Below are 57,671 nucleotides of genomic sequence, written 5' to 3' on the forward strand. Positions count from 1 at the left end.
GAAGACTGCGCCGAGTCCCATGCCTGCGGCTTGAATACGACAGGCCAAATTGCCTTGAGGCACCAGTTCCAGTTCGATTTTGCCTGCACGATAGAGTTCATCGAAGACCCAAGAGTCGGACTGACGTGGGAATGAGCAGATGACTTTTTTAACAGCGCCGGCTTTGAGTAGCTTTGCTAGACCATAGTCGCCATTGCCTGCGTTGTTGCTGACAATTGTGAGGTCTTTACGTCCAAGCTTGATCAGCCCGTCAATGAGTTCAGCGGGTTGGCCTGCTGTACCAAAACCACCGATCATGATGGTTGAGCCGTCTTGTATCTGGGAGAGCGCTTCCGTTAAGGTCGCTGCACTTTTATCTATCATTAGATAACTCCATTGTGCATCATGCAAAATTTGAAAAGGCACGGAAACCTAACTTATACTGGAGAGCAATTCAGCTAAAACAATATTCCCTAGTCTTTTAGTTCGATTTCCTTATAGGTTCATTTTTTATCATTTCTTAGCTCTGGACTAGATAGCCACAGGTGCTTTTGTTCGATGATCGAACTTTTTTACTTATTATCGAACAAAACCTGATTTTTTCAGTCAGATTTCACGCTATAGTAAATATATAACCACAATACGTATCAGGAAAGTATCTAAATGGATGAGGAATTGCAAAAAACTGAAAGATGGCTTGAAAATAAAGACAATAAAAAAATCATTCGACATGAAGATTTTGTGGCAGGCATCAGTAAAGGTATGGCAATTTTGGATTGTTTTGGCGCTGACCGTCATCGTTTAAATATTTCAATAGCTGCTGAACGGACTGGGATGACCCGCGCGGCAGCACGGCGCCACTTACTCACCCTTGAGTATTTGGGCTATTTAGAGTCAGATGGTCATTATTTTTATTTAACCCCTAAAATTTTAAAATTCTCAGGTGCTTATCTCGGTGGTGCACAACTTCCTAAAATATCTCAGCCCCTATTGAATCTACTCACCAACCAAACTTCTTTGATCTTTTCTGTGATGGTACTGGATGGATATGAAGCGATTACCATTGCACGTAGCGCTGCACATCAACAAACAGATCGTGTTAACCCTTATGGTTTACACTTAGGAAATCGTTTACCTGCACATGCAACATCCGCAGGGAAAATTTTATTGGCCCATCTGGAACCGGATGAGCAACGTGAATGGCTGGAAAAATATCCACTACAACGTTTAACCAAATACACCCATACCGACAATGCAACATTTTTAAACTTGCTGCATGAAATCAAAGAACAAGACTGGTGCTATTCTTGTGAAGAACATGAGTTAGGTGTCCACGCACTCGCTGTACCGATTTATCAACAACGATCTAAAGTGATTGCCGCACTGAATATTGTGTCCCCGACTACCCGCACCACTAAGGAATATTTGATTCAGCACATTTTGCCGTTACTACAAGAAACGGCGCGTGAGTTGCGCAATATTTTATAAGAAGCCTAAATAAACAATCTAAAGCTACACACACTTGATCTGCTGCTTTAATCACAGAGCATGTGTTGATTCTTTTTTAGGACTTAGCAAAATAAAAAACCGCTCTTTTATAGCGGTTTTTTATTTTATAAGCTTTAGTCAAACACCACTTTTTTATGCGTGAAGCGACTATAGAAAAATACAAGTAACCCCAATAAATATAGGCAACCCGACAACAATAATAATGATACGCCTGCCGCATAAAGTAACCATGCTGCATAGATGACTGCGACTGCGGCAATCCAAATATGCTTACTACGTTTATGCCTCACAGATTCTTTTAAATAGAATGCAGAAACCAAAAAGTATGGCAGTAAAATCATTACAGATGAAATCAGCAACAACTGCGTATAGTTTTTATCAAAGAAGCAGACTGCAATCAGAGAAATTTGCACCACAATAGACGTCAGCCAAAGCGAAGCAATCGGTACGCCATTCTGATTGGTTTTTAAAAAGATAGAAGGAAAAGCTTTATTTTTTGCAGCTAAAAATGGAATTTCCGTTGCAAATAAAGTCCAACTTAAATAAGAAGAACTGACCGAAATAATCAAACCCAGCGTAATAATAATGGTACCAGGCAGCCCAATCAATTGCTCCAATATGGTTGCCATAGAAGGGTTATGCATATTGGCAATTTCAGCTCGCCCTGTTACACCATAAGCCAGTACAGTCACCATGACATAGAAACTTAATGCCAGCAGCACACCCAAAACAGTTGCACGGCCAATATCTTGTCTATTCTTGGCGCGGGACGATAAAACTACAGCGCCCTCAATACCCGTAAATACCCATAAGGTAATGAGCATCAAATTACGTACTTGTTCCCAAACAGGCAACTGTAAAGAAAAGTCGATAAAGTTGAGTTTGAATAAATCAAGCTGGAAGGCAACAAAGCCGCAGGCAATAAAAATCACTAAAGGGACAATCTTGGCAATCGTCGCAATAAGATTCACCAATGCTGCTTCTTTAATCCCCTGACTCACCAACCAATGTACAATCCAGACAAAGATTGATGAACCAATCAATGCATACAGGGTATTGCCTTCACCAAAATACACATGCTCTGGGCTATCCGTAAATAAGCCCACACCAGAAAAGGCAATCACCACATATCCAACAATGCCTATGGTGGTACAGAGCCAATAGCCCCATGCAGAACAAAAGCCAATTAATTCACCAAAACCTTCTCGGGCATAATTATAAATGCCACCATCCAAGTCAGGTCTTTGCCGTGTTAAAAAAAGCAGTGCAAAGGCAAGAAACAGAATTCCTACGCCTGTAATAAGCCAAGCAATTAACAAGGCTTGACCATTTGCCACTGCAGCCATGTTTTGTGGCAGACTAAATACTCCAGAACCCACCATGGAACTAAACACTAAGGCGGTTAAGGAAAGTAAGCCAATTTTAGCTGTAGACATAAGGAAATCTTACTGTTTAAAAAATTGAGAAAGTTCTGCAATATGCTCAGGACCAATACCACAACAGCCCCCAATTAAGGTTGCTCCCGCAGCTTGCCATTGCTGTGCAAAGCTTAAATATAATTCAGGATTTAAATCGGCACGGATTTCATCTAAACCATCGTTAGCGGTTGCTTCACTTTTCTGTGGCGGAAATGCGTTGGCATAAGCCCCAATTTGTACTGTTTCTGGTAGTAATTTTTTAATTTGGATAATGGCTTGTAATACCACTTCTGGTTGGCAGCAGTTAAACAATATTGCGTTGGCACCAAGACGTTGTATCAACTCAGCCACTTGTTCAAGGCTTTCCCCAGAACGCAATAAGGGTTGTTCTAACTGAATTTCATCTTGTAAGGTAAATGACACCCAAAAATCTCGCCCATCTTTAGGTAATAATGCATGTACGGTTTCGACTTCTTTGAGGCAAGATTGTGTCTCTGCCAACCAAAAATCGACATGTGGTGACAAAGTTTCAATAATTGGTGTTGCAAGGGTTTTAGCTTCTGCTTCTTTAAATAAATCCGCACGGTATGAACCAAATAACGGAGGCAAACAACCTGCAATGCGAACCTCTTTCCCACTCTCTTCAACTGCTTTTTTCGCCTGAGTTACAGCGACATTCACCAAGCTTGTCACTTCATTTTCAAAGCGTTGTTCGCCAATATGAAATGGAACCACCGCATAATTATTGGTGGTAATAACTTCTGCACCCGCCTGAATAAAGTCTAAATGCACCTGTTTTACAATGTCTGGGGCTTCTGTTAAAGCCAGTGCAGACCATTCAGGTTGTCTAAAAGGTGCGCCTCTACGTGCAAGTTCACGACCAAAACCGCCATCTAAGATTTTCATAAAGTTAAGTTATATTAAATAAAACGGCTGATTATAGAGAAACTCTTAAAAGATTTAATGCTTGAATCCTCCAAACAATATCTTTATTTCAGCTAATGAAAATTCATTTTTCTAATAACTCATGCTGATATAGCGTTGTTTGAACAATAATGTTGAATTTCAAAAAAGCGTTTTTTACATATGCTCCGTTATTACGCACTCTTCTCTCAGCCAGAGGGATAACAAATAATAGAGGAATGCATACGGTGTTATCTTTGATTAACCCTATACAAATTGTCGTCAGCATATTCAACAAATAGATAATGCACTATCCCCCAATCACGAATGATTCCGCGCTATCCCATTAAAAATTTTATTGATTCAATATGCTGAAAATGCAGCTCAACGCAGAGTCATCTTGTTTTGATCGAATCATGCCTCCTGTGCTTAATCTCTAATTGGCATTTATTTTGCTTATCAGTAATACGGTTTTAAAAATTCGTAATACTAGGCGGACAAGCGATATGGGATATGTTGCAAATGAACTCAACCAAAAAAATAAGCTGATTCTGGGCTTTTGCTCATTTCTTATTCCAATTTTGATTTGGTGTGCAGTCAGTTATCTACCGTTTATTTGGCATCCTCAAGTCCAAATTACCGACTCTGGCAGCGTGCCTTATTTGCAAGTCGACAGTCGGGTGGATAAAGCGCTGTTCTATAATGAAGCACAAAATGCAGTCAATCATGGCGATGCGCCACCTGAAGGCAAATTAGTCAACCCGATTTATTTACCTGCACCCGATGAAGTTGCAACGGCGCTCATCACTGCATTTACGACGGCACCTGTACAACCCGATGCTCCGTGGTTTCATCAAAGCCTCTGGCATAGTATTAAACTGGTTTTTACCGCATTTTTCTTGTCTTCCCTGATTGGTATTCCCTTAGGGATTTTGTGTGGTTTCTCACTCAAGATTTCAAAACTGACCGAACCTTTTGTCGAGTTCTTCCGTTATTTACCTGCCCCTGCATTCGGTGCACTTGCGGTTGCCATCTTGGGTATTAATGATGCGCCGAAAGTCGCGATTATTGTGATCGGAACGCTGTTTCAACAAATTTTAATTATTGCTAATACCACACGTATGGTCGACCGTGGACTGATAGAAGCAGGTTATACCCTTGGTACCAACAAAATGAAAAGTCTGTTTCATGTGGTGATTCCCGCTGCCCTGCCAGATATTTACCGAGATTTACGCGTGCTCTTGGGCTGGGCATGGACCTATTTAATTGTGTCTGAATTGATTGGTACGACCTCAGGCATCACATGGTTTATAACCCAACAAGCACGCTATCAAAACTTTGACAATGTCTATGCTGCTATTTTGATTATTGGGGTCATTGGACTGGTCTGTGATGTCATTTTAATGAAATTGGGCGAACGACTGTTCACATGGAAAGCAGGAGCAAAATAATGAATACAACGACAAATGATGGTGCAAAACAGTATTTTGAACAAATCTATCAACGCCCTGTAATTCTGGAGGCAAAAAAGCTCACGCAAGTGTTTCAGCATGGTAAGACCCAACGCACCGTCTTGAATCAACTGGATTTAAAAATTCATAAGCGTGAATTTATTTGTGTGATTGGTCCCTCGGGTTGTGGCAAATCCACTTTTAGCCGTGTCGTCGCGGGACTTGACCCGTATCACAGTGGAGAACTCCTCGTCGATGGTCAGCCGATTACAGGCCCTAGCCCAGAACGTGGTATGGTCTTTCAAGGTTACACCCTATTTCCATGGAAAACTGTCAAAGAAAATGTGATGTTCGGTCCGCTCATGAAAGGCGCAAGCCATGCCTCTGCAGAAGCGCATGCACGTGAATGGATCAATATTATTGGCTTAGAAAAATATGAAAACCAATACCCACATCAACTGTCGGGTGGTATGAAACAACGCGTCGCGATTGCCCGCGCCTTGGTCAATCAACCGAAAATTTTACTGATGGATGAACCTTTTGGGGCGCTCGATCCACATACACGTCAGAAAATGCAAAAGCATCTCATGGATTTATGGCAGAACATCGACATCACTATTGTTTTTGTCACGCATGATATGGATGAAGCCATTTTACTGGCAGATCGAATTGTCGCGCTAAAAGCTAATCCAGGGGAAATTAAAGAAATTATTGAGGTGGATTTACCGCGACCACGCAATGCGGAACTGATGCTTACGCCCGAATTTAAACGCTTACGCGAGCATGTCGATGCCTTGGTTCATGCGCAAGAAGAAGAACTAGATCCTGCTTTAGAGGAGCTACCAAAAATTCCACGTATGACACAAGTCAGTACACACAAATAAGACGCTCATAAATAATCATAACCTTTGGGACGACCCAAAGCGTTGAACAAGACGTTGGACGACCAACTTTTGGTGATGATCATGCAAAACGATTATGTATTACCACTGGTAGAAATTTCAAAACTCAACAGCCCACATTTGGAAGAGCGTTTATCTGTTGCGCAGGCACTCGATCAAGCCTGTAAAGAGGTCGGCTTTCTATATTTAAAAGGTGAGCAATTCCAACCCGAACTATTCCAAAATTTATGTCGGATCAGTGAGCAATATTTTGCTCGTGATGAGCCAAGTAAAATGCAGCACTACATTGGTTTTTCCGAAAATCATAGCGGCTATGTTCCCATTGGAGAGGAACAATTTGTCAAAAATGTCTATGACCTGAAAGAGTCCTATGATGTGAATTATGACTATTTGGGGACACAACAACGGCGCCCTTTAGTGGGACCGACCCAGTGGCCTGAAGATGCAGAATTTAAACAGCATGTATCTCAGTATTATCAACATCTAAAAGATATTGGTCAGCAATTGTTCAAGTGTTTTGCTTTAGCCCTAGGCTTGAAGGAAAACTATTTTGATGCACATATTGCCCATGCACCGAGTCAACTGCGACTGATTCATTATCCGTTCAATCCGCAGGCACAAGACCAAGAAGGTATGGGAGCACATACCGATTATGAATGTTTTACCTTACTCCTTCCGACCGCTCCCGGTCTACAAGTGCTGAATAAACAAGGGGAATGGATCGATATTCCCTTACTCGAAAACACACTGGTAATGAACATTGGGGACATGATGGAAATTCTGTCCAATGGGCGTTATTTGGCCACCAAACATCGAGTCAAAAAAGTTCAGCAAGAGCGCTACTCATTCCCGCTGTTTTTCTCTTGCGATTATGACTATGTAATTCAGCCAGTGATTGAGACAGATCAACCGAAATATGCCCCTTTAAGTGGCGGAGAACACTTGTTTAACCAAACAGCTCAAACCTTTCATTATTTAAAAGAAAAAGTCGCATCTGGCGAAATTGTACTCAACAATGCCCGCCCTTTGTATTCCTTCGGTCTGAATGAGCATAAGGAAAAATGATGAATTTAATCGATTTATGTACAGATTTATCAACAAAACTCTTACCAACAGATATAAGCACTGTAGAGCTGCCTTTGGAATTGCTCGGTGCTTTCCGACGCAAAAGCATTAGTTTTTTTAATGGCCAAACGGATGAGAAAACCATCGTCTATTGGTTTCAATCTCAATCTTTTACCATTGATTTAAGACTGAAAGATCTTGAGCTTACTCCAGTATTACAACGTCAGGGTTGGCTTGGACAAACCTTGTGGAATAAACAACAGCAAGTCTTATCTTGGCAAGTCGATTCAAATTCCAATTACCAAAATCACATTCAATGGCCAGAACCTGCAACCGTCCATTGTATTGGCAACTGTATTTTGGAATTCTCTCCGAGCAATGCCTATGTGGAGGATTGGCGTCAACAAGCCAGTCAAGGGCTTTACCTTGGATTACGTTTAGAAAAAGCAGTTCATCTTGAATCGAATACTCCAGTTCAACTGGATGCAGGCTTAATTATTTGTGGTGACTTGGTGGCTTATGCACAGTCTCGACTGCCACAAAATCAGCAGGCTATTCAACCATTTAATGACCTAGTACAAGCACATCAAGCAGGTGTTGATTTAGAGCACATCAATCAATTTGAAGTTTCCGTGGGTTCGTTATCTTCTGGTATTCAATACTCTACCCAAAACCATCGCTTGCAGCAGCCCTTTTCACTCCAAGGCTTCGAATACATTGGTGAAAATCAGCTTAAGCAAGTCAAAGAAATTGAAGGTGAAACCTATGCCTTATATTTCAAGGTCGACATCTATCAACCCCTTTATCAATTCCAAACGCAAACCTCTACAACAGCAGCCAGTCAAACTTGGCTCACACAAGAAGCTGAGCATCTGTTACATCATGCTCAAGCAACCTATTAAGCAGGTGATTTCTTGATTGCATTCATTTACTTAAGCATAGCGATTATTGCTGAAGTGATTGCCACTTCAGCATTGAAAGCCTCACAAGGTTTTAGTGTTCTTGTCCCTTCTTCAATTACAGTCGTGGGCTATGCGATTGCCTTGTATTTTCTGTCTTTAACTTTAAAAACCATTCCTATGGGCATCGCTTATGCCATTTGGTCGGGTGCGGGCATTATTTTAATTTCATTGGTGGGATGGTTTGGCTTTAAGCAGCAATTGGACGTACCTGCACTAATTGGTTTGGCGCTAATGATTTCAGGAATTCTGGTCATTAATATCTTTTCACAAAGCACCCATCTTTAATATAAAAATAGCATGACCGGAACATCGTCATGCTATACCACCAAACCCAAAAGCCCAGAATATTTCTGGGCTTTTTCTCGTATAAATGGCTTATTTCAATCCTTCGATTAATGCAGGATAAATTAAACCATCGACATTCATTTCAGTTTTATAAATACCATTACTGACATTAAATTTATTCACATGATAAGTCGAACCATAAATGGAATCGAAGCCTGAACCTTTGGTAAACACTTTCTTGTTTGCGGCTAAATCCAGTAAATGTGTTCCACCAATAAATTGTTCATATTGCTGAGGATCTACGCCAACACGATTCGACATAATCTTGACTGCATCTGCATGGGTTGCAGGGTCATTAATATATTTCACGGTTTTATCCCAAACCTGAATTAATTTCGACCACTGTTCTTTGTTGGCAGCCAAATGGCTCATATTCACGGTCAGCGTGTCATAAATCAGACCCGGTTTATCTTTTGAAGTATAAATAATTTTAGACCCAGCAACCGATTTTAATGCCTGATTGGCAACGGGTTGCCATACTGCAATCGCATCTACAGCATTACTCGCAAAAACTTGCGGCAATTCATTGGTCATTGAATTGACCAGTTTCACATCCGACAATGGAATTTTGGCATCATCCAAAGCCGTGGATAATAATAGATGATCCACCAGCCCTTTTTCAGTCGCAATCGATTTCCCTTTTAAATCTGCAATGCTATTTATGCCCTCTTTGGCAATAATCACGTCATTCCCTGCGGAATAATCGGTTGCCATAATCATGATGCCTTTGGTTCCCCCCGATGCTGTAACCAAATTATCGCCATTGGTCACCAAAACCGCATCTAACTGGTTCGCTGCAAATGCCGAAAGTGATGCTGAATAATCAAACCATTTAAATTCGACATTTAAACCCGCCTCTTTTAACCAGCCTTTTTCAATCGCAACTTGCCATGCTACAAAACCCGGCCAGTCACTATAACCAATGGTCATTGCCTGTGTTGCTGCTGTTTCAGTCTTGTTTTCCGCTTCTGGTACTTTGGCGGTATTGTCACAACCCGAAAGTAAAATACCCGCAACCACTGACATTGATAACACTGCTTTTTTCATCATTTTCAGATTCCCCTTAGATTATTCAATATTTTGTGGAATCGGTGGCATCACCGCATCCATGAGTTCAAGGTGTCCGTTAATGACCCCTTTCAGAGTAATAAATTGTTGGCTCATTAACTTTAATTCGGTACTTTTGCCCTGCATCAGCATCACTTCCATAATTTTTTGCTCATCCAGTTGAATATGCAGCGAGCTAATCACTTGTTCTAAATATTGCTGTTGTAGATCCATTAACTGCACCCGCAATGGCATAGAACTAGCGTCATACAGCAAGGTCAATGTACCGACCATGACCGAATTTTGCCGCTCTTCTTCTGCAATTAAGTGCTTGTGAATCATGTCTACAATGGCTTGCGAGCGGCTTTCATAGCATTGATCAACAATTTTCTGATCCAGTGCGCTTAAAGTACTCTCAGGTACCGTGACACTGATTCGGGCAAGTTTAGGTTTAGCCACAATTTACTTCCGCAATGATTCAGGATGATGAGGGTCTTGCTTGACATAAAAGCCCGCGCGAATGCTAATCAGCTCAAGTAAAAACTGCTTAAAAAGCTGTGCCTTTTTCTTATCTTTTTGATGTAGCTTTTGCATCCGCGGCTCCTCTTTGGTATTACCAAATTCGAATTTTGTATTACTCGAATAAAAGCAGAAAGCGTGCCAATTTGATGGAGGATATTTACGGTTTTAAGGACTGAAAAAGCTTATTCTTTGTGCAGAAAATTTAATCTTGTGCTAATTCAGGGCAAGACAAAGCATTAGACATAATTTGAGATTTCTTTGATTAGATTCAACTTTCCATTTTTATGTAATATCATGTGCTTATAAAAAACTTACGTATATTTAAAGATGAACAACAAACTCTATTATTGGGCTGAAAATTTAGAAAACTATAGTGCTTACAATGAAGAAGACTATGACCAAGTTATAGAAATAAAACGATTGAATTTTTTTATTGGTAAGAATAATGCAGGAAAGAGTCGGTTTTTAAGGTCTACTTTTACATCCAACACTAAATTCCACGATATTAACTTTATATCGTTAAATGAAGAAATAACCAAACTAAAAGAGGCTGTTACTGAAGTTCACCCTGGAAATATAGGATTTCAAAATCAATATGGAGGTAACACCAGAGAAGAATTATTAAAACTAATTGAAGAACTCATAACCCCCCAAAAAACTCCATCACCACTTAATTTCAAAAAATTAATAGATGTAAACATACCTAAAATCCGAACATTTTATGATATCCATAATAGAGAAAAATTTAATTTAATCTTAGAAGACTATCATTTAAATTCTTGCAAGTTTTATGATAAATACTCTTTTGAAGGAAAATTTTATGTCCCTATCCTGCGAGGAATGCGTCCAGTTTCCGAAATTGAAAATAAGCAACCCTACATTGAACGTGCACAGAAAGACTATTTTCAGGATCAAGCAAAATACAATTCATCTAATATTATTACAGGTGAGTCCCTTTATCATGAATTGAAAATTCATTTACTTGGTGAACCTGAACAACGTGAAATTATTAAAAATTATGAGGCAAAACTGAGTCAATATTTCTTTGATAATGAAACTGTTACACTCATACCAAAGCATGACCAAGATATTGTCAATATCAAAATTGGTATAGAAAATCAGTTCCCTATTTCACAACTTGGAGATGGATTACAACAAGCAATTATTTTGACCTATGAAGCTTTTATAAAAAGACAAGATGCGGAAGGTAATGAACAAATTCATGCATTTTTTATTGAAGAGCCTGAATTACACATGCATGCAGGTATGGTTCGTCAGCTTATGAATTTCTACTTAAATGAAACCAGTCACTACTATTTCTTTACGACTCATTCCAATCATCTATTAGATATGGCTGATGAATCCGATAAAGTTATCATCCAAAAGTTTGTCAAAGAGCTAAATCTATCTGATCCATCTAAGTTTGATTTTAAAATTTATCGTTGTGACCGTGATCGAGACCTACTTGCTTCTTTAGGGGTTAAACCCTCTTCTGTTTATTTAGCTAATTGCACAATTTGGGTCGAGGGCATTACTGACCGTCTCTATATCACTAAGTATATGGAGAAGTATCTAAGTGAACTAAAAACATCCAATGAAAAGTTATATAAGAAATACCGCCGCTTTATGCCAAATTATCACTATACCTTTGTGGAATATGCTGGCAGTAATCTAGTGCATTGGTCTTTTAGTGATAATTATGTAGATCATCTAGATGACAAAGGTTTAAGTGCAAAAGCAGTTGCAAGTGAAATGCTTTTGATCGCTGATGGTGACATCTATACAAAAACCGAACGTGTAAAAGCACTATAAACTGAATTAAATAAAGAGAACTATTTCATTCTAAAATGTAAAGAAACTGAAAATACATTACCTAAAGATTCTATTATTCGCGTAGCAAAATCTAAATTTTCTCGTATGAAAGAATCCACAACTCAAAGCTATGATATTGCGCTCATTGATCAAATTTCAGAGGAAAATTATTTTGACCATGCAGAGGATGGCATTGGCAAGTTGATTGATGCACAAATCAAAAAGCCAAAATCTACATCTTCCAAAACTGCATTTGCTGATGGTATTGGTGTTGGAACTATTAAATACAAGTTAGATTTTTGCCGAGAAATTATTAAAGATTTTGATGAAAACCCTGATTGGCAACCCACTCCTAAAGCGACTGAGCTTTGCGAACGAATTTTCAAGCATATAGAAAAATGTAATCGCTAAAACTATTGAGCACCCTAACCCCTCTCCTAAAAGAAAGGTTAGGGAAATGAATCTAAGCCACAGGCGCCAATGTAAACAACACTTGCCCCGTTTTCACAGTTTGCCCTTTTTCAATGGTAATGGCTTCAACTTTCATGCGTTCAGGTGCCAAAATTGGAATCTCAATTTTCATGGCTTCTATCACCGCCAAAGTCGCTCCTTCTTCAACCACATCACCCATCTGACATTCAATTTTCCAAATCGAACCGGGCATGTGCGATTCCACGGCACAACCACCATCTGGAATTAACACGGCTTCACCATCATCCACCGTATCTAAGCTTTCAGACACATATTCTGCCAAGCCAGCTTCATGCCAACGACGGCGCTCGGCTTCAAAATTACTTTGTTGGATATGCTTGAATGCCTGAATGGTTTCAGCATTGTCCTGCAAGAATTGGTTATAGTCTTTTAGGTTCAATACACCATCTTCTACGCGAAGGTTTAAACGTCCTGCTTTAAAATCTTCACGCATCTGCATCAATTCCGCTTCAGACACTTCATAGAATTTAATCTGGTCGAAAAAGCGCAGCAACCACGGTTTACCCTCTTCAAAATTGGCATTCTTACGGTATCGACTCCACATTTGCGTGGTTCGTCCCACAAACTGATAACCGCCCGGGCCTTCCATACCATACACGCACATATAAGCACCGCCAATGCCCACGGCATTTTCAGGTGTCCACGTCCGCGCAGGGTTATATTTGGTAGTGACTAAACGTTGCCGCGGGTCTAAAGGTGTTGCCACTGGTGCGCCCAAATACACATCGCCAAGCCCCATCACCAAATAACTGGCGTTATAGACCACATCTTTCACCGCCTGTTTCGAGTCTAAACCATTAATACGGCGAATGAACTCAATGTTATCTGGGCACCACGGTGCATCGGCACGCACGATTTGGCTATAACGTTCCGTTGCCAATTGGGTTTGCGAATCTTCCCAAGCCAAAGGCAAATACACTGTCCGCGATGGCACCTGCATTTCGGCAATATTGGGCAATTGTTCTTCTGCCACTTCAAGCAACCGCAATAAGTCAGTTTGATCCAATACCAAACAATCATAATGAATTTGTAGCGAGCGAATGCCCGGAGTTAAATCAATAATACCCTTGATATTTTGCTCTTTCATCCATTGCATTAAGGCATGAATACGGAAACGTAGATTCAAATCCAACACCAACTCACCATATTCCACCAACAGGTAATGATTCCCCGCAGGACGATAGACCACATCAGGGCGAATACTATCCCCCTTGACCATATCCAAAACTACATGGTTTAAAGTGATCGGCTCGGGTTGTACTGCTTGCTCATAGTGAATGCTTTCAGGTGATGCTGCATCCAGCATGGCTTGATAGCCTTGATTGAGCTGCTTGGCTTGATGATAGCTCACAGGAATAAATTTGACTTTATCCCCTGCTTTTAGTTGTCCCAACTTCCACAATTCAGAGTGAATCACCACTGCTGGACAGACAAACCCGCCTAGGCTCGGACCATCTGGTCCTAAAATAATCGGCATATCGCCTGTGAAATCAATCGCCCCAATTGCATACGCATTGTCGTGAATATTGGATGGATGTAAGCCCGCCTCACCACCATCTTCACGTGCCCATTTAGGTTTTGGTCCAATCAGACGAATGCCTGTTCGGCTTGAGTTAAAATGAATTTCAAACTCATGCTCAAAGAAAGTTTCAATATCCTGATTGGTGAAAAAGTCAGGTGCACCATGTGGCCCATACATCACCGCAATTTCCCAATTCGAATTAAATGCAGGAATTTGCTGCTGATTTAAAGCGTTCGCAGGCTGATCAGTAAATGCTGTGATCGGCAACATATCACCGACCAATAAGTTACGCCCTGCATGACCACCAAATTGACCTAAGGTAAATGTGGCTTGAGAACCTAAATATTCAGGAACTTTAAAGCCACCTTTGACCCCAATATAACTGCGGCAACCTGTGCTGATTTTGCCACATTTTAATATTTGTCCTTTCTTCACATTCACGGTTTGCCACATTGGAATACTTACGCCATCCAGTGTGCTTGGCATCTCACCGCCTGTGAGGACAATTTGACTGTCGCAATGAAATTTTAAACTCGGACCTTGCAGCGTGCATTCCAAACCCGCAGTATTCTTCTCATTCCCCAACAGTTGATTGGCAACATTCAAAGAAAATGGATCAATTGCCCCTGATGGCGGGACTCCCACATCCCAATACCCCAAGCGCCCTGTAACGTCCTGAATCGAAGTTTGGATACCAGCTTGCAGTACCTCAATTTTTTGAGTTTTCCAAGTGAAACTGTTTAAGAACCGTGTGGTTTGCGTGCCTGCTTGGAACACCTCTCCCGCCACAATATTCTGTAAATATTCTAAATTGGTTTCAATTCCTACCACTTGGGTATTGGCTAAACTGGCTGTCATGGCTTGCATCGCGGCATCACGATCTGTAGCAGTCACAATAATTTTGGCAATCATTGGATCATAATAGGAAGATACATTTGAGCCTGTTTCCACCCAAGTTTCGACCCGACAATGTGGATCAAATTCAACTTCAGTTAAAAGTCCTGCACTCGGCTGAAAGTTTTTAATCGGGTCTTCGGCATATAAGCGCACTTGAATGGAATGCCCTTTAGACTGTAAAGCCGTAGTCGGTGCAACCCAGTCGCCACTGGCTAAAGTCACCATCCACTCTACCAAGTCCACAGCATAAACCTGTTCAGTCACGCCATGTTCCACTTGTAAACGGGTATTCACTTCCAAAAAGTAAAACTCTTGGGTATCGGTATCCATCACAAATTCAACTGTACCCGCAGAACGGTATTGCACCGATTGCATCAGTTGAATAGCGACTTGTTGCAGATAATCACGTTGTTCATCCGACAAATGTGGTGCAGGTGTTTCTTCAATCACTTTCTGGTTACGGCGTTGTACCGAACAATCGCGTTCGCCCAATGCCAAGACCTGACCGTTGCCATCGCCAAAGATTTGCACTTCAATATGACGGGCATTTTGCACAAATTTTTCTAAATATAAGCCTGCATCTTTAAAGTTGGCTTGTGCAAAATAAGATACTGTTTGATACGCATCTTTAAGTTCTTCGGCATTCCAAACCAAACGCATGCCTATACCACCACCACCAGCGGTACTTTTCAGCATCACAGGATAACCAATCTTTTCTGCTTCTACCAAAGCCTCGGCTTCATCTGCCAACAGACCACTACCCGGCAAAAGTGGCACTTGGCTCTGAATTGCCAATTCACGCGCGGTATGCTTTAAACCAAAATTACGCATTTGTGCAGAAGTCGGACCAATAAAGGCGATTCCTGCGGCTTCACATAGGTCACAGAACTCGGCATTTTCCGATAAAAAACCATAACCCGGGTGAATCGCTTCGGCCCCTGTTTGCTGTGCAACTTGTAAGATTTTTTCGATATTTAAATAGCTTTGACTGGCAGGTGCAGCGCCAATACACACGGCTTCATCCGCCATGGTCACATGTAAAGAATCACGGTCAGCTTCGGAATACACAGCAACCGACTGAATCCCCAATTTTTTCAGGGTACGGATCACTCGACAAGCAATCGCGCCACGATTCGCAATTAATACTTTATTAAACATGCTACTTACTCCGCTGCTTCACGAACAATCAGTTGGATTGGCGTTGGGTTATAGGCATTACACGGATTATTCAATTGCGGGCAATTCGAAATCAGCACAATCAAATCCATCTGTGCTTGAACTTCCACGTATTTTCCTGCGGCTGAAATGCCATCCTCAAATTTCAAATGACCCTCTGGGGTGACGGGCACATTCATAAAGAAATTAATATTGGGACCAATATGGCGCACATTTAGACCATGTTTTAACGCGACAGGATGTTTGGCCAAGGCATACATAAAATTATTGCGGCAGCTGTGCATAGGGTAAGTGTCATGGGCATAACGCACGGTATTACTTTCACAAGAACATGCACCACCCAAAGTGTCATGTCGACCACAGTTATCATCGTGGATGATCGCCATTGGGCGTGCCAAGTTACTGTATAAGGTGGTGCCTTTTTCTAAATAAATCTGGCGATTCATGGCCAAAGTGTCGGTTGCGCTATAACGTTCTTCTGGATTTTCAGCACTGATAAATAAAGTATCGACTGCCTGATTGCCTTCTAAATCGACAATGCGGAAATATTGCCCTTTTTGGACTTCGCACATCCATGCTTCCCCCGCAGGACACACTTCACTTAACACTGTTTTTTCAAAGTTTTGTAATACTGTCATGACTGTTCTCCCGTATTCTTAGCAAGCATCAGATAATGCGAAATAACGTACATTGTTTTGGAACGCACGCTGGTTTTGCGCACATGAATCACGGCAAATATCATGTTCATGCAAAGGATTGGCTTTAAACAGGGAAAGTTGAATGTCCGCTGGTTGATAAACTGGGTGCTGATCTAAAGCATGTGGTGCAGCAGACAAGCAGACTAAGCAATCCATTTCAAAGCGTAGTTCAATCACTTGATCGGTATTGTCAGTGCCTACATAAGCGAGTTCGCCTGTATCATTGGGCGCCACTTTGGAAAATAGATTGAGCGTGGCACTTAAATCGGCTTGTCCTAAAGAAAATTTCGCCATTTCCACCAATAAACCATCTACACCACTTTGATACATGGCATTGCGTGCAGCTTGAAAGTTTTGCTGACCATATTGTGCTGCGATCTGTTCTGCACGGCTTGCACCACATAGCACATCGTTCCAACCGTGTTCATCAGTAACGATGGAAGCCATGACACGTCCAAGGTCTGAATACAACACATGACCTGAACTTAAATAGGCGGTATGTTGCCCTTTCAGACTGTCTGGCATATTAAAACGCTCTAATTTATCGGCAGCATTAACACAGAACAGTGAAACATTGGCATGTTTAGAAAGTGCTTTAAAACGGAGAATTGCGCCTTTTTGAATACGTCCCGACCAGTGATGCCCGCCTTGCAAGACTTCAGTCCATAGTGTTTGGTTATTGTGATATTGCTGTAAGCCCATTGCTGTTACCTCTTCGGTGGATTCGCATGACCTCCCGGGCTTTTATCCCTCCGTGTAGTTCTTTCGAACCGTGAACTCTCGGTCTCAGACATACGCGTGCGTATCGGAACCCTAGTTCACTTTTTCATAGCAATGATTAAGCAAAGGCTGTGCCAATTTAGTATTACGGTTTTTATCATTCGTAATACTATTTTTGAGCGAAGATGATGCAAAAATAAAAAAAGGTGCTTTTTTGCACCAGAAACAAGGCAATTTCAAAAATAAATACGAAACAAATAGAGAATCTACTTTTTATTAACTCATTTCACAAATATATTGCACACCATCGCGTCCCTGACGTTTTACTTCATACAATGCCTGATCTGCCATTTTTAGCCAATCCGTCGTAGAACCTGCTGCGGCTGCCGAAGAAATCCCAATGCTAATACTCATCCGAAAATCTGGATTAATCGGTAAGCGAAAATGCCGTACTTTGTCCAAAATGGTTTGTGACAATTGCATGATTTCTTGCGAGCTGCTGTCCATCACAATCACAGCCAACTCATCACCACCGAATCGGGCAGGAATATCTTTACTTTGAATCGATTCTCTTAAGATATTAGAAAGCTCAATCAGGACATAATCTCCCATTTCATGTCCATAGGTATCATTAATGTCCTTAAAATGATCCACATCGATTAACATTAAATGAGCCGTACTATTTCCACGTTGTGTCTGTACAAAAGTGCTGGCTAAACGCTGCTCAAACAAACGGCGGTTGGGAATATGCAACCGTGGATCCATTAAGGCAATCCGTTCAAACTGTCGATTTTTCTGACTTAAATTGGTAGAGAGCTTCCGAGATAAAATACTTAAGGCAATTAAATATAAGGTTGCCAATGGAATGGTGAGCCACACTGTATGTGGGCTAAAAGTTAAGGTCAGCGGCATACCAACCAACAACCAGATGCCAATCAAGGATACGGTAAATCCTAAAATTGAAGGTGCTAAAAGTTTCCACCCTCCTGCCGCATAACGGTCTGCAATAAATACCGCCAGAATAATAAAAGATGGCATTGGACTTAAGCCCATTACCCCAATCCAAGCGCCTCCGAACATGGTGTCTAGAATCAAACTGGTTTGTTCTGATTTCACAGGATCGCTGGATCTTCGACTGATTAAGAAGGCAACGCTTGGCCAAACAAAAGCATTCACTGCCAATAAAATGAAATAGCCACTTTCGTAATGCATATCCCGTAATACAGAAAAAATAGGGAAAAAACACAAGATCGTTCCAAGCTGTCGCATAATAAAAATTCGCTTGAGGAATTTTTTCGTTCGCGTTTGTAATAATTCTTCATCAGGAACAATGTAAGACATATTTAACTAATGCCAAATGAGAATGGTTTCCTCTAATGTAGCAAATTTTATTCCCTAATTTATCCCTATCATTTAAAAAAAGTTGATATTTCTCATTTTTTGAGACTAGAACTAATTGTTCTAGATTTTATTAGCCGATTGCTGGAATTTAAGGTTCTAAATAAAAGACTTCCATAAAATACCAAACGCACAAATGTAAATCATTACACTTGTGCGTAGCTCATGATGATCGGCGGATAAAAGATTATTTTATTTTTGCTCTTGCTGAGCTTTAAAACGTGATAATGCCGTGACTGCAATTGCCGAAAGAAGAATTCCCGGAGCACTTGCCACCAAAATACCCGTTGTACCCAAACCCAAGGCTAAAATTTTACCTGTCAGTAATGGCCCCGTCATTGCCCCTAAGCGCCCCAAAGAAATTGCACTGCCTACACCTGTGACTTTACCCGCGCCTGAATAAAAGATTGGGGAAATACCGTATAAGATCGATTGGCCACCCGTAGAAAAAATCCCTCCAAGAACACCAGCAACAATTAATACAGCAACCACTTTACTGGTAAACAGCAACAATAGCGCGACAAATAAACCTGAATAGATAATCACCGCCATCTGCCATAATTTCAAACGATCTAACAAGTAACCAAAGCAAAGCGTACCAATCACAGCGCCTACCTGAAACACCAACATCACTAAAAATGCTTGCTGCTTTTCTAAGCCTTGTTCCATCAGCAAGTTCGGTAACCAGCTAATTAAAATATAGTTCACCATCAAGGTAAAAAAGAAACTCACCCAGAGTGGTAAAGTCTGTTTAAATTTTTGCTGCTGAAATAATACTTCAGTCATTGCAGGGACAGGTGCTAGGTCAGCATTTTCGACAAGCATCGTTTGCTTCGGTTTATCTTTTAAGATAAATGCCATAAATGGAATCAATACCAATGGGCTGATCCCACCAATCAGGAACAATGTCTGCCATGGAATATCTTTAAAATAAATCGCAAGACCTGCCACAAAAATGGCACCTACAGGCAAACCGCAATACATCAAACTGTTTAATTTTCCGCGGTTAGCTTCCGTGGCTTCATCACCGACCACTGAAATCATGGTTGGCATTGCTGCACCCAAACCTAGCCCCGTGAAAAAGCGCGCGAGATATAAAACTTCTACATTTGGTGCGATTGCTGTAATACTAAAAAACACCCCAAAGATCGCAATAGACAGCATCAGGACTTTCTTTTGCCCTAAATAATCAGCAAAGCGTCCACCAAAGAATGCGCCAAACAGCATGCCAAATACACCAAGGCTAAATACATAGCCCATTTGTACTTGATCTAAACCAAAGGTTGCTGCGATTCCTTTTGCTGCAATACCGGGGGCTTGTAGGTCGAAACCTTCAAAAAAAGCCACCCAAAAACACAAAAATACGATGAGGAATTTCTGCATTTTTCCCGTGTTTGTTTGAGCCATAATTGATCTCCATCAATAGTTTGCAAGTTGGCTAAAACTTGTAGGGCTATTTTGAAAGGTATCACTGGCGAGAAATAGCACGACAATGGTCGGGATTGCTTCAAGGTATACAACATCAAACCTATTAAATAAGACCTGAACCATATAATTAAATGAATAAATAGAATTTCAGACCAAATTATTTATATAAATTTCAATATCTTAATATTTAACTAGTTTTAGGCTATCGAACGATCAGAACTGACTATACTTTTCTTTTTTTCTCTAAAATTGGTAATACATTGCATCTCTTTAGTTGAACTCTACTTTTATTATTCAAATTCATCGTATACTCGAATAAGTCATCAATTTTAATAACTTAAAGATAATGAGCTTTAACGTAAAAGAAGTCGCACAGCTTTTAAAACAAGCCAAAGAAAATGAAAAACCATATGTATTCTTTACGGGTGCTGGTTGCTCAGTGAAAGCAGACGTTCCAACTGCAACAGAACTCATTCAAGAGATTTGCAAGAAATTCCCAATCCAAGTCAAAAATATTGATCCAGAAAAAGACAAGTACAATTACGGCAAGTATATGTCTGCTTTAGATAAATCTGAGCGTAGGGAATTACTTAAGCCACACATTATCGACAATAAAAAAATCAATTGGGCACATATTGCTCTCGCTTGCCTTATGCAAGGTGGATATATCCAACGTGTTCTAACCTTTAATTTTGACAGCATACTGTCACGCCCTTGTAATCTTCTAGGCTTACACCCTTCTATTTATGATTTTGCAACTGCCAACCCACATCTTTATCATTTAATTAATGATCCGTCTATTGTTCACTTACATGGGCAAGGGACAGGATTTGTTCAACTGAATACGCGAGAAGAAACACTAAAGCATACCGAAAAATTGGGAGATTTTATTGCTTCAACTTTAAACTCAAATCCAAGTTTATTTATTGGCTATAGTGGTAATGCAGACGAATTTTTCCCCCTACTCGAGAAAAAATATTCAGAACAACATCGTTTAATTTGGACAGGGCGGAAAGATAATCTTGATTTAATTGAAGTAGAGCCAGTTAAAGGTTTTTTAAAAAAGAATAATAATTTAACACATTATATTGGCGGTATTGATGCTGACGACTTCTTAATCCAACTAGCAAAAGAACTTGAATGTTTTCCACCAGAGCTTTTTTCTAATCCTTATAGGTTCTTAAACCAACAACTTGAAAATATACAACCTTACCCATTGGGAGATGGATTAGATATCCTTGAGAATCTGACTGGATATCTAAAAGAACAAGCTAAAAAGCCTTTAAATAAAAGCTTATATACCGCTGTCATACATAAATATCCAAACAAAGAATCTACTCAGGGACTTGCTGAAAAAGCCATTGATGACATTATGTGGGCATATAATAAACAAGCAGTTATATTTTTAGAGAATCAGAATTTTAATGAATGCTTTCGAATTTATGAACAAGCCCTGTCAATTTCTGACAGTCATTTAGGATGTAATCTTAATTTTTCGGCTGCTAAATTAAACTTAGCGATTAATAACCCCCAAGAGTCTCATTTTTCTGATGCAATACAATATGCTGAAAGTGTCCTATTAAAATTTCCAAATAATTTAAATGCTTTGATAACTCATGCGAATGCTATTCTTGGATTAGCTCGTTTTACAAAAGATGATAAATTATTAAGTAAAGTAATCTCAATGTATGAAGAAATTTATCAAAATGATAACAATCATACCTATTATCTAGAAAACTTTGCTTTAGCACTTTCTGATTTAGGGAGTATTAAAGAAGATAAAAAATTAATCAAAACATCTTTTATATATTATGAGCAGTATTTAGCCCATCAAAAAAATGATATTCAAGTGCTAGAGAATTATATATCTGCTCTTTTCAATTATTACCACCTCGAACCAAATGAAGAGTTGCTTAATCGTAGTATCGAACTCATTCAGACAGTATTAACAAGTAAACCTAAGGATACCTATAACTTAGCTTGTTACTATTCATTAAAAAATAATCAAGAACTATGCAAAGAAAATCTACTGAATGCAGAAAAGCATAATACGCTACCTTCAAATCCACATAAACATCTTAGTGATGATCAAGATTTAAACAATATACGTCAAGAACAATGGTTCAGTAATCTTCTCGAACGTTTAAAAGAAAAAGAAGGAATAGCTAAAACCGCTTAAATAAAAAACCCGCTCTAAGGCAGGTTTTTTCAAATCAAATCTGCTTAAGCAGATTTCTTGGTTTGTGCATTCTTACGAATCGTAATCATCACCAACTGTATTGCTGCCGGCGTTACACCCGGAATACGACCTGCTTGTGCCAAAGTATCTGGACGCACATCTTTCAATTTTAAAGTAATTTCACGAGATAAACCTGAAACTACATCATAATCAAAGTCGGCTGGAATTTTGGTTTCTTCCAAACGCTTCATTTGCGCGACATCTTCATGCTGACGGTTAATATAACCTGCATATTTCACCGCGATTTCAATTTGATCACCCACTTGTGCAGAGACTTCAGAACCTGTGAGTTCTGCAATTTGAGCAAATGAAATATTCGGACGTTTGAGCAAATCAATCGCAGAACACTCTTTCGATAAATCCGCACCTGTCATTTCGACAAACTTTTTACCCATCGGGTTATTTGGTGCCGCCCAAAGGTGTTGTAAACGACCTGTTTCTTGCTCAACGGCTTCCATTTTTTCACAATAAGCCGCCCAACGTACATCATCCACCAAGCCCATTTCACGACCCACTGGCGTTAAGCGTTGATCCGCATTGTCTTCACGTAACATCAAACGGTATTCGGCACGTGAGGTAAACATACGGTACGGTTCTTTCGTACCTAGCGTAATCAAGTCATCTACCAACACACCCATATACGCTTCATCACGTTTTGGTGTCCATTGCTCTTGATCCCATGCACGACGCGCAGCGTTCAGACCTGCCAATAAACCTTGTGCACCCGCTTCTTCATAACCTGTCGTACCATTAATTTGGCCCGCAAAATACAGGTTATTAATGGCTTTGGTTTCTAAAGTAAATTTCAATGCTTGTGGGTTGAAGTAATCGTACTCAATGGCATAGCCCGGACGTAAAATATGCGCATTTTCCATGCCGCGAATCGAACGTACCAATTCAAACTGCACATCAAATGGAAGTGAGGTCGAAATACCATTTGGATAAAGCTCATGTGTATCTAAGCCTTCAGGCTCTAAGAACACTTGATGTGAGTCTTTATCCGCAAAACGGTGAATTTTATCTTCAATTGATGGACAGTAACGTGGACCCACGCCTTCAATGACACCAGTGTACATTGGTGAACGGTCTAAACCGCCACGGATAATGTCGTGGGTTTTTTCATTGGTATGAGTAATGTAGCAGTTGACTTGTTCAGGGTGCATAGATACATCACCCATAAATGACATCACAGGAGATGGGAAATCACCTGGTTGAGGAGTCATTACAGAAAAATCCACAGAACGCGCATCAATACGTGGTGGTGTACCCGTTTTTAAACGGCCTACAGGTAGATTCAACTCACGTAAACGGTGTGCGAGCGAAATTGATGGTGGATCACCTGCGCGACCGCCACTTGATTTTTCAAGCCCAACGTGGATTACACCACCTAAGAAGGTTCCCGCAGTCAGTACAACAGTTTTCGCATCAAAGCGAATACCCATTTGGGTCACAACGCCTTTTACAGTATCGCCGTCAACAATCAGATCGTCTGCTGCTTGTTGAAAAATATCCAAATTGGCTTGGTTTTCTAAAGTGTCACGAATCGCAGCTTTATAACGTACACGGTCAGCCTGCGCACGTGTCGCGCGTACTGCTGCACCTTTACGTGAATTTAGAATACGGAACTGAATACCACCTTTGTCGGCAGCCAATGCCATTGCACCGCCCAAAGCATCAATTTCACGGACTAAGTGCGATTTACCAATGCCACCAATGGCCGGGTTACAGCTCATCTGCCCTAAAGTCTCAATGTTATGAGTCAGGAGTAAAGTCTGTCGACCCATACGCGCCGCAGCAAGCGCTGCTTCCGTACCTGCGTGACCGCCACCGATAACAATGACATCGTAAACTTTAGGATAATGCATAGTGGTATAGAGAGAAATAAAAAGAATGACAGAGTACTATATCAAATTTTGCTGAATAAGTTGACCAAACAACTCAATTTTATTTTTAAAACATTTCCTATTGAATGTTGCATATCGCTACATAAACACTATTGAGCTGTCTAATAATGAAGCAATTTAACACAATTTTTCAGCACTTTTTACCTGATCTACACTGTTTTATTTTGGCTATTTTTTATTCTATTAAGGAGCGACATTAAAAATATAGGAACAAGGTACGCATCATGAATAAAAATATTCTACTCTCTGCTCTGCTCTGCGGTTTATGTCTTACTCCATTTGCGACTCAGGCAAATGATAAAGTTGAAACCACCTACAACGCGCAAAGATATATGCAGGTCTGTAAAGGAAAAACTCAAGGCGCTCCTGTCAGTTTTGCTTACCGTGGCATTATTTGGAATGGAACCTGCGAACCACAATTCTTTAGTACTCATAAAGCAGTGAAGGGAAATGAATCTGAATTAATGACAGCATGCCAAACCGATATGGCCGCTAAATCTGTCATGATCAACGGAATGGAAGTAAAAGGAAAATGTGCTTTAGGTTTCACTGCCCCTTATCCTAAATAAACTGCAAGTCATTCACAATTATCCCCTCTTTAAGTGGTTAAAGTGTTTCATCTTTGACCACTTTCCCTATCAAATTTTATGAGTGATAAACCGCTCAAATCATGCGTTAGCAACCAATAAAATCATAAATATGATGAGAACTGATTGGTCACGCTTTACAGTCATTTTGACCATAAAATCTACTTGTCATTTTTAAAATTGAAAAAACTCCAACTGAATCCACACTTGAAAATAACTTTTAAATAAAGTGAATATACAGCATAAAATTAATTTTAAACCTTAAAAAAAACAAAGGTTTATTTGCGAGAATAGATCATATAATTAAATTTCAAAAAGAGCTATCCATCACATTAATCATTCTGCATTAAAAATCAATGCTCCCCCACGTAAGCACGTAGCATTGTGCATAAATGTTATTTGCAACTTTTATAAATACATTATGATTAAAATGATTGTGTATCGCTTCGGCGAAAGACTCCTCACAAAAATAACCACAATCTCAATCAAAAACTCAGGATCGAGTTTTACTGATTTTAAAATTAAATTGATTTAACAATAGGAATAAAAATGGATTCAGGATTGATTACCGTTATTTTACCTCTCGCTTTAGCAATCATTATGATGGGCTTAGGTCTTGAGCTCACCCCGAAAGATTTCGCACGCGTTACCAAACAACCCAAAGCCGTGATGATTGCTTTATTTACACAATTGATCCTTCTTGTGGGTATTGCATTTTTACTGTGTAAACTTTTTGCACTTCCACCACTTCTGGCTGTTGGCGTCATGCTTCTTGCAGCTTCACCAGGTGGCACAACTGCCAATTTATATAGTTATCTCTTTAAAGGCGATATCGCATTAAACATCACCCTTACAGCAATTAACTCCGTGCTTGCAGCAGTAACCCTACCTTTAATTGTCAACTTCTCGATTCAGCATTTTGTTAATGATGGTCAACAAATCAATTTGCAGCTTGGGAAAATCATTCAGGTCTTTAGTATCATCATTGTGCCTGTTTGTATTGGTATGGCCATTCGTCACTTTGCCCCAAATTTCACACAGAAAATGCACCGACCTGTTCGCATTTTCTCCGTGGTGTTTCTAATTTTAATTATTGCAGCTGCATTTATTAAAGAAAGAAATAATATTGCGCAATATTTCACGCAGGTTGGTGGCGTTACCATTCTATTCTGCATAATTAGCTTAACACTTGGCTATGTATTACCACGACTCATTTCGGTAAACAGCGCGCAAGCACGTGCCTGTGCTTTTGAAATTGGAATACACAATGGAACACTTGCCGTCACCATCGCCATGACTGTGATTGGAAATACTACTGTAGCCATGCCTGCTGCGGTTTATTCTTTATTTATGTACTTTATCGCTGCGGGATTTGGCCCGTTGTTGAATAAATTAGAAGGAACACCAAAATCTGTTCAGGATGACAACCCAATCAACCTAGAATCTTAAAATAAAAAAAGGATGCTTCGGCATCCTTTTTACAGTTATATGAAAGTGTAGCTGTAAGTGCTGCTCTCAGTTACAATGTGCGTTTTAGAAAAGCAAAGTTTGGGTTATTCCGTGAAGTGGTTACAAATTCATATTACTGTTGATCAAGTACAAGTCGATTTTACAGAAACCTTATTAAGTTCTTTGGGCGCGGTTAGCGTGACTTTGGACGATGCTGAAAATCAAGACTTACTTGAGCCACTTCCAGGTGAAACACCACTTTGGAATAAAGTCATTGTGACGGGTATTTATGCGCAAGAAGATAATGAAGAAATTGATGTCGCTGCGTTAGAAACCTTCATTCGCGCACAAATGCCAGATGCTCCTTTGCGTAGTGAGTACTTAGAAGATCAAGTCTGGGAAAGATCTTGGATGGACTATTACGAACCCATTCAAATCAGTGAAAAATTCTGGATTGTGCCTGAATGGTTAGAGCCACCAGAAGCGGATGCGGTCAACATTAAACTGGACCCAGGTTTAGCTTTTGGTACAGGCAATCATGCAAGTACCTTCTTATGCTTACAATGGCTTGGCAAAACTGACCTTAAAGATAAAATCGTGATCGACTACGGATGTGGTTCGGGCATTCTTGGTGTTGCAGCCTTACTTTTAGGTGCGAAAAAAGTCTACGCTACAGATATTGACCCACAAGCGATATTAGCAACCCAACAAAATGCTGATTTAAATGGTGTGCTTGACAAAATTTTTGTGGGTTTACCTGATGAATTCAATGAAACCTTTGGCAGCCAAAAAGCCGATGTATTAGTGGCAAATATTCTAGCGGGCCCATTAATGGCTCTTGCGCCTGAGTTTGCAACTTTAACTAAATGTGAGGCAGAGTTCGCACTTGCAGGTGTAATTGAAGAGCAAGTTGCTGATGTTTCTAGCATTTACTCAGAATTTTTTGATATATTAGAAGTTGAAACACGTGAAGAAAACTGGTGCCGTATTTCAGGCAAACGCCACAAATCCTAACTATCTAATTTAAAAACTATGAGCGAAAAACAAACCAGCTGTCCTGAGTGTCTAACAATTTATCGAGTCTCCGTGGCTCAACTGACTGTTGCTCAGGGCATGGTTTGTTGCCCAAAGTGTTCAACTACGTTTAATGCTTTAACACATTTAATCAATCAGCCCTTTGGTCAGCTTGCAACCTACCCTGCATCGGATGATCATTTTGACTCATCTAATCAAGAGACTGACTTTCGCCATCAAATGTCCAACATTGCTTTTGAACATTCTTTGTCGAATCGTCAACAATTACTTGAAATTTTTGATCGAAAAATTGAACACTCCAATATTGACTTAAAAACGTATTTAAACAATCTCAATTATTTTAGTACTGATCCGATTGGAAACTTCCCTGCACTTAACCTTGCAGAAAAAGATGTAGAGCACAAACCACGTAGCCCTATCTATTATATGATGTGGGGCATCATTAATATTGCATTAGTTCTATTATTATTGTTCCAGTTCTTTTGGTTTAACCCGCATTACTTAAAAAGTAGCCCTAAATTAGCCGCGAGCTTTAACCACGTTTGCGCTTTGTTCAAATGTAAAATACAACAACAGAACTATACTCTTATTAGTGCCACCAAAGTAAAAGCCAAGCGTATTGAAAAAAACAAAACACTATTTACAGGTGAATTAATCAATTATTACGATAAGAGCATTCCTTTACCTATTCTTAAAGTTATTTTACGTGAACAAGGCGTAGAAACTGGTAGCGTCACACTACAACCCAAAGAATATTTGGCAGACAATTTGGTTGGTATTGAACGTATCCCTCAAAAAAGACCATTTAAAATCCATTTTGAGCTTCCAGTCGATCGAAAAAGCTTTGATGACTATAGTTTAGAAATCATTGAACCTTAAAAAATGAAAAAACTACAAAAAAAGTAAAAAAAAAGTAAAAAAAAATGCAGTTTTCTTGCTCACTTTTTCTAAGACAATGGTATCATACGCGCCACGAAAGCTTTGTGCTGCAAACTCCTCGCTAATTTTCACAACAACTACTAGTTTTGCCAATGCGCTTTATTCCAGATAATGCGTAGGGTATCTATTTTTTGTTTTGATTTGATCAGTAACAAATATTAAACTATTGTTACGTATGTTTTTTGATCAATGCGACTGAATTGTGGCAAGCTAAATGTACGAGTTTTAGAACTCCATTTTAGGATCTAAAACGGAGTTCATTTATTTTTTATAGACAACATTAATATATCGCTTTACCCAAGTGGTATCTGATTTTTCGGATCAATTCGCATGAATAGCAAATCTCCTATTTTTACTGCACAATCTGATGTTGCTCTACGTATTCACGTAGATCGCGCAGTTCGCCATTACTTTGCTCAATTGCAAGGCGAGCAACCTTCTCAGGTCTATGACATGGTGCTAGCAGAAATGGAGAAACCTCTTTTATCTGTAGTTCTTGAGTATACGCGTGGTAATCAAACACGTGCTGCCGAGATTCTTGGACTGAACCGTGGCACTTTACGTAAAAAGTTGAAAGCTCACGGTTTAATGAGTGAATAAATGATAAAATGCTTGCGGCTTCCGCAGGCATTTTTTTTACCTGCTATTTTTAGCTTTTTTGTTTTAATCCTTGATAACTGTGACGAAGATCATGACCATTAAACGCGCATTAATCTCTGTTTCCGATAAAACTGGTATTGTTGAGTTCGCTCAAAACCTTTCTGCTCTAGGGGTAGAAATTTTATCAACTGGCGGTACATATAAGTTGCTTAAAGACAACAACATCGCAGTTGTAGAAGTTTCAGAGCACACAGGTTTCCCAGAAATGATGGATGGTCGTGTAAAAACTTTACACCCAAAAATTCATGGCGGTATTTTGGCTCGTCGTGGTTTAGACGAAGCAGTAATGGCTGAACACAACATCGATGCAATTGACTTGGTGGTTGTGAACCTTTATCCGTTCGCTGCAACAGTCGCTAAACCAAACTGTTCACTTGCAGATGCGATTGAAAATATCGACATCGGTGGCCCAACAATGGTTCGTGCTGCTGCGAAAAACCACGCCTCTGTAGGTATTGTGGTAAATGCTACAGACTATGACACTGTTGTTGCTGAACTGAAAGCAAATGGCGCTTTGTCTTATGAAACTCGTTTTGACTTAGCCGTTAAAGCATTTGAACATACAGCACAATATGACGGCATGATTGCTTCTTACTTAGGCGCGCGCGTAGGTAAAGAAGAAGGTCAAGCTGACAAGTTTGCACGTACTTTCAATACTCAATTGAACAAAGTGCAAGATTTACGCTACGGTGAAAACCCGCATCAATCAGCTGCTTTCTATGTAGAATCAACAGCGACTGAAGCTTCTGTTTCAACTGCTAAACAATTACAAGGTAAAGAATTATCTTATAACAACATCGCAGATACAGATGCCGCACTTGAATGTGTGAAATCATTTGCAAAACCTGCTTGCGTCATCGTTAAACACGCGAATCCATGTGGCGTTGCAGTGTCTTTAGATGGCATTCAAGCAGCTTACGATCTTGCGTATGCAACAGATCCAGAATCAGCGTTTGGTGGCATCATTGCATTCAACCGTGAATTAGACGTTGCAACAGCACAAGCGATTGTTGACCGTCAATTCGTGGAAGTGATCATTGCACCAAGCATCGCTGAAGGCGTCCTTGAAGTCACTGGCGCGAAGAAAAATGTTCGTGTACTCGTTTGTGGTGAATTACCAGTGATTGATGCACGCCAAGCTCAACTTGACTACAAACGTGTGAATGGCGGTTTATTGGTTCAAGACCAAGACTTAGGCATGATCACTAAAGATGACCTAAAAGTCGTAACTAAACGTGCCCCTACTGAACAAGAAATTGACGACATGATTTTTGCATGGAAAGTTGCAAAATATGTGAAGTCGAATGCCATTGTTTATGCGAAAAACCGCCAAACAATTGGTGTGGGCGCAGGTCAAATGAGTCGCGTCAACTCAGCACGTATTGCAGCAATTAAAGCTGAACATGCAGGCTTAGTGGTTGAAGGTGCTGTAATGGCGTCTGATGCATTCTTCCCATTCCGTGATGGCATTGATAATGCAGCGAAAGCAGGCATTAAGTGCATTATTCAACCAGGTGGTTCTATGCGTGATGAAGAAACCATTGCAGCAGCTGATGAAGCTGGTATTGCTATGGTGTTCACAGGAATGCGTCATTTCCGTCACTAATTTCGGATTTCGACTGTAATGACTTTGTCATTCGTATTAATTAAAACAGATTTCTAAATCTTGCATAAAGTCTTCGGCGTTTCAGCGGAAGACTTTATGTCATTTTCGATTCATGGAGTATGAACCGATGAATATTTTAGTTTTGGGTAGTGGCGGTCGTGAACATGCATTGTCATGGAAAATCGCTCAAGATGAAAAAGTAGCTAAGGTATTTGTTGCACCTGGTAATGCAGGAACTGCAACTGAAGATAAATGTGAAAACATTGCATTAGACATTCAAAATAATCCTGCAATTATTGAATTTGCTCAAAATAATGCGGTTGATTTAATTGTGGTCGGCCCAGAAGCTCCACTTGTAAATGGTGTAGTTGATGCATGTCGTGAAGCAGGTCTTAAAATTTGGGGACCTACTCAATTTGCTGCACAGCTAGAAGGCTCAAAAGCTTTCGCGAAACACTTCTTAAAACGCCATAATATTCCAACTGCGTTTTATGATGTGTTCACAGAAGTCGATGCAGCAAAAGCTTATGTAACAGAACATGGTGCTCCTATCGTAATTAAGGCCGATGGTCTTGCTGCGGGTAAAGGCGTAATTGTTGCAATGACCAACGATGAAGCGTTTGCAGCGATTGATGACATGTTAGCTGGAAACAAATTTGGTGATGCCGGTTCTCGTGTTGTCGTTGAACAATTCCTTGCAGGTGAAGAAGCCTCTTTCATTTGTATGATCGATGGTGACAACATCCTGCCAATGGCAACTTCACAAGATCACAAGCGTATCTTTGAAGGTGACCAAGGTCCAAATACGGGTGGTATGGGTGCATACTCACCTGCTCCAGTGGTTACCCCTGAAGTCTTTGATCGCGTCATGGCTGAAATTATGCGTCCAACTGTGGAAGGCATGAAAAAAGATGGTCATGTTTACACTGGCTTCTTATATGCAGGTCTCATGATTGATGAACAAGGTTCACCTCGTGTAATCGAATTTAACTGTCGTTTTGGTGACCCTGAAACACAACCGATTATGATGCGTTTAAAATCTTCACTGGTCGATTTGGTTGAAGCTGGTATTGCAGGTAATCTTCCAGCAGAAGCTGAATGGGATGAACGCAAATCAATTGGTATCGTTCTTGCCGCTGAAGGCTACCCAGAAACCGTTCGTAAAGGTGATGTGATTTCTGGTCTTGGTCAATCCCCTGAGAACACCAAAATCTTCCATGCAGGCACAGCAATGAGCGCTGACGGTCACATCTTGACTGCGGGTGGCCGTGTTCTATGTGTCACAGCGCTTGGTGATACTGTACTTGAAGCGCAAATCAATGCTTTAGAAGTTTGTGGTCAGGTTACATTTACTGGTATGCAATATCGTACAGATATTGGTTATCGCGCTATTGCACGTGAAAATGCATAACTCGCATTGATACGGTAGTAGAAAAACCCGCTAATTTTGCGGGTTTTTTAATTTTATCATTACCCAGAAAGGCTGCAACTCAAGCAAAAGCTTCATACTTCATGCAGCAAGTTTCTCTCTTTTTTAACACCTAGCTCAGAGGATCGTGGTATTGATTACAAACTTGAAACCTTGATTTTAAGCTCCCGTGATGACCTTCCAAACCTATTTTTGCAAACGCGACTGAAATATAGCTTTAGATTTCTTACATCAAGCAATTCATGACCTTAGCTAAACGCCACAAACTCAATTTTAGTTTTGCATATAAAAAACTAACTTACGCAGACTCATCACAAATATTCTAAGCATTCATTTAAATGCATGAAAAAATTAATAATTTCATATTGTTAAAACACTTAAACATATTCAATTTTCATTAATTATTCATTTTTAGCATGTCTATTGGATAAAATCTTATAAAGCATAATATTTCAGCACAATTAACAAATTCAACAGATTAATTTAAAATAATATATTGTTTTTATTGTTATTTTATTTAAAACCTACATTTTCTTTTGCGACTAAATAGATAAACATTGCATTCTTATTCACTATATTGAATATAGTTTTATTGTTATCATAGCCTAACTTTTTAAGACTTCAAAAGCTGTTTCAACAGTAATACGATGTGATTTCAATATCATAACGTGAAATTTTGAATTTCTTAATGCGAAATTATTTTGGTCTTGTTGGGATGACGCGAACTTTTAGCTCGGTATATAGCTAGAAATCGCAAAGTACCGAATTTTTATCAGACAACTTCATTCATCGTGAGCATCGGATATTTATTTAGCATGTCTTTATAATGTGAAACGATGAAATGATGTCTGTACTAGGAAATATTCATGAAAAAGCTATTTAGCGTTTTATTGAGTGCATCTGTGTTAACACTCAGTGCCTGCAGCAAACAGGAAGCTCCTGCTACTGAAACCAAAACTGATGCAGCAACAACTACCGAACAAACCGTAGTCATGGCTTCGACGGGTTCTGACGCTGATATTTGGCGTTTCATTGCGACTCTTCCTGAAACGAAACAAGCAGGCATTAAGCTTGAAGTGAAGAACTTTACTGACTACGTTGCAATGAACACTGCTGTAGCCAATAAAGAAATCGACATCAACGCATTCCAATCGTATGCTTACCTTGTTGCATTCAATGCCAACAATAAAGATAAGATTGCGCCAGTGTCTACGACTTACCTTGAACCAATGGGTATTTACTCAAGCAAAGTGAAAAAGCTTGATGAATTCCAAAATGGTGCAACCATTGCCATTCCTAATGATGGTGCTAACGAATCACGCGCATTGTTATTGCTTCAATCTGCTGGCTTAGTAAAATTAAAAGCTGGTTTTGATGATGTAAAAGGTACACCTGCTGACATCGTTGAAAACAATAAGAAAATCGTCATCAAACCAATCCAAATGGCAACTGCTGTTCGTGTTAAAGATGAAGTAGATGCAATTGTTTTGGGTAACACATTGGCTATGGAAGGTGGATTAAACGTATTGAAAGATGCGGTTTTCTACGAACCTGTTGACCAAAGCACTAAAATGAATGTAAACATTTTAGCCGTAGCTGAATCACGTAAAGATGACCCTGTATTGAAAAAAGTAGGCGAGCTTTACCACACCAAAGCGGTAGAACAATATGTTCAAGAACACTTTGGCGGGACTAAAATTGATGTAAACAAACCTGTTAGCTATCTTACCGAAAGCAAATAGTAATATAATGCTGCAAACAAAACAGGCAAAGTGACTTTGCCTGTTTTTTCATTTTGTACAGTTCTTGACGCTATGATTGAATTTAAAGACATCTCAAAACACTACGAGCTCAAAGGTCAAACCATACGTGCTCTGGATAACATTAACCTGACTATTCCAGATAGCAGTATTTTCGGCATTATTGGCTACAGTGGTGCAGGTAAAAGTACCTTAATCCGTCTGATTAATTTGCTTGAACGTCCTACGCAAGGTCAGGTCATTATTCGTGACACCGACTTTACAGCATTGGATGCACGTTCATTACGTCAAGAACGTGCAAATATCGGCATGATTTTCCAGCACTTCAATTTACTGCAAACCAAAACAGTTGCAGCTAACATTGAAATGCCACTTAAACTTTTAGGCTTTTCCAAAGCGGAAAGAGAAAAGCGCCTAAATGAACTCCTTGACTTCATCGATCTCAAGCATAAAAAAGATGCTTATCCCGATGAACTATCAGGGGGTCAAAAGCAACGTGTTGGTATTGCACGTGCATTGGCAAATCATCCCAAAATCTTACTTTGTGATGAGGCAACTTCCGCACTTGATCCTCAAACCACAAAATCCGTTTTGGCATTGTTAAAGAAGATTAATCAGGAACAAGGCATTACCATTGTAATGGTGACGCATGAAATGGACGTGATTGAATCTGTTTGTGACTATGTGGCCGTGATGGAACAAGGCAAAGTGATTGAAACAGGACCCACCCTTGAAATTTTCAGTCAGCCGCAGCATCCAACGACCAAAAACTTCATTCAAACTGTTTTACAGCAGCAATTGCCGATCAACATTCTTAATAATTTAGAGAATCAAAATCAGCACAGTATTTATAGTTTGCAATTCTTAGGCACTTCCGCGCAAGAAACTGTGGTTCAAGCTGCAATTAAAAAATTTGATATTAGTTTGAATATTTTATTTGCCAACATGACTGAAATTAATGGCTCAGTGATTGGGCAGATGTTTATTCAGCTATTGGGTGATCCAGACATCATTCAAGATACAATTGCATTCTTTGAACAACATGGTGTGAAAGTTGAACAATCTGGAGTCTGCGAATGAGAGATTTAATCGTACAATGGCTTACAGACCTTACGGCACCATTTTGGCATAGTTCACTGAGTATTGACCAATTTGTCACTGCCCTGCAGGAAACGTTTCACATGGTGTTTTTTGCCATGCTGTTTGGTTCTATTTGGGGCTTTATTCAAGCCATTGCCCTATTGGTGACGCGTCCAAATGGTATTTTACCAAATCGTGTGGTTTATCATGTATTAAACCCGATTGTGAATGCCTTACGTTCATTACCATTTATTATTTTACTGATTGCAGTCATTCCACTAACGAAAGTACTTGTGGGGACTTCTATTGGTACGTGGGCAGCCATTGTTCCTCTCACCATTTATGTGGGACCTTATATTGGTCGTCTGATTGAAACTTCACTCTTAGAAGTCAATGAAGGGATCATTGAATCTGCCCAAGCGATGGGTGCTAGCCCTTGGCAAATCATTTTCAAATTTATTGTGCCTGAAGCGCGTAGTTCGCTTATTTTAAGCTTAACGACTGCAACTATTAGCCTCATCGGTGCGACAGCCATGGCGGGTGCTGTAGGTGCAGGCGGTATTGGTGATCTCGCAATCTCATACGGCTATCAACGTTTTGACACCAGTGTAGTCATTCTCACCGTAATTGTTCTACTGATCTTAGTACAGTTAGTACAAAGCTTTGGTGACTGGTTGTCTCGTTTAAGATAAAACAGATCTTTTAAAGCTCCCTAAATGGGAGCTTTTTTTCGAATCCAAAATTTATATAATCAGCATAACAACAAACAAAGCCCGACTTAATCATGAAAATAAAGACAATATTAATGAGCCTTTGTGTGCTTTCGACAATCAGCCATGCAAATGCAATTTCTTATAATTATGTCACCAGTGTCAAAGTCAATCAGATTGAACTGAATGCTGCGGTATCAGCAGATCAAGTCAACAAATTGATAAAAAATGGGATGACTAAAACCCATAAAGTCTATTCAGAATGCACTGGAAATTATGAATACAGTTTAAATCCCTCACCCCATAAAACACTAAAATTTGAAATCTTCACTGAAGATAATCCTCAAATCAAAGATGGACAATTTTATCAAGATAAATCCAGTTTCAAACAATTAGGGCAAACCAAAGGTCGTATCTGGATGACTTGGAACAATACCAAAGACATGTCTGAAAATATTGTTGTACAAAATATCCACATCTCAGCGCAATATTCATTACAGCAATTTAAACAAGATTTTAAACACAGTGCCCGCAGCATCAATCCTTCAGGAGAAGCACAAGTCCTGATATTAGAAAACAATCAAGCCAAAGCATATTTAAATCACCCTCACGAGTTCAGTCCACCCTACACAGCTTATCTCAACTTTCAGTTTAAGAACGGAAAACTAGCGCAATTCGCCATTCAGCAAGCGCTTGGTTGTTAAGTTCTATCCCCTCCATTTCTGAAATCTGCCTATGAAATGGGTTCTAGATTTTGGATGCGACAAAATAAAACAAGCTTGTAAAGGCTTTCAAGCTACTAAATCTTAACCAATTCATTTCAATTAAACTCAGATTAAGCGCATAGCGTGCTAAACTAATGAGTGGTTTTTGCAGGAACTCATTTATGCACTTTGTTCATCTTGGTATTCATACCGAATATTCTATTACTGAATCTATCGTTCGGATACCTGATCTAATTAAAGCTGCCGTAAATGATGAAATGCCCGCTTTGGCATTGACGGATTTGTCTAACCTGCACGCCGCTGTGAAATTCTATGGCTCTTGCCTATCTAAAGGTATCAAACCAATTTTAGGTTCAGTCATTCGACTCAATGATGCTGAACATCGTGTGACCTTATTGGCTATGACCAATCAAGGTTGGCGTGGACTTACTGAAATTGTTTCCCGTGGTTTTATCGAAGGTCAGCAACTCGATATTCCCTGCGTACAAAAAGACTGGGTTCTAGAACAACATCAAGACATTATTGCCTTATTGGGTATGCACAGTGATGTCGGCAAAATGCTGTGTTCGTCAAACCCACAAAAAGCAGAACCCCTACTCGAACAATGGATCGAAAAATTTGGCAATCGTGTTTATTTAGCACTCACCCGAACCGATCGTCCCTTTGAAGAAGATTACATTTTAGAAGCCGTTAAACTGGCTAAAAAATATAATATTGGTGTAGTGGCACATAATGATGTGCACTTTATTACCCGTGAAGACTTTGAAGCACACGAAGCCCGTGTCTGTATTGCCGATGGTTATGTCCTAGGCGACAATCGTCGCCCAAAACCTTATAGCTCTGAGCAATATTTTAAAACCGCAGCTGAAATGACCGAGCTGTTTTCTGACCTGCCGACTGCAATTGAAAATAGCTTCCATATTGCTCGACGTTGTAATGTCACCCTACAATTAGGCAAGTACTTCCTACCTGACTACCCAATTCCTGAAGGTCATACCATTGACACCTTCTTTGAACATTTGTCCAAAGAAGGTTTAGAAGAACGCCTGAATCATTTATATCCTGTAGAACAACGCGGTGATGATTGGGCTGAAATCCGTAAACCTTATGATGACCGTATTGACTACGAAGTCAACATCATTAATTCAATGGGATTCCCAGGTTACTTCCTGATTGTCATGGACTTCATTCAATGGTCGAAAAACAATGGCGTACCTGTCGGTCCAGGCCGTGGTTCAGGTGCCGGCTCTTTAGTTGCCTACAGTTTAAAAATTACCGATCTTGATCCATTACGCTACGAACTTCTCTTTGAACGTTTCTTAAACCCAGAACGTGTTTCCATGCCCGACTTTGACGTCGACTTCTGTATTGCAGGACGTGATAAAGTCATTGACTACGTAGCACGTAACTATGGTCGTGATGCGGTTTCTCAGATTGCAACTTTCGGAACCATGGCGGCAAAAGGTGCCATTCGTGATGTAGCACGTGTCTTGGGTAAATCTTATGGTTTAGCGGACCGTATTTCTAAGATGATTCCGACCAAACCTTTAGGTTTGTCTTTAGAAGAATCGATTGAAGCCGAACCACAACTCAAAGACATTGTCACCAACCCTTCTAACCCAGACAATGACGATGCCGCAGAAATCTGGGAAATGGCGCTCAAATTAGAAGGCATTACCCGTAACACAGGTAAACATGCGGGCGGTGTAGTCATTGCACCGACTAAAATTACCGACTTTTCAGCAGTACTTTGTGACGCGGACGGTACAGGTCGTGTTTCACAATACGATAAAGACGATGTCGAAGCAGCAGGTCTGGTCAAGTTTGACTTTTTGGGACTACGTAACTTAACCGTGATTGAAGATGCAGTGCAAAATATTAACAAGCACTATCCTTCTGCCATCCCACTGGATATTGCCAATATTCCTTTAGACGACAAAGATGCTTACTTGGTCTTTGCCGATGCCAACACCACAGCGGTATTCCAGTTTGAATCCGTCGGTATGAAAAAAATGCTCAAAGAAGCTCGTCCGAGCAAATTTGAGGAAATTATTGCTTTCGTATCTTTGTATCGTCCGGGTCCAATGGATCTGATTCCTGACTTTATTCATCGTATGCACGGCGGAGAGTTCGAATACTTACACCCTTTACTTGAAGGTGTACTTGAACCGACGTACGGTATTATGGTCTATCAAGAACAGGTGATGCAGGCTGCACAGTACTGTGCGGGCTATACTCTAGGTGGCGCAGACTTGCTCCGCCGAGCCATGGGTAAAAAGAAACCCGAAGAAATGGTGAAACAGCGTCAGATCTTTATTGAAGGTGCTGCACAAAAAGACATTGATGAAGCCACGGCCAACCATATCTTCGACTACATGGAAAAGTTCGCAGGTTATGGTTTTAACAAATCCCACGCTGCTGCCTATGCCTTGGTTGCCTATCAGACCGCTTGGTTAAAAGCACATTACCCTGCCGAATTCTTGTCTGCGGTATTGTCTTCGGAAATGCAGAATACCGACAACGTCGTGTTCTTGATTGATGACTGTCGTAATAATGGTTTGGACGTTTTACCGCCCTCTGTGAATATGTCGCTGTATCATTTCCATGCGACCGATGAGCAAACTATTGTTTATGGTTTAGGTGCGATTAAAGGTGTCGGTGAACAGGCGATGCAGTCAGTAATTGACTCCCGCCTACAGAATGGTCCTTATAAAGACCTGTTTGATTTCTGCCATCGTATTGATTTAAAGAGAATCAATAAACGTACCCTAGAAGCGCTGATTCGTGCAGGTGCTTTGGACTGTCTCGGTATTGAACGTTCAAGCTTAATGGCACAATTGCCTGAAGCTGTACAAGCCGCAGAACAAGCACGTAGCAACCGTGAAACAGGTATTATGGATTTATTTGGCGAAGTTGAAGAAGTTCAACGTAAGCCTGCAAAGCCAGTTAAACCATGGTCAGATGAAGTCCGCTTAAAAGGTGAAAAAGACACCCTAGGTTTATATTTAACAGGGCACCCAATTGATGTCTATCGCACTGAATTAAAATCTTTTGTTCCTGCAAAAATTAATGAATTGACACCCACGCGTCGTGGTGTAACCACGGTATTTGCAGGTTTAGTGGTCGATGTTGCCAACTTCCCGAACCGTGTCATGATCACCTTAGATGATGGCACATCACGCATTGAGGTTTCTGCCAATCACGAACGTTTCCAACGTTTTAAAGACATTATTGTCAATGAACGTGTAGTGGTGATTGAAGGCGAAATTTATGAACGCGAAGGATATGATCGTCCGATGGGACGTTTAACCAAAGCCTTTAGCCTGAATGAAATTCGTCAAAAACGCGCCAATAGCATTCAAGTTAAGTTACATGCTGATCATCTAAGTAAAACTTTAACTCAAGATTTACAAAAAATCTTGTTGCCCTATTGCAATGTCGATCTGTGCAATCATATTCCTATGTTATTGCAACTCGATTATGCCTATGCCTCTGCGGAATTACATTTGGGCATGCAATGGAAAGTTGCTCCTTTAGATGAACTTTTAAGTAAATTGCGCGATTATTTTGGTAAAGAAGCCATCTATGTTGAATATCAGGTGAAATCTAAAGCTGCCAAAGCCGTCAATTACGAGCAAGCCAAACCAGTACAAGTCCCTCCTCCACCCGCCGATTTAAGCATGGATGAGGCAATGGATTTATATCAAGCTGACGTTAATCAATATTCATAACGATTAACCGAATTCAGCGAGTAAACAAAATTGGAAATGCAATGAATCAATTCGACAATACTGCGGTTGCAGCACATCTTTCCCATGTCCGTATTGTCATGGTGAATACGACCTTGCCTGCCAATATTGGCAGCGCACTACGAGCCATGAAAACGATGGGGCTTAGCCAGTTGGTCTTGGTTGCCCCAAAAACTTATCCGCATCCAGACATTGAAGCACTGGCTGCTGGCGCAGTAGACCTGATTCCACAGATTAAAATTGTAGATACTCTAGAACAAGCTATTCAAGACTGTCACATTGTCTTTGGTACCAGTGCACGTAGCCGTACTATTCCTTGGCCTTTACTGGATGCTCGCCCTGCGGCAGAAATATCACTTCAAGCCGTAGTCACACAACAGCAAAATGTTGCCGTAGTCTTTGGACGTGAAGACCGCGGCTTAACCAATGAAGAACTGGCATTGGCCAACTATCATGTCACGATTCCAGTCAATATCGATTATGGCGTGTTGAATGTGGCTCAAGCCATCCAAATCATTTGTTATGAAATGCGGATGGCGGCATTGGCACGGATTGAACAAACCGAAGACCCAGAAGCCACCATGCCTGTCACAGATACTACGCAAATGCATTGGGATGAACCTTTAGTAACGCATGACCAAATGCAGCAGTTCTACCCACATTTAGAGAAAATGCTTGAAGATATTGAGTTTTTAGATCCAAATAATCCAAGATTACTGCCTTTACGCTTGCGTCGACTATTTGGGCGTATACAATTAGATAAAATGGAATATCATTTACTTCGCGGTATTTTTAGTCGCGTACAAGCCTTAAATAAAGGAACTTGGAAACCATCTACACCTAAGACCAAAGACAAAGAGGATCCGTCTAATGCTTAAACAGCTAAAAGAGGATATACAAGCTGTCTTCGCGCGCGATCCAGCAGCGCGAAACACTTTAGAAGTTTTAACCACTTATCCTGGCATTCATGCCTTAATCATGCACCGTATGGCACATGAACTGTGGAAAAAAGACTGTAAAGGCTCAGCTCGACTACTATCGTCATTTAGCCGTTTTGCCACAGGTATTGAAATTCACCCTGGTGCAAAAATTGGTCGTCGCTTCTTTATCGATCATGGTATGGGTGTAGTGATTGGTGAAACCGCCGAGATTGGCGATGATGTTACGCTCTATCATGGTGTCACGTTAGGGGGGACCACTTGGAATAAAGGCAAACGTCACCCTACGCTTGAAGATGGTGTAATTATTGGCGCAGGTGCCAAAATTTTAGGGCCATTTACCGTAGGCAAAGGTGCAAAAGTTGGGTCAAATGCGGTGGTCACCAAAGCCGTACCTGCTGGGACAACTGCTGTCGGCAACCCTGCACGCTACATCAGTAAAGACCTTCCAAAAGATCAAGATGAAGCACGTCGCCGTGATTATGCCGAAAGTATTGGCTTCCAAGCCTATGCTGCAACGCAAGACCAATCAGACCCAATGCTTGAAGGTATGCGTATTTTATTAGACCGTATTCAAAATAATGAAAAACGTATGAATACGCTTTGCCAACGTTTGTCTCTGCTTGATCCAACCTTTAAAAAGCAGCAATTAAATGAACAACCGTACAGTAAAGAAGAGTTAAAAATTATTGAAGATGTACGCCGCGAATGTGAAGCACAAAGTAGTCAATCTAAGCCATAACAACATAATTAAAAACCAACTGTAACACGCCCTATATTGCATGTTCGCCCTAGTTTTCTTAGACTGACGGACATGCAAATTTTTTATTACTTTTAAAAGAAAGAATGGATGAATACTATGACGTTAAAACCTCTGGCAATCGCATTAATTGCCGCATCATTTCTAACGGCGTGTAGCACAACCCCAACCAAAGATAAAAACTCTAAAGAACCGATTATTTTCACAGAACCTGATACAACTCCCCCATTTTATGCACTGAACCCATTTGACTATGCCGCACCGCCTCCATTTGAATTGGCATTAAAACAAGCTGCTGCTCAGCCCGTAACGAAAATGGTAGTAACAAATTCAGCTAATTCAAATGAAAAAATTACGCTAGAAACAAATCGTTTGATCATTCCTACGGTGAATAACAATCAACGTACGATGAAATATGCCGTTTTGGCAGGTGAAAATGAAATTGATATCACGGATATTGATGACTTTTTACAGTTAGTGGAAGGCAAAGCACGCCACTACCCACCACGTTTTACAGAACGCAAAGAACGTAAAGGTTTCGAAGCAAAATTAAAACAAGTCACGCAAGAGTTGGATACGCTTGCTGTCCGCGATGATGCCTCTTTCGATATTTTAGTTCGTGCATTTAAAGCCAGTGTCATGGCACGTAATCTTGACTTAGGCTCAGTGTATACCACCAAATCGTTAACTTATGCACAGCGCATCTTAAAGATTAATCAAAATGATGCTGAAGCTAACTTCTGGTTTGGATTTGGTTTATCTGAAGGGGGTGGTCAACGTGAAGCTATCCCATATTTAGACAAAGCCATGAAAGCAGGTGTTCAGGAAGCTTATTTGTCTGCTGCCAATAATTACATTGCGCTGGAACAAAAGAAAAGTGCCATCCAAATTCTGAAAAACTACAAACTCAAATATCCGCAAGAAGCCGTTGTTGCAGATCGCTTAATTCGCGAAATTGAAACTCAAGGTCGCTGGAATGTTTGGCAAGTATTAAATACCCCTAAAGCGTCTTAATCTTATTCACTGCATCAAATAGACCGTCCAGTACGGTCTATTTCTTTTTCTGCGCATTGAAAAAGCTGACAATTATCGTATGATTAAAAAAAATAAACAAAATTAAAGTTAATATCTGCCTATGCCAAAGAACTTTAGCCATATTGTCCTGCTTTCTGTACTGGTCACCTCTCTGCTTTCGGGTTGCCAAGTTGTTACTGTCAAAAATCAAGCTGTAAAAGTCACCATCACCAATGAACGTGAAAGTATTCTGACACGTGATAAGCTGAGTGAAGCAAGCCTGAATGTTTTATCCATGACAGGGCGAGAGGCTAAAATTTGCACAAACAATCCCACTCAATGCGTTCAGGAATTACAGCAAATTCCACAAATTCAAGATGAACAATTATATTCCACAGCCAGTGAACTATATCTGGCACGTGCACTGGCATTAGAAGGCTCTTCAGACTGTAAAATTGGATTACTGACCAACCATAAATCTGAAGAAAAGCAAAAAATTCAGCAAGACCTTTATAATCAGTGCCTAGACCAAGAATTAGACATGTTGGATAAAAGTATTCGCTATAGCTATGCCTACATGTTCAAAACCCAACGTGGCCCTCAAGATCGAATTTTTGATAACCGACAAGTACAAATACGAGATTTCTATAACTTAGCGATTGCAAATCTTTCTAAGACTTATAGTCTTCGTTACCCTAAAAAAGAAGTTCAGCCTCAAATTAAAATTGGTCAGAGTATTTATGACATTGATTTTAGTCATTATCCCTTACTGAAAGATCAGAAAATTGAACAACTGATGTCGAGTTATAATCTAAATTTTTCAGGTCTACGCTCGATTAACCGTCGTGATGGTTTTGGCTCTGAATTTGTGGTGGTCCTCCCAGATTCGAATGCTCAACAAAAAGAGGCTAATCAATACATTCTTGATCCCTTACATTTTTCTTATGACAGTGGAATCAATCCAAATATTCATAAAGCGCGCTACTTGGCAGCAACATTTACCGCTGAACCGAAAGCAGCCACTTCAGTCAATGATATTTTAACCAAACCTGAATTTGTGATTCGGGCCTATGACCCGTATCAATATGAATCTATTCAGCTTGCAGGACATAAATACCCTTTAGCAGCAAACTTCTCGACTCCATACGGTTTATGGTTAGCTCAGAATAACTTGGGTAAGGCCGCTTATCTCACTCTGATTGACCGCGATAACCGTTTAACCATGCCCCACTTATACATGTTAGAACCTTACAATCCAAATAAAAAAGTGATTGTGTTGGTTCATGGTTTAGCCAGTAGTCCTGAAGCATGGATTCGTCTAACCAATGACATTATGGGGGATAAAGTCTTAAGAGAAAATTACCAAGTCTGGCAAGTTTTCTATTCGACCAATATGCCGATTATAGAAAGTCGCTTGCAGATTTACGCACTTCTTAAACAGAGTTTTGCACAAGTCCATGCAAGTGCTTCCGCAAAGAATGATGCCGTCCTGATTGGACATAGTATGGGGGGAATTATTGCCCGTCTGTTGGTCAGTGATGCCGATGTCACCCAAAAAGCACTATCGATGATGAGCAACCGACAACTCAGTAAATATAAAAAAGTCCCGATTGTTACACAGCGTATGCAAATACAAGATATTCCTAATTTTAGCCGTGCTATCTTTATTTCTGCACCACACCACGGCACAGCTTATGCCGACCTGTGGTTTACGCGTGCTGCACGTAAAATTATTAAACTTCCAGGTGCATTTTTAACTGCGGTGGGTGACACCTTACAAAGCCAAGATTTAGATTTCTCCGATTTAGCCAAACAAATTGACCAAGGGCTCATTCAAAATGGTCCAAGTGACTTAAGTCATAAATCAAAGTTTATGGCGATCACGTCGGATATTATGCCGCGTAAAGGATTGTTATTTCATTCAATTATGGGAAATAACACCAAAAGTGATGACCTTAATGTGATTACCGATGGCATCGTACCTTATAAAAGTGCTCACCTAGAGGGTGTTGTCTCTGAAAAAATTATTCAAGGCGGTCATTCAATTCAAGAAACGCCTGAAGCCGTGTTAGAGTTAAGACGTATTCTTCGTTTGCATCTCGTCCAACTTGGACTGTATAAACCATAAGCACATACAAGCTAGAATCCATGCTTTTTTCACCATTCATGGATTCTAGATACAAATTAAAAATGGATGCATAGTCATTTTTTTAAATGGTTTTCAGTGTGTTTTTTTATTACACCCACCAATAATGTGACCGAATACTCACTTATATGAATCATTTAAATATGAACAACATTTCCTATAAGCAATTCAAAAACCACATGATTATATGGGCCTAAGCTGCGCTGTTGACTTCATTCAAAAATAAGTTCATAAGAATCTTTAGCACCTGCTAAGGGTTCTTATTATTAATTAAAACAATGAACAAGGATGAATAAAAAATGTTTGGAAAAATGATGCATCAATCTTTACTGATTAGTAACCTCATTGAACATGCAGCAAAATATCATGCAGATACATCTATTATTTCACGTGAAGTAAATGGTCAAATTACAACAACAAACTGGTCACAAGTTCAACAAAACAGTAAACGTTTAGCAAATGCCCTTTCCACATTTAATCTTAAAGCTGGTGATCGTCTTGCAACTATCGCGTGGAATAACCATCGTCACTTAGAATCTTGGTATGCTATTTCAGGGAGTGGCTATGTTTGCCATACCATTAATCCGCGATTATTTCCTGAGCAATTGGTCTTTATTATTAATGATGCACAAGATAAAGTGATTTTCTTTGATTCGACATTTTTACCTTTAATCCAAGCGATTCAAGGTAAAATACCTTCTGTTGAACGCTTAATTTGCTATGGTTCACGCGATGAAAAAGTCATTGCAGCTTTACCAGATGTTCTTTTCTATGATGAACTGATTCAACATCAATCTGCCGAATTTAACTGGCCACAATTTAGCGAAGAAACTCCAAGTTCTTTGTGCTACACATCAGGTACAACTGGTAACCCCAAAGGTGTCTTGTATAGTCACCGTTCTACATTATTACACACCATGGCAATTAGCCTGCCAGATTCGTTAAATTTATCAGCCAAAGATATTGTAATGCCTGTGGTTCCAATGTTCCATGTCAATGCATGGGGTATCCCTTATGCTGCTGCAATGGTCGGTTGTACCATTGTGCTTCCTGGGCCAAATTTAGATGGTGATAGCCTAGTAAGTTTAATTGATGAATATAACGTTACCGTTGCTTTAGGCGTCCCAACAATTTGGCAAGGTCTACTCGCTGCTGCGAAAAAGCGTGGAACGACCTTAGCGAGTATGACTCGCAACGTTGTCGGAGGTGCAGCATGCCCTCCTTCCATTATCCGTGATTTCAAAAACAACTATGCTTGTGACACCATTCATGCTTGGGGAATGTCAGAAACGAGTCCTTTAGGTACAGCGAACCAACCCAAAGCAAAGCATTTAGCCTTAAGTGAAGAAGAATCCGAAAAATTACGTTTAACTCAAGGTCGCCCACCATTTGGTGTTGAATTACGTATTGTTGATGGTGACAACCTAACAGCATTGCCAAATGATGGTCACACGCAAGGTAATTTACAAATTCGTGGTCCATGGATTGTTGAGAATTACTTTAACCAAGAAAAAAGTACACTCACCTCAGATGGTTGGTTCGATACAGGTGACATTGCAACCCTTGATGCGGATGGTTTCATGACCATTTGTGACCGTGCTAAAGATTTAATTAAATCTGGTGGTGAATGGATATCCTCTGTAGAAATCGAAAATATTGCAGTCGGTCACCCTGAAATTCGGATGGCGGCCGCGATTGCTGCGCGTCATCCAAAATGGGATGAACGTCCGATTTTGATTGCAGTAAAACAAGAAAACTCGGCATTGACCGAAGACGATATACGTGCATATTTTGAAAACAAGATTGCTCATTGGCAAATTCCTGATACGGTAATTTTTGTTGATGCACTTCCAATAAATGGTACAGGTAAAATCGTAAAAGCAGAACTACGCGCAAAGTTCAGTGATGTTCTACTCGATAGTGCGCCTGTATAATACAAAACCTGTTGGCTATTTTGCTAAATCGATAGCCAGCAGATCTTTCAGGTTAAGTGAAGATCATAAAACGGAATTTCATTTTTAGTTCTCAAGCTCCGAACTTAGAGCTGGTTTCTCTTGCGTTACGCTAGAAGCCATTCTATATATTCAACCAACATCTACTCGTCTCTTACTAAATTAACCTTGCAAAATTAAAGAACTAGCGTCAATTTTTCCAACACTGGCTCAGCCATTTTATTGGCAAAATCTAAAACAGAAATGCATATTTCGTAATCTAAAAATTTATCTCTACATGGCGCCATGTACAGAATGATGTCAATTTTGCACATTCATCTATTCTTCAATGACTAAAAATTCGATTTCAATTAAAGTCCTAGGATTACGTATAAAACATAAAGAAAAAGTTAGGTTTCATCATTCAATAGAATATGTCTAAGGATAGTGTAATGAAAAAAAAGACATCTAAAACAGCATGGGTGACTGGTGGCAGTAGTGGTATTGGTTTGGAGCTCACTAAACGTTTACTCAAAGACCAATACCAAGTGTGTATTTTTGCGCATGCGGGCATTCAGCAAGCAGTTAAAGAACTTAGCGAGATTTCGTCAACAGTGAATGGATTTGAAGTCGATGTGCAGAATGAAAGCAGCTTGAACGAAAAATTTGCTGAAGCGACTGCTCAATTTGGGACACCTGATCTTCTCATTAATTCTGCTGGAATCAGTATTGCCAAGAGTTTCGATGAAATGACTTCGCAAGAGTTTGAACGCCAAATTCAGATTAACCTCGTTGGTAGTCGTAATGTCGCACATGCTGCTTTACCGCATTTAAAACAGACAGTTCAGCAAGGTAAACGCCCTAAGATTGTGTTTATTGCCTCTGCTGCTGGTTTGGTTGGTTGCTATGGTTACGCTGGTTATTGTGCATCTAAATTTGGTGTGGTTGGCTTAGCTGAAGTCCTTCGTATGGAATTACGCAACCAAAAAATTGATGTCGCTGTGGTTTGTCCACCAGAAGTAGACACGCCGCTTGTGACTGAAGAACACAAGAACGGCTCACCTATTACAGCTGCATTAAAGCAATTGGGGGGAAGTATGTCTGTTCATACTGCATGTAAAGAAATTTATCAGGGTATTCTTTCCAATAAATTTATGATTATTCCTAGTGTGCGGACTCGTATGCTAACGAAAATTTCATACTTGTTGCCTAATGTTTATCGTAAGCAACTTGACAGAAAACTTGATCAAATTATTGAAAGATTAGCTTCTTAATCCGAAAATCAAGATTATATTTTTAAATTACGATCATTTTCCTGGCTTAAAAAAACCGAAGGCATAACATTCGGTTTTTGATTTGGAACCCTATTACATTTTCGATATAACACCTAAAATCCCATTAATAATCATATCAACCACAATGGCCCCAATCAGTAATGCCGACAACCGTCCAACCATATCGACATAACGGTCTATATATTTGGCATGCTTATAATGCAAATAGTCATGCGCAGATTTCATTAAGATCATCAACTCACAGGTCAGTGTTAACGTTAAGAAAATAATCATGCACCGCCAATTGGCAGTGACACCTCTGTCACTACCGCAGCACTAATGGTCTCTGGCCCAATCATAAAAGGCATGGCAATGGTTCCTGTTAAATGTTCAGGTGCACCACGCATTTCACCAATGCTATCTGCCCCCTGAAACACATAGCGATAACCAATCACCAAAAAGATCAGACCACCAAATACTTGAAAGGCTTCAAAGCGTACATTTAAATATTTACTGAAAATCACCTCTCCCCCTATGCAAACAGCACAAATACCAAAAAAGCAATGAGGCAACCCTGAATCAAGGCGTTATTAAACACTTTCGCTTCGGAGTTCCGAATCATGCCAATCATGTAAATATTAGGTCTACATGGTTTCTCCGAATTATCCTTGAAGGTCTGGAAATAAAGGAAATTCCCCCAGACTGATTCAATTGATCTGCAAGAAGGTCATAGGGGCATAACAATCCAGCACATCATGAATCACTTGCATTTTGGTCTAGCCAACAAAGCCGTTGCACAAATAAATTTCAAAATGGTCATAGAACCGTTTACCCAGTTGCCGCGTTCACAATATGTTGGGACGAATACCCTCCATTCTGTCATTGTAAAATGGCTCAAGCTGCAATGTCTGTGTTAGATCGGAAGGACATATACATGATATGTCAAGCTTACGAATGGTCGTTGCTTCGATTATGCCGCTGATTATCACGGGTAACTTAAATGCCACCACCATTATGATGACTGAAAAAATGGCGGCGCAAATCCGTGGTTGACAGGCTTTAGCATGATCACTGTACCCGATTCCCAATCGCTTGGAACTGCATCGTCTATTTCATTGAATATCAAGCAAACCACCATTATTGAGATCGATTCATGTGGTCTTATTATTTCCTTATATTTATTAGGTATTATAACTAGATATATTTTGAATATATTTTCATTCTTTTAATAGCTCAGTATTTTCGCATTATCTTTGCGGAGGTATTATGCTGTACTGACAGTAAAAACAGGGTTATATTGGAGAAAAACTCTAGTTCATTGATTTATAGAAGAAATAAATTTACTCTAAATCACTGAAATTCATAAAAAATAAATTAACCATCACTCAAATTTATAGATATTATATCAACATTTATAATAAAAATTACTGAGTCAATACTTATTTCGTCTAAAATGGCAACCGATTGGAAATGTGTGGTTAAACTAAAAGGTACATTTTTTCTTAGTCTTAAGGATTCATGTATTTCACTCCCTCTCTTCTGAACTTTTAGTTTGCCACCATTTCCGTCAACCTCTTTTTTATTTTTGCTATTACCCTCTATTCGCTCTAAAGCGATGCCAACACCTGCTCCCAAGGTCTAAATCGCATGAAAACTTTTTTAAAATACCTCGCGGTATTTATCGTACTGCTTTTGCTTGCAGTATTGATTTTTTTATTCCGACCAACTGTGTCTAAAAAAATTCAAACCTCAAATAATGAACCTGTCGTTGATGCAGTCTTGGTTGGTGGCGGAATTATGAGCGCTACCCTAGGTACTTATTTGACTGAACTTGAGCCAAACTGGCAAATTCGTATGTACGAACGACTGGATCAAGTTGCCCAAGAAAGCTCAAATGGCTTTAATAATGCTGGCACAGGTCACTCTGGCTTTATGGAAATGAACTATACCTCTGAAAAAGATGGCAAAATGGACATTACCAAAGCTGTAAAAGTTGCTGAACAGTTTGAAGTTGCAAAACAATTCTGGTCATACCAAGTCAAACAAGGTGTTTTAGGCAAACCCAATAGCTTTATTAACCCTGTTCCTCATATTGCATTTGTATGGGGAGACAACGTCAATTTCCTAGAAAAACGTTATGCTGCCATGGTTAAAAACCCAATGTTCTACGGCATGAAGTTCTCTGAGAATCCTGCCGAAATTAAACAATGGGCACCTTTGGTGATGAATGGCCGTGATGCAACACAAAAAGTAGCTGCTACACGCATGGATGTGGGTTCGGATGTGAACTATGGTTCAATCACCACACAATTGGTCGATCACCTTAAAAAGCAATCTAACTTCCAACTGCGAACCTCTACAGAAGTAACTGGTATTAGCCAAAATGATGACAAAACTTGGACTGTATCTTTCAAGAATTTGAAAACAGGTGCGACCAATCATGTCAAAACTCGTTTTGTGTTTATTGGTGCAGGTGGTGCAGCAGTTAAACTCTTGCAAATGACAGATCTTCCTGAAGCAAAACAATATGCTGGCTTCCCTGTAGGTGGCGTGTTCTTAATGACAGACAATCCTAAAGTCACCGCAGGTCATACCGCCAAGGTCTATGGTCGTGCCGAATTAGGCGCTCCGCCAATGTCTGTTCCACATATTGATACCCGTTATATTGATGGTAAAAAATATGTGCTCTTTGGACCATTTGCGACCTATTCGAATAAATTCTTAAAGCAAGGTTCTCAGCTTGATTTATTAAAATCGACCACGAAAAACAATGTCTTACCAATGACCGCTGTCGGCATGGAAAACCTTGATTTGGTCAAATATTTAGTAAGTCAGGTCATGATGTCTGATCAAGATCGTTTTAATGAATTGAAAAAATACTATCCTGATGCAAAACCAGAAGACTGGCATTTAAATCAAGGTGGTCAACGTGTTCAAATCATTAAGAAAGAACCAGGAAAACCTGCAAGTTTGCAATTTGGTACAGAAATTTTCGCGTCTAAAGATGGTGCTGTAACCGCATTATTGGGTGCCTCACCTGGTGCATCAACTTCACCTTATATTATGTTGAGTTTGCTTGAAAAAGCATTCCCGCAACAAGTACAAGGCCAATGGAACCCGAAATTACATGAAATTGTAAAATCGTACCAACAGGAGTTAAGCACCAATCCTGTCCTTCTTGACCAAGTTCGCCAGTACACTAGTACGACCCTAGGTTTGAAATACACACCTATGGCAAAAGCTGCGAATGACGAAACCGCTGCTGTAGCAAAAGCACAATAAGCCTTTCTAATCTAAATACAAAAGGATGGACTTCGGTTCATCCTTTTGACCTTTACCGTCGTTACTGCTTTTAATTATGTTTCTTTTACGCTCCGATGCATTTCGTTCGCACGATTTGCCGCCCTAAATGGAATATTGGCGACATCGGGGAACCAATTCAGGGCATTACAACGCAATATTTATCCGTTACTCCTGTCCTATTTATTGGTGGAAGTATTTGTTTAAGCCTCTGTTTAATCAGCTTCTTTTTCACTAGAAATTTACTAAAAACACCATTAAGTCATGAGAAATATACAATACTTACAACAGAAAAATAGAAGCTTACAGAGAATATGCCTATGCTTATTTTATGCGTAATGAGTTAGGATAAGGATTGATTTTTATGGCAAAAACAACCGAATTGACCCATCGCCTTTATACGCTAATTTACTTTTTAATTATCTTTCTTATATTGGCGTATTGCGTACTCAATGCCATTTATACGGTCATTATTGGCGGAACTACTTTTTATTTATTTGCCAGTTTGATTTTGATGCTTCAATGTATTTTTGCTTTACGCACTTCTCTTGACAGCCGTATCTATGCCAGTTTAGGGCTTGTGCTACTGATTATTGGGCTACTATATACACATGGACTCGATTTTTTAAACCATTTAAAAGCGGTTGTACTGATTCCAGCTTTAATTTTGACTTTTTTTGGACTGGATAATTTATATAAAAACCCAATCAGACTTGTTTATCTTAAAATTGGACTCATTCTCGGTTTACTGCTTGTCGCTTATAGCCAATATTATGATTTGGTTGAACTACAAAATTATTATCATTCTTTGCATAACGGTGAGACTTGGCAGCAGTTTGGTGCATTATAACCCCAAAAAAGAAATTCACAATTTTAAGGTTTTACTGCTACTAATTCATATCACGTTCTATAGTCCCAATAAAAAACCGCCTTTCAGGCGGTTTTTACTAGTCTACAATTGCAGACCAGAGTGAATAGAATGCTTGAATATCGGATTCAAGAAATTCATCATTTTCAGCATCATAAACAAAAGATTTTTCTTCTAATAAGTGTTCGCCATCTTGTTCACTAAGATATTTTTTTAAGAAAGTCTTAAAGCTATTTGCTTGATCAGGGAAAACTTGTTCTCCATCAAAAAAGATCATAACAACCTCGAACTGCCTAAATTAGCTCAAATTTTAACACATATGTTGATTCTTATCAATATATTATAAGTTAATGATAAATACATCACAATTTAACAAAGAAAAACTAACTAAAAAATAAAGCGTATTAATTGTAACTTCATAAATTTACACGAAAAAAATGTATATCACTTCTACTTAAAAACCAATTTACACGATTAATGTATCGTTATATTAATTTAATGTGATTTAGTTTGCATTTTTCACATATGCTTCTAGAATAAAGAAAGGAATAAGAAAAAGAGGCTCAAAGCTCATGAATTTCGATGTATTCTTTTCTGACAAAGATCGCCATGAAGCGATTGATACTGCAAAGCAAATGGTATTTTTGCCAGAGAACTGTTATTTCCTAGAAAACCTAAGTCCAACAATAAACTTTTATCAAAATAAGGATAATGAAATTTTTGCGAAAGTTGTTGTTTCATATCAAAATTGTGTAACTGAGCTAGTCACCGATAAACCCTTTACCCTCAAATTTCACGATAATGGAGTGCATCAATTTTGGGAATATATAGATAATGGCCCTAAAGATAAGTGGCTCATGTGATGCGTTATTTTCGGCACCGAACACCACAATCAGTAGAATGAAAAGGAAACTCTCATGCGGGTTTCCTTTTTTATGGTCTGAACTATTTTATAAGGGGCTTAGCAAGCTAAAGAGGATTTTCACGATAGTTTAAGCAAATTGAGGTACAAATTACGCTGCTTATAATTAAAGAGATACTCTGTTTCTTCAAAATGTAGATAAAACATCTTTTGGTCAATTTCATTAGATTTAAAATTAGTTTTTGAGGGGTTTAGAATGAAAAAAGTTTTATTAGGCTCGTTAATGTTACTTTGTTTACAAGCGTGTACCAGTGTTCAAGTCAAACCAATTGCTTCTAATGATGTGCATGCTATCAATGAAATTTGTATTGCTTTAAATCCAGCAGTAACTATTAACGATTTCGTTCCTGTTATAGAAAAACGTATTCAATATTATGGTGTAAAAACAAGAGTTCTAAATGCAGACGAAGCACGAAAATGTACACACCAATTGCAATATTCTGCTCGCCGCTCATGGGATGGCATTACATATTTATCATGGGCTGAACTAAAAATTTATAAGAATGGGCAACCTATAGGTGAGGCTGAATATAAACTTAAAGGCAAAGGCGGGCTATCACTGATGAAATGGCAGTCGGTTGAAACAAAAATGAATCCTGTTGTTGATAAATTATTGGCTAGAAAAAATGTAGGTGTATCTACCTCCTTAATTGCACCGCATGAAGAGCAGATTCTAGTACCTAAGAAAATTGATAGCCTATATTAATAAAACATACTATCCCTTTCATTGGCTAGGCTTTGTTGTGCAAAGCCGTTCGAAAGTTTTTATTCAGCAATATAATTCTTTAATGAATAAGCAGACACCTAAAATCTACCGTATCAGCGGTTGGTCTACTTACAATCAAGCTTTAATCAATTAAGGAAATTTATCGATCTGGTTTGATCACAATATTGAATAATATGCTCGGGCAAAAGGCAAACATGATCGAAATCAAACTTATTCCGATACAGCCATTCATTGAAACAGTTCGACATTACTGCACTATCTATTAAATTGTTAGATAGTGCAGAATAAAAAACAAAACAGTGCAAAAAAAGCCGAAAACTTACACTTACACCGTCGGACTATCGAACGGATGAACCACAAAATAGACCGAAAAATCCGATGGTCTAAAAATAGCAGACATTAAAAAACCTCATAACTCAATGAGTTACGAGGTTGAATTTGGTGGGCCCACCCAGACTCGAACTGGGGACCAACGGATTATGAGTCCGCTGCTCTAACCGACTGAGCTATAGGCCCTATACTGTTGCAAAACCATTATATTCAATAGTTTGGCTATGCAGCAATACTATCTAACATTTCCCTATTGAGCAAGTATTTTTTGCTTGTAGACGCATAGTAGACGCTAGAAAATATTGTGCTATATTGCTAAATATTGCAATTGATAGCGATTCTAGCGATGTCATCTCAAAGAGTAAAGCTAACAAAGACATTTATTGATCAACTCGAAATGACGCCTGCTATCTATAGAGACAGTGATTTGATCGGCTTTGCTATTCGGGTCAATACTACTTGCAAAACCTATATCGTTGAGAAAAAAGTCCTTGGTAGGACTGTACGCTCAACAATTGGTCTACATGGAAATTTAACCCTAGCCCAAGCGCGTCATATAGCCAGAGACAAACTTGCGCTGATGGCTCAGGGCATCAATCCAAATGAAGTTAAAAGAAAAATAATTGCTGAAGAAAAATTAAAATCAGATTTACTCAAAATTAAACCAACATTAAAACAAGCATTTGATCATTACCTTTTATATAAACGCCTTAAGCCTAGAACAATTAAAGACTACACGATGGTTGTTGATAACTACCTAAAGGATTGGAATGACATAACACTGGATAAAATCTCTAGATTTATGATTCAGGCAAAACATTCTGAATTGTCACAACGAAGTTTGGCTCAAGCAAATATGGCGATGCGTGTTTTCCGAGCCATCTATAATTACTCAGTTGAGCATTATCGAGATGAAAATAACGAATCTATTTTGGATCAAGATAATCCGATAAATACACTAAATGCTAAAAAAGCTTGGAATAAAATTCGCAGCCGTAAAACCTATATTCATCAGGATCAACTACCTAACTGGATTAAAGCGGTATTTGAATATAAAGACCGTGGTCAACAGCAAGAAACCAATCGAGATTTTCTACTTACCTTGATTCTTACAGGATTTAGACGTGAAGAATGTGAATCGTTGCCTTGGACCAGTATTGACTTAAAGCATGGTCGAATCACCTCAACAGATTCAAAGAATGGTGTGCCACACAGCCTGCCTATGGGTGACTTTCTATTTACCCTCATGAAAAAACGTTATGCTCAAGCCAAAAATGAATGGGTTTTTCCATCTGCCAAAGCTACCTCGGGTCATATTATGAATATTTCCAAAGTACGCCAGAAAATCAATAAATCCTGTGGCATAGAGTTTAGCTTCCATGATCTGCGTAGAACCTTTGGTGCTATTGCAGAAAACCTTGATTATGGGCAGTACACCATTAAGCGCCTGCTGTCCCCAATAGATGATCATCGAGACCTAACTGTAGGCTATCAGGTCAGCGAAAGGAAATTAAGAGAAGCAATGAATGCTATTGAAGAGATTGTTTTAGGGGCTTATAAAACAAGCTTAGAAGAAGAAGGTATTCTGTCTTGTCTTGATGTCAAATGATAGTGAGCGAATTACTATTGCTCTGGAGGATATAGAAAGAATCGTTCCCCGTACTTGAAATAGTCCCATCTTGCAGACATCATCACAATATATATCTCATGGATTAATGCTCGTTCACACCAATATCCATGTAAAAAACCATCAATTGATGGTTTTTTAGAAATCAACAACCGTGGTTTACGACAGCCACATTCAGATACTTATTTATAATTTCTTCCAAGTCATGATGGTCGTGGTGTTATCAGACTTTGACTTGCCAAAAACCTTCATTTGCTCACCAGTATTACTTAGGTCTGCATTAATAATATAAACAAGGCCGTTTTGTGGATTAACCCATACCCCATTATTAAACTTATTTTTTGATGTTGCCTGCATATTCGTGAGGATTTCTAAACCAAACAAGTTTTGATTCTTTAATGCACCTGTACACTTCATACAGACATCTGTCGCTACTGTACCCGGTGATGCATACGACTTAGTGATGGCTGCATTATATTGTTGAGTTTTAGAATTCTTACGAATTGCAATTTCTGCAATGTAATTTCCTGATTTATCATCAATTACCTTCCATGAGCCTAATAATTGATCCACAGGCATTGCTGCTAAAAATTGAGTTGAACCTAACAATAAAGTCGAAGCAAATAAAATTCTTAATTTCATACAATTGTCATATATTAAAAAGCCTCGGGATTATAGCAAAGCACATCCCCGATAGAATTATTAATTTAAATCATATGCATAGTTTGCTGAAATCGTATCCAGCTTCATTTTTTGAATTTTTATAGATCTGCTTGAGCTTGTCATAGTGTATAGCAATTACTCTAAATTACTGAGGCCTTGCAAATGCTGTATTGGCTTTTCTACTACTTGTTCTCACTCAAAAATTGCGAGTCATATCCGAAAGATGAAATTCCATGACCATGAAAAACACATAGCCCAAACTCAACTTCACTCATTCATAAAAGCATAAATGATATGCAGTAGCGTCTGGGCTATGTCTAATGAATTACCAACCTAGCTGTTTATTCAAAGTAGCAGCATCGTAGTAGTCACCTTGGTAAACAATTTTGTCGTTTTTAACACGAACAAAACTTACACCCTCAAAGTTAATTGGCTTATTCGTTGCAGGGGTATCTTTGCTCCATGCACCCGTGTTATTCCCTGTAAAGCGCCATTGGAAAGAAATACCATCTTTACTCACAATTGGAGCACTCGTCATTTCCCATTTCAAATTAGGCACAGCATTAATAAATACACTGATGACGTTATCTCGTGCTGCTACTTGCCCTTTTTGTGGCGTGCCTACAGTAGCATCATAAAATATCCCATCTTTAGCAAAATAAGAGGCTGCTTTGTTGGCATCATGTTGATTCCAAGCTTGCATATATGATGTAACAACTTGCTTAGGTGGTACAGCTGCATGAACAACTGTTACGCCCGCGATTGCAGGAACTAAAATAAGTGCTTGTAAAATATTTTTCATTTGTATTCCCTTTAGAAAAAATATGTTAGTTAAATGATGATTGCAGCTGCATCATGCCGAAAATTAATCTTCGTAAGCACTCATCACATGTTTAATACGGGTATATTCTTCAAAGCCATAGCTTGATAAGTCTTTGCCATAGCCTGACTTTTTAAAGCCACCATGTGGCATTTCAGCCGTAAGCGGAATATGGGCATTGACCCAAACCGTACCAAAATCTAGATCGCGACTAAAACGCATACTACGGCTGT

General features: G+C 39.5%; 47 protein-coding genes, 1 tRNA gene, 4 pseudogenes and 1 riboswitch (1 of these 53 running past the window's edge). Of the genes and pseudogenes, 33 read left to right on the plus strand and 19 right to left on the minus strand.

Translation table 11 applies throughout. The features are described from left to right. The coding region (locus E0H94_RS06370) for a 3-oxoacid CoA-transferase subunit A (RefSeq protein WP_131325643.1) at positions 1–363 on the minus strand (363 nt) is incomplete at its 3' end. A gap of 291 nt (positions 364–654) precedes the next feature. Here E0H94_RS06370 and pcaU point away from each other — a divergent pair. Beyond that, on the plus strand, positions 655–1,467 hold the full coding sequence (gene pcaU / locus E0H94_RS06375; RefSeq protein ID WP_171462055.1) for an IclR family transcriptional regulator PcaU: 813 nt from the start codon (positions 655–657) through the stop codon (positions 1,465–1,467). A gap of 134 nt (positions 1,468–1,601) precedes the next feature. Here pcaU and E0H94_RS06380 read toward each other — a convergent pair whose 3' ends face one another. Then, positions 1,602–2,924 (minus strand): basic amino acid/polyamine antiporter, encoded by a 1,323-nt coding sequence (locus E0H94_RS06380; protein WP_131325645.1) that lies wholly within the window; start codon positions 2,922–2,924, stop codon positions 1,602–1,604. A 9-nt stretch (positions 2,925–2,933) separates the two neighbouring features. After that, a complete protein-coding gene (locus E0H94_RS06385) occupies positions 2,934–3,812 on the minus strand; it encodes a homocysteine S-methyltransferase family protein (RefSeq protein WP_131325646.1) in 879 nt (292 codons plus the stop codon). A gap of 503 nt (positions 3,813–4,315) precedes the next feature. Here E0H94_RS06385 and E0H94_RS06390 point away from each other — a divergent pair. From E0H94_RS06390 to E0H94_RS06410, 5 genes are all read left to right on the plus strand, one after another. Next, positions 4,316–5,260, plus strand: coding sequence for an ABC transporter permease (locus E0H94_RS06390; protein WP_131325647.1), 945 nt, complete (start codon positions 4,316–4,318; stop codon positions 5,258–5,260). Continuing rightward, positions 5,260–6,144, plus strand: coding sequence for an ABC transporter ATP-binding protein (locus E0H94_RS06395; RefSeq protein ID WP_131325648.1), 885 nt, complete (start codon positions 5,260–5,262; stop codon positions 6,142–6,144). The genes E0H94_RS06390 and E0H94_RS06395 overlap by 1 nt, the downstream gene beginning before the upstream one ends. 81 nt (positions 6,145–6,225) lie before the next feature. Then, on the plus strand, positions 6,226–7,227 hold the full coding sequence (locus E0H94_RS06400) for an isopenicillin N synthase family dioxygenase (RefSeq protein ID WP_131325649.1): 1,002 nt from the start codon (positions 6,226–6,228) through the stop codon (positions 7,225–7,227). Next, entirely contained in the window at positions 7,227–8,129 is a 903-nt protein-coding gene (locus E0H94_RS06405) for a hypothetical protein (protein WP_131325842.1), read from the plus strand. The genes E0H94_RS06400 and E0H94_RS06405 overlap by 1 nt, the downstream gene beginning before the upstream one ends. Positions 8,130–8,144: 15 nt before the next feature. Continuing rightward, positions 8,145–8,474, plus strand: a complete 330-nt coding sequence (locus E0H94_RS06410; protein ID WP_131325843.1) for a DMT family transporter — start codon at positions 8,145–8,147, stop codon at positions 8,472–8,474. A gap of 90 nt (positions 8,475–8,564) precedes the next feature. Here E0H94_RS06410 and E0H94_RS06415 read toward each other — a convergent pair whose 3' ends face one another. The 3 genes from E0H94_RS06415 to E0H94_RS18890 are packed head-to-tail and all read right to left on the minus strand — an operon-like array spanning position 8,565 to position 10,175. Further along, the gene (locus E0H94_RS06415) at positions 8,565–9,584 is read right to left on the minus strand and encodes an ABC transporter substrate-binding protein (RefSeq protein WP_131325650.1); all 1,020 of its coding nucleotides are present in this window, start codon (positions 9,582–9,584) and stop codon (positions 8,565–8,567) included. 18 nt (positions 9,585–9,602) lie between these two features. Beyond that, complete coding sequence (locus tag E0H94_RS06420; protein WP_131325651.1) at positions 9,603–10,040, minus strand: CopG family ribbon-helix-helix protein; 438 nt, start codon at positions 10,038–10,040, stop codon at positions 9,603–9,605. A gap of 3 nt (positions 10,041–10,043) precedes the next feature. Further along, positions 10,044–10,175, minus strand: a complete 132-nt coding sequence (locus E0H94_RS18890) for a hypothetical protein (RefSeq protein WP_264757547.1) — start codon at positions 10,173–10,175, stop codon at positions 10,044–10,046. A 255-nt stretch (positions 10,176–10,430) separates the two neighbouring features. Here E0H94_RS18890 and E0H94_RS06425 point away from each other — a divergent pair. Continuing rightward, positions 10,431–12,326 (plus strand): annotated as a pseudogene (locus E0H94_RS06425) (AAA family ATPase). A 52-nt stretch (positions 12,327–12,378) separates the two neighbouring features. On the opposite strand, the gene uca reads toward E0H94_RS06425, so the two are convergent. The 5 genes from uca to mhpT all read right to left on the minus strand — a co-directional run bounded on the left by uca (position 12,379) and on the right by mhpT (position 20,225). Continuing rightward, positions 12,379–15,984 carry an urea carboxylase gene (gene uca / locus E0H94_RS06435; protein ID WP_131325654.1) on the minus strand — a complete coding sequence of 1,202 codons (3,606 nt, stop codon included), beginning with the start codon at positions 15,982–15,984 and terminating at the stop codon, positions 12,379–12,381. A 5-nt stretch (positions 15,985–15,989) separates the two neighbouring features. Then, the gene (locus E0H94_RS06440; RefSeq protein ID WP_131325655.1) at positions 15,990–16,640 is read right to left on the minus strand and encodes an urea amidolyase associated protein UAAP2; all 651 of its coding nucleotides are present in this window, start codon (positions 16,638–16,640) and stop codon (positions 15,990–15,992) included. An 18-nt stretch (positions 16,641–16,658) separates the two neighbouring features. Further along, positions 16,659–17,402 carry an urea amidolyase associated protein UAAP1 gene (locus E0H94_RS06445; RefSeq protein ID WP_131325656.1) on the minus strand — a complete coding sequence of 248 codons (744 nt, stop codon included), beginning with the start codon at positions 17,400–17,402 and terminating at the stop codon, positions 16,659–16,661. Positions 17,403–17,431: 29 nt separating this feature from the next. Continuing rightward, a riboswitch (guanidine-I (ykkC/yxkD leader) is annotated at positions 17,432–17,528 on the minus strand. 168 nt (positions 17,529–17,696) lie between these two features. Then, positions 17,697–18,761, minus strand: coding sequence for a diguanylate cyclase (locus E0H94_RS06450; RefSeq protein ID WP_131325657.1), 1,065 nt, complete (start codon positions 18,759–18,761; stop codon positions 17,697–17,699). 249 nt (positions 18,762–19,010) lie between these two features. Then, positions 19,011–20,225: a 3-(3-hydroxy-phenyl)propionate transporter MhpT gene (gene mhpT / locus E0H94_RS06455; protein WP_131325658.1), complete on the minus strand. Its 1,215-nt coding sequence runs from the start codon at positions 20,223–20,225 to the stop codon at positions 19,011–19,013. A gap of 367 nt (positions 20,226–20,592) precedes the next feature. Between mhpT and E0H94_RS06460 the strand changes: the two genes are divergently transcribed. Beyond that, entirely contained in the window at positions 20,593–22,425 is a 1,833-nt protein-coding gene (locus E0H94_RS06460; RefSeq protein WP_131325659.1) for an SIR2 family protein, read from the plus strand. A gap of 44 nt (positions 22,426–22,469) precedes the next feature. Here E0H94_RS06460 and mnmG read toward each other — a convergent pair whose 3' ends face one another. Next, a complete protein-coding gene (mnmG, locus tag E0H94_RS06465) occupies positions 22,470–24,350 on the minus strand; it encodes a tRNA uridine-5-carboxymethylaminomethyl(34) synthesis enzyme MnmG (protein ID WP_131325660.1) in 1,881 nt (626 codons plus the stop codon). Between the two features lie 263 nt (positions 24,351–24,613). Between mnmG and E0H94_RS06470 the strand changes: the two genes are divergently transcribed. The 18 genes from E0H94_RS06470 (at position 24,614) to E0H94_RS06555 (ending at position 48,181) form a co-directional block, all read left to right on the plus strand. After that, entirely contained in the window at positions 24,614–24,958 is a 345-nt protein-coding gene (locus E0H94_RS06470) for a hypothetical protein (RefSeq protein ID WP_131325661.1), read from the plus strand. Between the two features lie 567 nt (positions 24,959–25,525). Further along, entirely contained in the window at positions 25,526–26,425 is a 900-nt protein-coding gene (locus E0H94_RS06475; protein WP_131325662.1) for a bile acid:sodium symporter family protein, read from the plus strand. A 111-nt stretch (positions 26,426–26,536) separates the two neighbouring features. Further along, positions 26,537–27,439, plus strand: a complete 903-nt coding sequence (gene prmA / locus E0H94_RS06480; RefSeq protein WP_131325663.1) for a 50S ribosomal protein L11 methyltransferase — start codon at positions 26,537–26,539, stop codon at positions 27,437–27,439. Positions 27,440–27,457: 18 nt separating this feature from the next. After that, the gene (locus E0H94_RS06485; RefSeq protein WP_131325664.1) at positions 27,458–28,339 is read left to right on the plus strand and encodes a DUF3426 domain-containing protein; all 882 of its coding nucleotides are present in this window, start codon (positions 27,458–27,460) and stop codon (positions 28,337–28,339) included. Between the two features lie 390 nt (positions 28,340–28,729). Beyond that, on the plus strand, positions 28,730–28,999 hold the full coding sequence (fis, locus tag E0H94_RS06490) for a DNA-binding transcriptional regulator Fis (RefSeq protein ID WP_001086304.1): 270 nt from the start codon (positions 28,730–28,732) through the stop codon (positions 28,997–28,999). 91 nt (positions 29,000–29,090) lie between these two features. Then, complete coding sequence (gene purH, locus E0H94_RS06495; RefSeq protein WP_131325665.1) at positions 29,091–30,665, plus strand: bifunctional phosphoribosylaminoimidazolecarboxamide formyltransferase/IMP cyclohydrolase; 1,575 nt, start codon at positions 29,091–29,093, stop codon at positions 30,663–30,665. Positions 30,666–30,792: 127 nt separating this feature from the next. Next, positions 30,793–32,076 carry a phosphoribosylamine--glycine ligase gene (gene purD, locus E0H94_RS06500; protein ID WP_131325666.1) on the plus strand — a complete coding sequence of 428 codons (1,284 nt, stop codon included), beginning with the start codon at positions 30,793–30,795 and terminating at the stop codon, positions 32,074–32,076. An 884-nt stretch (positions 32,077–32,960) separates the two neighbouring features. Beyond that, the gene (locus E0H94_RS06505) at positions 32,961–33,836 is read left to right on the plus strand and encodes a MetQ/NlpA family ABC transporter substrate-binding protein (protein WP_131325667.1); all 876 of its coding nucleotides are present in this window, start codon (positions 32,961–32,963) and stop codon (positions 33,834–33,836) included. Positions 33,837–33,908: 72 nt separating this feature from the next. Beyond that, positions 33,909–34,934 carry a methionine ABC transporter ATP-binding protein gene (locus E0H94_RS06510; RefSeq protein ID WP_131325668.1) on the plus strand — a complete coding sequence of 342 codons (1,026 nt, stop codon included), beginning with the start codon at positions 33,909–33,911 and terminating at the stop codon, positions 34,932–34,934. Continuing rightward, entirely contained in the window at positions 34,931–35,626 is a 696-nt protein-coding gene (locus tag E0H94_RS06515; RefSeq protein WP_131325669.1) for a methionine ABC transporter permease, read from the plus strand. The genes E0H94_RS06510 and E0H94_RS06515 overlap by 4 nt, the downstream gene beginning before the upstream one ends. 125 nt (positions 35,627–35,751) lie before the next feature. Beyond that, positions 35,752–36,348: a hypothetical protein gene (locus tag E0H94_RS06520; RefSeq protein ID WP_227548560.1), complete on the plus strand. Its 597-nt coding sequence runs from the start codon at positions 35,752–35,754 to the stop codon at positions 36,346–36,348. A 182-nt stretch (positions 36,349–36,530) separates the two neighbouring features. Further along, positions 36,531–40,100 carry a DNA polymerase III subunit alpha gene (dnaE, locus tag E0H94_RS06525; RefSeq protein WP_131325671.1) on the plus strand — a complete coding sequence of 1,190 codons (3,570 nt, stop codon included), beginning with the start codon at positions 36,531–36,533 and terminating at the stop codon, positions 40,098–40,100. A gap of 41 nt (positions 40,101–40,141) precedes the next feature. Continuing rightward, positions 40,142–40,996: an RNA methyltransferase gene (locus E0H94_RS06530; protein WP_131325672.1), complete on the plus strand. Its 855-nt coding sequence runs from the start codon at positions 40,142–40,144 to the stop codon at positions 40,994–40,996. After that, positions 40,989–41,798 carry a serine O-acetyltransferase gene (gene cysE / locus E0H94_RS06535; protein ID WP_131263643.1) on the plus strand — a complete coding sequence of 270 codons (810 nt, stop codon included), beginning with the start codon at positions 40,989–40,991 and terminating at the stop codon, positions 41,796–41,798. The genes E0H94_RS06530 and cysE overlap by 8 nt, the downstream gene beginning before the upstream one ends. 117 nt (positions 41,799–41,915) lie before the next feature. Next, positions 41,916–42,830 (plus strand): ABUW_2363 family tetratricopeptide repeat lipoprotein, encoded by a 915-nt coding sequence (locus E0H94_RS06540; RefSeq protein WP_131325673.1) that lies wholly within the window; start codon positions 41,916–41,918, stop codon positions 42,828–42,830. 121 nt (positions 42,831–42,951) lie between these two features. Then, complete coding sequence (locus E0H94_RS06545) at positions 42,952–44,958, plus strand: esterase/lipase family protein (protein WP_131325674.1); 2,007 nt, start codon at positions 42,952–42,954, stop codon at positions 44,956–44,958. Positions 44,959–45,275: 317 nt separating this feature from the next. Then, entirely contained in the window at positions 45,276–46,910 is a 1,635-nt protein-coding gene (locus E0H94_RS06550; RefSeq protein ID WP_131325675.1) for a long-chain fatty acid--CoA ligase, read from the plus strand. Positions 46,911–47,359: 449 nt separating this feature from the next. Further along, the gene (locus E0H94_RS06555; protein ID WP_227548561.1) at positions 47,360–48,181 is read left to right on the plus strand and encodes an SDR family NAD(P)-dependent oxidoreductase; all 822 of its coding nucleotides are present in this window, start codon (positions 47,360–47,362) and stop codon (positions 48,179–48,181) included. Between the two features lie 93 nt (positions 48,182–48,274). On the opposite strand, the pseudogene E0H94_RS06560 reads toward E0H94_RS06555, so the two are convergent. Beyond that, positions 48,275–48,893 (minus strand): annotated as a pseudogene (locus E0H94_RS06560) (MarC family protein). 153 nt (positions 48,894–49,046) lie between these two features. Here E0H94_RS06560 and E0H94_RS06565 point away from each other — a divergent pair. Continuing rightward, positions 49,047–49,234 (plus strand): annotated as a pseudogene (locus tag E0H94_RS06565) (GMC oxidoreductase); the annotation flags it as partial. A gap of 321 nt (positions 49,235–49,555) precedes the next feature. On the opposite strand, the gene E0H94_RS06570 reads toward E0H94_RS06565, so the two are convergent. After that, positions 49,556–49,816: a hypothetical protein gene (locus E0H94_RS06570; RefSeq protein WP_131325677.1), complete on the minus strand. Its 261-nt coding sequence runs from the start codon at positions 49,814–49,816 to the stop codon at positions 49,556–49,558. A gap of 12 nt (positions 49,817–49,828) precedes the next feature. On the opposite strand from E0H94_RS06570, the gene mqo reads away from it, so the two are divergent. Both mqo and E0H94_RS06580 read left to right on the plus strand, forming a co-directional pair. Next, on the plus strand, positions 49,829–51,463 hold the full coding sequence (mqo, locus tag E0H94_RS06575) for a malate dehydrogenase (quinone) (protein ID WP_131325678.1): 1,635 nt from the start codon (positions 49,829–49,831) through the stop codon (positions 51,461–51,463). A gap of 382 nt (positions 51,464–51,845) precedes the next feature. After that, positions 51,846–52,331 carry a hypothetical protein gene (locus tag E0H94_RS06580; RefSeq protein ID WP_131325679.1) on the plus strand — a complete coding sequence of 162 codons (486 nt, stop codon included), beginning with the start codon at positions 51,846–51,848 and terminating at the stop codon, positions 52,329–52,331. Between the two features lie 97 nt (positions 52,332–52,428). On the opposite strand, the gene E0H94_RS06585 is transcribed toward E0H94_RS06580, so the two are convergent. Continuing rightward, complete coding sequence (locus E0H94_RS06585) at positions 52,429–52,626, minus strand: hypothetical protein (RefSeq protein WP_131325680.1); 198 nt, start codon at positions 52,624–52,626, stop codon at positions 52,429–52,431. A 295-nt stretch (positions 52,627–52,921) separates the two neighbouring features. On the opposite strand from E0H94_RS06585, the gene E0H94_RS06590 reads away from it, so the two are divergent. The 3 genes and pseudogenes from E0H94_RS06590 to E0H94_RS06600 all read left to right on the plus strand — a co-directional run. After that, the gene (locus tag E0H94_RS06590; RefSeq protein ID WP_131325681.1) at positions 52,922–53,212 is read left to right on the plus strand and encodes a hypothetical protein; all 291 of its coding nucleotides are present in this window, start codon (positions 52,922–52,924) and stop codon (positions 53,210–53,212) included. Positions 53,213–53,467: 255 nt separating this feature from the next. Continuing rightward, complete coding sequence (locus E0H94_RS06595) at positions 53,468–53,977, plus strand: Sbal_3080 family lipoprotein (protein ID WP_131325682.1); 510 nt, start codon at positions 53,468–53,470, stop codon at positions 53,975–53,977. 82 nt (positions 53,978–54,059) lie between these two features. Next, positions 54,060–54,167: pseudogene (locus E0H94_RS06600) on the plus strand (IS5/IS1182 family transposase); the annotation flags it as partial. A gap of 270 nt (positions 54,168–54,437) precedes the next feature. On the opposite strand, the gene E0H94_RS06605 reads toward E0H94_RS06600, so the two are convergent. Then, a tRNA-Ile gene (locus E0H94_RS06605) sits at positions 54,438–54,514 on the minus strand. 160 nt (positions 54,515–54,674) lie between these two features. Here E0H94_RS06605 and E0H94_RS06610 point away from each other — a divergent pair. Further along, positions 54,675–55,937, plus strand: a complete 1,263-nt coding sequence (locus E0H94_RS06610) for a site-specific integrase (protein WP_131325683.1) — start codon at positions 54,675–54,677, stop codon at positions 55,935–55,937. Positions 55,938–56,141: 204 nt separating this feature from the next. On the opposite strand, the gene E0H94_RS06615 is transcribed toward E0H94_RS06610, so the two are convergent. The 3 genes from E0H94_RS06615 to E0H94_RS06625 form a co-directional block, all read right to left on the minus strand. Further along, complete coding sequence (locus E0H94_RS06615) at positions 56,142–56,597, minus strand: DUF2147 domain-containing protein (protein ID WP_131325684.1); 456 nt, start codon at positions 56,595–56,597, stop codon at positions 56,142–56,144. Positions 56,598–56,943: 346 nt separating this feature from the next. After that, positions 56,944–57,420 carry an ester cyclase gene (locus E0H94_RS06620; RefSeq protein WP_131325685.1) on the minus strand — a complete coding sequence of 159 codons (477 nt, stop codon included), beginning with the start codon at positions 57,418–57,420 and terminating at the stop codon, positions 56,944–56,946. Between the two features lie 63 nt (positions 57,421–57,483). Further along, positions 57,484–57,671 carry the 3' portion of a gamma-aminobutyraldehyde dehydrogenase gene (locus E0H94_RS06625; RefSeq protein ID WP_131325844.1) on the minus strand. It continues 1,249 nt past the right edge of the window, so only the last 188 of its 1,437 coding nucleotides appear in the window; the start codon falls outside the window, past its right edge; it ends in the stop codon at positions 57,484–57,486.

Origin of the sequence: Acinetobacter sp. ANC 4173, from assembly GCF_004331255.1 — a bacterium.
Taxonomy (GTDB): domain Bacteria; phylum Pseudomonadota; class Gammaproteobacteria; order Pseudomonadales; family Moraxellaceae; genus Acinetobacter.

Bases quoted from the DNA above. Each gene is read 5' to 3' on its own strand.
- E0H94_RS06380 (WP_131325645.1), bottom strand. From the start codon at position 2,924: ATGTCTACAGCTAAAATTGGCTTACTTTCCTTAACCGCCTTAGTGTTT.
- E0H94_RS06385 (WP_131325646.1), bottom strand. From the start codon at position 3,812: ATGAAAATCTTAGATGGCGGTTTTGGTCGTGAACTTGCACGTAGAGGC.
- E0H94_RS06390 (WP_131325647.1), top strand. From the start codon at position 4,316: ATGGGATATGTTGCAAATGAACTCAACCAAAAAAATAAGCTGATTCTG.
- E0H94_RS06395 (WP_131325648.1), top strand. From the start codon at position 5,260: ATGAATACAACGACAAATGATGGTGCAAAACAGTATTTTGAACAAATC.
- E0H94_RS06400 (WP_131325649.1), top strand. From the start codon at position 6,226: ATGCAAAACGATTATGTATTACCACTGGTAGAAATTTCAAAACTCAAC.
- E0H94_RS06405 (WP_131325842.1), top strand. From the start codon at position 7,227: ATGAATTTAATCGATTTATGTACAGATTTATCAACAAAACTCTTACCA.
- E0H94_RS06415 (WP_131325650.1), bottom strand. From the start codon at position 9,584: ATGATGAAAAAAGCAGTGTTATCAATGTCAGTGGTTGCGGGTATTTTA.
- E0H94_RS18890 (WP_264757547.1), bottom strand. From the start codon at position 10,175: ATGCAAAAGCTACATCAAAAAGATAAGAAAAAGGCACAGCTTTTTAAG.
- uca (WP_131325654.1), bottom strand. From the start codon at position 15,984: ATGTTTAATAAAGTATTAATTGCGAATCGTGGCGCGATTGCTTGTCGA.
- E0H94_RS06440 (WP_131325655.1), bottom strand. From the start codon at position 16,640: ATGACAGTATTACAAAACTTTGAAAAAACAGTGTTAAGTGAAGTGTGT.
- E0H94_RS06445 (WP_131325656.1), bottom strand. From the start codon at position 17,402: ATGGGCTTACAGCAATATCACAATAACCAAACACTATGGACTGAAGTC.
- E0H94_RS06450 (WP_131325657.1), bottom strand. From the start codon at position 18,761: ATGTCTTACATTGTTCCTGATGAAGAATTATTACAAACGCGAACGAAA.
- mhpT (WP_131325658.1), bottom strand. From the start codon at position 20,225: ATGGCTCAAACAAACACGGGAAAAATGCAGAAATTCCTCATCGTATTT.
- E0H94_RS06460 (WP_131325659.1), top strand. From the start codon at position 20,593: ATGAGCTTTAACGTAAAAGAAGTCGCACAGCTTTTAAAACAAGCCAAA.
- mnmG (WP_131325660.1), bottom strand. From the start codon at position 24,350: ATGCATTATCCTAAAGTTTACGATGTCATTGTTATCGGTGGCGGTCAC.
- E0H94_RS06470 (WP_131325661.1), top strand. From the start codon at position 24,614: ATGAATAAAAATATTCTACTCTCTGCTCTGCTCTGCGGTTTATGTCTT.
- E0H94_RS06475 (WP_131325662.1), top strand. From the start codon at position 25,526: ATGGATTCAGGATTGATTACCGTTATTTTACCTCTCGCTTTAGCAATC.
- E0H94_RS06485 (WP_131325664.1), top strand. From the start codon at position 27,458: ATGAGCGAAAAACAAACCAGCTGTCCTGAGTGTCTAACAATTTATCGA.
- fis (WP_001086304.1), top strand. From the start codon at position 28,730: ATGAATAGCAAATCTCCTATTTTTACTGCACAATCTGATGTTGCTCTA.
- purH (WP_131325665.1), top strand. From the start codon at position 29,091: ATGACCATTAAACGCGCATTAATCTCTGTTTCCGATAAAACTGGTATT.
- purD (WP_131325666.1), top strand. From the start codon at position 30,793: ATGAATATTTTAGTTTTGGGTAGTGGCGGTCGTGAACATGCATTGTCA.
- E0H94_RS06505 (WP_131325667.1), top strand. From the start codon at position 32,961: ATGAAAAAGCTATTTAGCGTTTTATTGAGTGCATCTGTGTTAACACTC.
- E0H94_RS06510 (WP_131325668.1), top strand. From the start codon at position 33,909: ATGATTGAATTTAAAGACATCTCAAAACACTACGAGCTCAAAGGTCAA.
- E0H94_RS06515 (WP_131325669.1), top strand. From the start codon at position 34,931: ATGAGAGATTTAATCGTACAATGGCTTACAGACCTTACGGCACCATTT.
- dnaE (WP_131325671.1), top strand. From the start codon at position 36,531: ATGCACTTTGTTCATCTTGGTATTCATACCGAATATTCTATTACTGAA.
- E0H94_RS06530 (WP_131325672.1), top strand. From the start codon at position 40,142: ATGAATCAATTCGACAATACTGCGGTTGCAGCACATCTTTCCCATGTC.
- cysE (WP_131263643.1), top strand. From the start codon at position 40,989: ATGCTTAAACAGCTAAAAGAGGATATACAAGCTGTCTTCGCGCGCGAT.
- E0H94_RS06540 (WP_131325673.1), top strand. From the start codon at position 41,916: ATGACGTTAAAACCTCTGGCAATCGCATTAATTGCCGCATCATTTCTA.
- E0H94_RS06545 (WP_131325674.1), top strand. From the start codon at position 42,952: ATGCCAAAGAACTTTAGCCATATTGTCCTGCTTTCTGTACTGGTCACC.
- E0H94_RS06550 (WP_131325675.1), top strand. From the start codon at position 45,276: ATGTTTGGAAAAATGATGCATCAATCTTTACTGATTAGTAACCTCATT.
- E0H94_RS06555 (WP_227548561.1), top strand. From the start codon at position 47,360: ATGAAAAAAAAGACATCTAAAACAGCATGGGTGACTGGTGGCAGTAGT.
- mqo (WP_131325678.1), top strand. From the start codon at position 49,829: ATGAAAACTTTTTTAAAATACCTCGCGGTATTTATCGTACTGCTTTTG.
- E0H94_RS06580 (WP_131325679.1), top strand. From the start codon at position 51,846: ATGGCAAAAACAACCGAATTGACCCATCGCCTTTATACGCTAATTTAC.
- E0H94_RS06585 (WP_131325680.1), bottom strand. From the start codon at position 52,626: ATGATCTTTTTTGATGGAGAACAAGTTTTCCCTGATCAAGCAAATAGC.
- E0H94_RS06590 (WP_131325681.1), top strand. From the start codon at position 52,922: ATGAATTTCGATGTATTCTTTTCTGACAAAGATCGCCATGAAGCGATT.
- E0H94_RS06595 (WP_131325682.1), top strand. From the start codon at position 53,468: ATGAAAAAAGTTTTATTAGGCTCGTTAATGTTACTTTGTTTACAAGCG.
- E0H94_RS06610 (WP_131325683.1), top strand. From the start codon at position 54,675: ATGTCATCTCAAAGAGTAAAGCTAACAAAGACATTTATTGATCAACTC.
- E0H94_RS06615 (WP_131325684.1), bottom strand. From the start codon at position 56,597: ATGAAATTAAGAATTTTATTTGCTTCGACTTTATTGTTAGGTTCAACT.
- E0H94_RS06620 (WP_131325685.1), bottom strand. From the start codon at position 57,420: ATGAAAAATATTTTACAAGCACTTATTTTAGTTCCTGCAATCGCGGGC.